The organism is Bacteroidales bacterium (assembly GCA_023229505.1).
Lineage (GTDB): Bacteria > Bacteroidota > Bacteroidia > Bacteroidales > JAGOPY01 > JAGOPY01.
In genome coordinates this window covers 1-44144 of sequence record JALNZD010000034.1, presented here as the reverse complement: position 1 = coordinate 44144, position 44144 = coordinate 1, and the positions used below count along the sequence as shown (strand labels likewise).

Below are 44144 nucleotides of genomic sequence, written 5' to 3'. Positions count from 1 at the left end.
ACACCTCACAAAAAAGAATTTTAACAGCGCTGATGGTCGAATTCATCCATGATTTACTTAGTTTCTTCCCTGTGATGTTAAGCAAGATGTAATCCCGGATTTGATCAACCGTAAGCAGGTCCGCAGGTGTATTGTAAAATGATGCAATTTGCGCGATGTTACTCACATACGTTTTGATGGTTACCGGACTGTAACCTTTCAGCTGCATCTGCTGAATCAGTTGTTTTCGTAAAGTACTCATAGCAATATGTTTTAAGGTTTAACATATTGCCTTATACGAAATATCCTGAAACAGAGAGAAATGCTTGAAAGACCACCGCCAGCGGCGGTTTAGTTCAACTACCTTATACCCGCTATTCCTGCAGTCCTATTTACATAACAATAGGCATGTGGATAGGCGATAAAGTGTAGCGTTGTAACTCATTGATATGACTATTGCTATCCTCGTAAAGATACGGATTTTTATTTGATTTACAAAATGATCGTTTTTTCTTTGTCGATTATCTGAATATCTGCTGATCGCTGATCGATGGAAGAACCAGCTCATCACTTGAAAAAAATAAAAAAATAAAATTTTACCGGGTATAAAACAACCATTTTCCGGATAAACATAGAAAAGACTTTTTATGACAGAAGATTTTTTACACTTTATCTGGAAATTCAAGCTGGCGGGCAGGCATTTCCATACATCAGAAGGGGAGAACCTCCTGATAGTCAGAACCGGGGAACATAACCATGATTCTGGGCCTGATTTTGAGGGCGCACAGGTAAGGCTGGGCGAAACTCTATGGGCCGGAAATGTCGAAATCCACATCCGCTCATCCGACTGGATCAGGCATAAGCATAACCATGATGAGGCCTATGATAATGTGATCCTGCATGTGGTTTTTGAAGATGACCTGACAATTAAACGCGGGAATGGAGAACGGATGCCGACACTGGCGCTGAAAGATGTTTTTCCTCCTGATGTCTATGAGACCTATAATTATTTTCTCAACAACCACCTCTGGATTCCCTGTGCCATGCGCCTGCCTGAAGTCAGGGACGTGGTAATTAACGATTGGCTGACGGCTCTTTCCGTTACAAGGTTGGAGAGGAAATCGAAGGATCTGGAAAACTTACTTCAATTCACCGGTAACGACTGGAACCAGGCTTTTTTCCAGGCGCTGGCTTCTACGCTGGGTTTCCGCATCAACAAGCAGCCTTTTGAGCTGCTTGCCCGCCATACGCCGGTTCAGTGCCTTGAAAAGCACAGAGACCAGCTTTTACAGGTTGAAGCGCTGCTGTTTGGCCAGGCCGGCCTATTAGAGGGCAGATATAGGGGTGAGTACCCGAAGAAGCTGAAGAAGGAATATCAGCATTTGAAGAACAAGTTTTCGCTTAAACCGATTTCCGGCCACCTTTGGAAATTCATGCGTCTGCGTCCGAATAATTTCCCAACGATCCGACTGGCTCAGCTTGCCATGATGATCCACCTGCGATCTAACCTTTTCAGCGAGATAATTGAGAATGCCGGATATGATAAAATGATCGGGTTTTTTACTGTCGGGGTCAGTGAATACTGGAAAGATCATTATTATTTTGACCGGCAGTCGAAAAACATAGGAAAATCAATATCACCATCAACGGTCGAATTGATCATGATCAATAATGTCATACCTTTTTTATTCGTTTACGGTAAATTGAAAGGCCAGGTACACTACCAGGATCAGGCATTTGCGCTGCTCGATTCAATTCCGGCCGAGTCAAACTCCATTGTCAGGAAATTTGCAGAATTCGGGTTGGAGCCTTCATCGGCATCACAGTCGCAAGCCTTGCTGGAGTTGAAAACAAACTATTGTGATCAGAAAAAATGTTTGGAATGCAGGATTGGTTTGGATTTGATAAAGTGAAGAGCCAATATCGTACTCCGACGGGTAAATCCGTCGGTTCAAACTGGTCGTTTTCTCACTCCGACGGGTAAATCCGTCGATTCAAACTGGTTGTTTTCACACTCCGACGGGTAAATCCGTCGGTTCAAACTGGTCGTTTTCTCACTCCGACGGGTAAATCCGTCGGTTCAAACTGGTCGTTTTCTTACTCCGACGGGTAAATCCGTCGGTTCAAACTGGTCGTTTTCTTACTCCGACAGGTAAATCCGTCGGTTCAAACTGGTCGTTTTCTTACTCCGACGGGTAAATCCGTCGGTTCAAACTGGTCGTTTTCTTACTCCGACGGGTAAATCCGTCGGTTCAAACATTAATATAGAAAATTAAAAAAGTGACGAAATGAAGGACAGAATCGAATGTATTGCTTCACATATCGTATTCACTTTAAAGTATTCACGGTACGATTATCAAAGGATAAAAAGAATTAATCCAAAAGGGTACGTAGCAACAACTTTGCCTTATTTTGATGACAAAGAAGAAGATGCTATTATTGAAGAGCTGTGTAATGTAGCTGGTGAATTAAAGCTGGAATTGATTGCTTTCAACTTTTGTGGCGATCATGTTCATTGCATAGTATGTAGTGAAAGAGAATCTCTTTCGAAAATGATGCTACTCTGGAAAGGAAAAACATCTTATAATTATAATCGGCGCATTAATCTTTCATCAAAAGGTTCTTCTGCCAGAATCAAATCCACTTATCCTCAGGGTCTTTGGGCAAAAAGTTTTTATCAAAAAGTTCTTAGAAATGAAACCGAATTATGCAATGCCATCAACTACGTCGTTACAAATAGAAAGAAACACGGGTTAAAGCCATTATCCCAAAAATCTTCGCAATTAATTCGAAATGCCACCAGGCATAATGAAAAAATATGAACCGATGGATTTACCCGTAGGAGCATAAACACGACCGGCTGAACCGACGGATTTACCCGTCGGAAGAAAATCCAAGCTTTGTATAGTGCTAATGATCAGAACCGATGGATTTACCCGTAGGAGCATAAACACGACCGGCTGAACCGACGGATTTACCCGTCGGAGCATGAACACGACCGGCTGAACCGATGGATTTACCCGTAGGAGCATAAACACGACCGGCTGAACCGACGGATTTACCCGTCGGAGCATGAACACGACCCGTCGGAAGAAATTGTTTCTATAAATGGAGTGTATCTTGTTGCTGATTGTTCTGCTCCTCGAATGATCTGATGAGTTCTTCCGGGCTTTTGCCCATATTTTTTATTGAAATAGCCGCATCATCCGCAAAGTCATGATTCGGGTATTTTTTCAGGAAAGATTCATAAATTTCCTTGGCTTTGCCATATTGCTCGAAATAGTTCTCATAAATATAACCAACCAGGAACAGGCATTCCGGGGCTTTTTTATAATCAGGATATTGATAAATGATGCGATTATACATATCAAGAGATTCCTTGCTCTTGCCGATATTCAGAGAAAGGTCGGCAGCGCTGTAAAGATAATCGGGCGCTTCAGGGCTTTCTTTATGGCTTTCAGCATAGCTGATATAAGCCTGGACCAGTTCATCTGCCATTTGCATACCTTTTTCGTCTAAGGTGAAATTCTCAGATCCGATCTTTTTCTCCAGCTCTTTAATCCTGGATTTCGGGTCCTGGCTGCATTGAACAGCGATCCCGGCTAAAATGATTAAAACGGGCAATAAACGAAGTAACTTCATAATGAATAAATTGAATGATATATTCAAAAAATAACATTTTACCTAACCTTAACCTTCTTCTTCTTTGCCGGGAAAATCATTTTGTAAGCTACTTCTATGTTTCCGGTGGAAATATCGTTCAGCCTTCTTTTCAGCAGTATTTTTCTGAGAGGGTTGATGCGGTCGACGAAAAGAATGGCTTCCAGGTGATCATATTCATGCTGGATGATGCGTGCAGGTATTCCCTCGTAAATTTCATCATAAGAGTTGAAAGCCCTGTCCTGGTATTTTATCCTGATCCTTGGTTTCCGCATCACATCCTCACGTATTTCCGGAACGCTGAGGCAACCTTCATTAAAACTCCATTCTTCTCCTGTTTCCTCAATGATGTGAGGGTTGATAAAGGCTTTTTTAAACCCTTTGAAATCAGGATTGTCTTTTTCATAAGGACTGGCATCGACAATAAACAACCGGATGGACTGGTTGACTTGTGGAGCAGCAAGGCCCACACCTTCTGACTGGTACATGGTTTCAAACATGTTTTCAATGAGTTCATCAATCCCGGGATGGCCGGGTTCAATTTCAGCGGCTATTTTCCGCAAAGTAGGATGACCATATGCAACGATAGGTAAGATCATTTAGCTGTTCTCCTGATTTTTTCGGATTGATTTGGAACTGAGATAAGATTGAAGGATGATGGTAGCGCTGATTGTATCCACCAGTTCTTTCCGCTGCCTGGCCTTTTTCTTTAACCCACCATCAATCATAGTTTGAAAAGCCATTTTTGAAGTAAATCTTTCATCCATCATTTCAACTGGTATCTCAGGAAATTCTTTTTTTAACCAGTTGACAAATGGCATGATGTACTGTAACGATTCTGAAGGCTGATTGTTCATTTGCCGGGGCTCTCCGACCACAAATGCATCGATTTTTTCCTGTTTCACGTATGACCTGAGAAAAGCCATGATCTCGTGGGCGGGCACTGTAGTCAGGCCGTTAGCGATGAGTTGCAATTCATCGGTAACCGCAATACCTACTCTTTTCCTGCCATAATCAATGGCCATGATGCGTCCCATGTGTATTTTCCAATTTTTGACGGGTGCAAAAATACGAAGAAGTTGATTACCTTTGAATGGTAAACTTTAGGATATGGATGGGCAGATCATTCGATTAATTGAAGAAGCCTGGGAAAACCGGGATTTATTGGCAGGAGGACAAACCCGTGGGGCTATTGAAGAGGTTATCAGCTTGCTGGATAATGGAAAAATCAGGGTGGCAGAGCCTACAGACGGAGGATGGATGGTGAATGAGTGGGTTAAGAAGGCGGTAATTTTGTATTTCCCTATGCGAAAGATGGAAGTGACGGAAGTCGGGCCACTGGAATTTCATGATAAAATCCCCTTAAAAAAAGGTTACCAGGAAATTGGAGTCCGTGTGGTGCCGCATGCTGTTGCCAGGTATGGGTCTTATCTGGCGCGGGGCGTCATCCTTATGCCATCGTATGTTAATATCGGGGCTTACATTGATGAGGGGACCATGGTCGATACATGGGCAACTGTCGGATCATGTGCTCAGATAGGAAAAAATGTCCACCTGAGCGGGGGAGTTGGCATCGGGGGTATGCTGGAGCCTGTTCAGGCGTTGCCTGTGATTATTGAAGATGATTGTTTTATCGGATCCCGATGCATCGTGGTGGAAGGAGTTAAGGTGGAAAGGGAAGCAGTGCTTGGCGCAGGGGTTATCCTCACCGGTTCAACACGGATCATTGATGTGACGGCCGCAAAGCCGGTGGAAATTAAAGGTTTGGTGCCTGCCCGCAGCATCGTGATCCCCGGAACCTATCCAAAAGCGTTTCCTGCCGGCATTTACCAAGTGCCTTGCGCACTGATCATCGGAAAAAGGAATGCGTCGACTGATTTAAAAACATCATTAAATGAAGCACTCAGAACTTACCAGGTTCAGGTTTGATTAAATACCGATGTCAATTTTGAATTTTGAATTATTTTATTATGTACCTCTAAGACTTGCCTTATCACCATAGTAGATTCATCATTCCTGATCACATAATCAGACAGGGCAATTTTTTTTCCCTCATCCCATTGATTAGTCATTCTTCTTTCAACCTCTTGGCGTGTAAGATGGTCGCGGTCCATTACGCGTTTGATCCTGAGCTGTTCCGGTGCGGTTACGCAGATAACCTTATCCATCTCCCTGTAATGACCGCTTTCAAAAAGTATGGCTGCTTCATAAAGTGTGTATGCAACCCTGGCATTTTGCAGGCACCATTGCTGATAATCTTTACGCACCCCGGGGTGTATGATCTTATTTAACTGATCAAGCAGAGCCGGATCATTAAAAACGATTTCAGCAAGAACAGGCTTCAGCACTTCCCCGGATGATGCAAAAACCCCCGTGCCAAATTTCTCCCTGATGCTTTTCCTGATCTTTTTATCATCAAACTGCTTTTTTGCTTCAAGGTCAGCATGAAAAACAGGAACACCCAACATGCTGAAAACCTGGGCGATGATGGTTTTTCCGCTTCCAATATTACCGGTCAGTCCAACTTTTAACATTATTTTACGATGATAAATTCCACCTTTTCAGGCTCTATCTTATTAATCCGGATAAAAGAAGGATAGCTGTCAAGGTTTACTTTTATTTTATCCTTTTCAGCCAGGTTCACTTTTGAAATATCTGCAATGGCAAATATCATCCCGGGCTCAATTTTCGGATAATCCTTTAAAGCCACGGTATAAAAAACCCTTACTTTATCCGGGAATGTTTTGACCTCTAATCCATTGGTATTTATTATTTTTACCGGGACTTCCGTTTCGGCTTCTGTGAACTTTTCAACGGGAATGCTAAAGCTGACCTTGTCCGGGTAGAACGACAGGTTCTGACTTGTTGTATCCCTTGAAAAGCCTTTTTCTCCCGTGAAATTCTGATTCAGTTGATCCAGTTTGATTACACCCAGTGAAGCGGAATCGAGGTAATTGATTTTCGTTTCGGGGCCTTTTACGATGACACAATCCGGGCTAAAGACTGCGGGGCCATATCGCATAAACTCCTTCTCGAAAGTAAGGTCAAAACTGGCTTTAACAGGGACCTTCCTCGTTTTTTCGGTTTCAAAGGATAGGTATATGGTGTCCGGGCTGATGGAAATGATCTTCCCAAGAAGGTTCTGTTCTCTTTCTATTCCATTGATCAACAGGGAAGGGGTGATGATTCCCTGATAAACCTCCCCTTTTGGATAAACTGGTAGAAATCTCAGGCTGATCGCTGCCGGTGTGATCTCCTGAATATAAAGCATCCTTAAAAGATTGGACCCTTTTTCAAGAATTTCAACTTGCAGGACAGTATCAGAAGCAAAGGTCAGGACTTTGTTTTTAGGTATTTGCGTGAATGTGACCGGTATTTTAATTACCGTATCATATTCATCCGATAATTTGATAGTGAACCAAATTATTACAGAGATAACAAGGCAAACCAGGAAAATGGAAAGCCTTTGACGGAATTTCTCATCCTTTTTTCCAAAAAATGACCTTACTAAATCTATAAAGCTGAGCTTCAAGAGCTTAAAGATTAACTGTAATTAGAGATACCAGATGATGGTTTCCCCTGCCGATTATTTATTCTGCCCCAACTGGGTTGATGTATCCAGTGCTATGGCTGATTTTTCAAAGGTAAGCTTCATCTGGTTACCAACTTCCAGGACAACAGTGGTTTCATCAATTTCAGCGATTTTTCCATGAATACCGCCGATAGTGATCACTTTGTCTCCTTTTTTAAGTGATTCCCTGAATTTTTTCTGGTCCTTACTCTTTTTCATCTGTGGCCGGATGAAGAATAAGTAAAACACAAGGATAATCAGCACCAGCGGAAGAAATGAAATTAGGCTGCTGCTGCCGGAGCCTTCCTTGCCCTGCGCGGGAGCAAAAAGTAAAATGTAATTTAAATTCATCATGATTGGTTATTTGTTAGTTGTTATTTGTTATTGGTTATTAGTCATTGGTTAATGCTATTGTCATTGATTTTCTGGTATTATAACGATTGCTTTAATGGTAAGGGTTGTGTTACTGGGTTGAGTATTCGCTGCTATAGTGAGGTCTTTGTTTTGGAACCCTTGTTTGCCCGAACTGTTAAAGCTTACTTCAATAATCCCTTCTTCCCCTGGCTTGACCGGGGTCCTGGGATAATCGCTGGCTGTGCAACCGCATGTAGCACTGACGTTGGCAATGACCAGGTCGGCATTTCCGGTGTTTTTAAACTTGAAGGAATAGCTGACAACTTCACCCTGTATGACTTTGCCAAAATCATGTTCAACCTGAGCGAATTCCATGACAGGAAGCTGGGACTTACCGCTGTTCCCGCTGGCCGAATTAGGAATGTTAACTACGCTGGCAGGTACCTGTGTCCTGTCGTGAGAGCAGGATATCAATGCGGCAAGGCTTAACAGGACCAACAACCTGATTGTTTTCATTTCTAAATAATTTTCGGTTAATATTTACTTCCATAGATTGAAACAGACCCCCTGAAAATATCTTCCTTCCAGTATCCCTGGCATTTTAATATATAAAAATAAACACCATCAGGAAGTTTACCGCCATCCCAACTGCCGGAATAATTGGCTTCTTCGAAGACCTTTTCGCCCCAGCGGTTATAAACGATAAACTGGTTGGAAATGTAACGATCAAGGTAAGGAATTTCATATTTGTCGTTAACCCCGTCACCATTAGGGGTGAATACATTGTAAACTTTAAGCTTGAATGGTTGAACATCAACCGCAATGATGATCGTGTCAATGCAACCGTCTATTGTTGTGTATATAAACAGCACGGAGTCTGTTTCATTAAATACATAATTTGGATTAAGAAGATTAGTCGTTGAGCTGTCAGGAAAAACCCATACCCAGTTGGTTAGCGGAATGGAATCGGCCGATTTGTTCTCAAACGAAAATGAAGCTTGCGGGTTGGTTTCAAAAAGAGAATCCGGACTAATGGTAACCTCAACCTCCGGCATGCTATATGGTTTAACCAGGAAAGCTGTATCAAATATGCATACAGTGTCTTCTACCCTGATGTTGTAGCTTTGATCGCTGCACAATCCAAGTGCCAGCGTTGAATCGTTGGGCTCTACCACTGCGCTCCACAAATAGTGATAAGGGGGAAAGCCTCCGGAAGCACTTGCAATAACCTGTGCCTTGCATTCATCAGGGCAGCCTTTGCTTAACTGTTCAAACTCAACGACTACTCTTGGATAGATGCTGATAGTAGCCGTGTCTGAGCAATGGAATGTGCTGTCATCGTTGTAAACATTCAGGATATAGGTGATGGTGTCTTTTACTAAAACTTCAATTATAACACCCGTTTCTCCGTTCGGCTCCCATGAATAATTCAATGTATCTGAGAACTGGGTATACAGGTAAATACTCTGTCCATAGCAAACCGTAGTGTCACCTGGATAAATTGTGCAATCAAACTGGGCATGCAGATGTGAACCTGCTATAACAAGTACGCATAATGCGATTTTTCTGAGCATCCGGATGTATCTTGGAGTTGCCTTCATGCAGGGTGCAAATTTAAGGAATTTTTGTTTTCATTTTATGATGATCATCTACCTTTCATCCTGGTCAAAATCCTAATCTATTAAGAATAAAGGCCTTTTCGTGAAAATATTGTTTAAAACAGAAAATATCATCATAACGCATTTTCTCCCTAATTCACCTGACATAATTTCAGAATCAAAGAATTAATTCCGAATGGTACACAAATTGTTTCACACTGATCAGCTTTTAATAAAAGAGTAATTGTATGAATTCCAATAATAACAACCATTCGTCCGAAGAGACTTACAAAGCACTTAACCGTTTTGCCCGTAATTTAAACGATCTGGCCCGGAAAGGGAAGCTGGACCCGGTAATTGGAAGGAATGACGAGATCAGGCGTGTTTTAAACATCTTGTCCCGGCGTACCAAGAATAACCCTATCCTGATCGGCGAGCCTGGCACCGGGAAAACGGCTATTGCAGAAGGTTTAGCTCACCGGATCGTAAATGGGGACGTGCCGGAAAATCTTAAATCAAAGCAGGTCTTTTCATTGGATATGGGTTCCCTGATTGCCGGGGCAAAGTATAAGGGAGAATTTGAGGAAAGACTTAAAAGCGTGGTGAAGGAAGTTGTCGAGTCGGATGGAGAAGTCATTCTGTTCATTGATGAGATTCATACCCTTGTAGGTGCAGGTGGTGGTGAAGGGGCCATGGATGCTGCCAACATTCTTAAACCGGCCCTGGCCAGGGGAGAGCTGAGGGCCATCGGCGCTACCACACTGAAGGAATACCAGAAATTTTTTGAGAAAGACAAAGCCCTTGAGCGTAGATTCCAGATCGTGATGGTGGATGAGCCTGATACCCAATCTGCTATTTCAATCCTCCGGGGTTTGAAAGAAAGATATGAAACCCATCATCATGTCAGGATAAAGGATGAAGCGATCATTGCGGCGGTGGAGCTATCACAGCGTTATATCACCGACCGGTTTTTGCCCGACAAGGCCATTGACCTGATTGATGAAGCGGCAGCAAAGCTCCGGCTCGAAATCGATTCCTTACCCGAAGAACTCGAAGTGGCAGAAAGAAAGATCCGCCAGCTTGAAATTGAGCGTGAAGCGATAAAAAGGGAAAAAGACCAGGTTAAGCTGAATATGCTTTCCGGTGAGATCGCGAATCTGAATGAGCAGCGCAACCAGCTTCAGGCACAGTGGCGCTCTGAAAAAGAGATCGTAGAGAAGATACAGCAGCGTAAAAAGGAGATAGAGAATTATAAGTTTGAGGCCGAAAAGGCAGAGCGTGAAGGCAATTTTGGAAAAGTGGCCGAATTGCGCTACGGACGGATCCGGGAAGGTGAGGAAGACCTTGGATCACTCAAGAAAAAGCTCGAAGCGCTTCAGGGCAGCAAGCCTATGATCAATGAGGAGGTGGGAGCAGAGGAAATTGCCGACATCGTTTCAAAATGGACCGGCATCCCGGTCAGCAAGATGCTGCAGAGCGAAAGAGAAAAGTTGCTGCATCTTGAAGAAGAGCTGCATAAAAGGATTGTAGGCCAGGAGGAAGCCATCAGCGCCCTTGCCGATGCTATACGCCGCAGCCGTGCCGGTTTACAGGATGCCCGCCGGCCCATCGGATCCTTTATTTTCCTGGGTACCACCGGCGTGGGAAAAACCGAACTGGCTAAGGCCCTTGCCGAATACCTCTTCGATGATGAAAACGCCATGGTCCGGATCGACATGTCGGAATACCAGGAAAGGCACACCGTTTCAAGACTTATCGGGGCGCCTCCTGGTTACGTGGGTTATGAGGAAAGCGGCCAGTTGTCAGAAGCGGTTCGCCGTAAACCTTATTCAGTCATTCTGCTCGACGAGATTGAGAAAGCCCATCAGGATATTTTTAACATCCTCCTTCAGGTACTGGACGATGGACGGCTAACCGACAACAAAGGACGCACCGTGAATTTTAAAAACACCATCATCATTATGACATCAAACCTTGGCTCTCATTTGATCCAGGAGCGTTTTGAAAATATGACCGATGAAAATAAAGATGAAATCTGGCAGCAGACTCGCGAAGAGGTATTTAACCTGCTGAAAACGACTATCCGGCCGGAGTTCCTGAACCGGATCGATGACATTATTATGTTTAAGACTTTGACTAAGGAGGAGATTAAAGAAGTCGTGAGGTTGCAGTTCAGTCACCTGCAAAATCTGTTATCAATAAATGGCATTACGATGGAAATCACCGAAAATGCCGTTGATTGGATTGCAGGGCAGGGCTTTGATCCACAGTTCGGGGCACGGCCTGTAAAAAGGATCATCCAGCGAAATATCCTTAATGAACTTTCGAAGATGATCCTTAGTGGTTCTGTCAACCAGGAAAAACCGATCGTTGTAAGCTGTGAAACGGGAAAATTATTATTCAAAAACGCTTAAAAACCTGGTGTTTCAACTATTTATGCAGCATCACAATAACACCTGGCTGCATGATGAATTCATTGTAGATAGTTTTTTCATTACTGTCGCTGCTTCTTGAGTCTTCGTTTGAACTTTTATATTTATATGAATCATGGAGGAACCCTAGGAAAAGATCTGCTCCGGCAAAATCATTGAAGAAGTAAATTGCGCCTCCCAATTTTCTTTAATTTCGGTAAAAAATATCTTCAATGAAGCTTGCTTTCAAATCCCTTATCGTTCTGTTCTTTTATACCCAGGTTTGTGTTTCCCAGGACAAGACCGTTACTTATCTGTATGATGCAGGTGCCATCACCCAGGGAAAGATCATAGACATCATCCATTTAAAGGCAGAACTTAAAATCGATCCTTACGATACGCTCGTGACTGGCAACGTCACTTTTTCTTTTTTACCCATCAGGACAGAAACTGATTCCATCGTCTTCTGGGCACCGGACATCATATTCAGTGCAGTCCAAATTCCAGGAATCGATATATCTTACCAAAAAAGAGGAGACAACCTGGTCATAACTAATAATTCAAAAGAAAGATTAATCAAGGATAAAGAATATGAGATCAGGATGAACTATACCTCCAAACCCCTCTATGATTTGTTTTTAATAGGCTGGCAAGAGCCTGCATTAAGAGACAACAAACAAATCTGGGCTCACAGGCCTTTCCATTGGCTGCCTTTTTATAGCGACAGATTGACCGTCGACATGTTCATAACTTTTGACGGGAAATACCAGGTTTTTTCAAATGGGGTGAGGGAATCCGTGAAAACGAATAATGATGGCACAAAGACATGGCATTACAAGATGGTTAAAGAGCATCCTTTTTTTTCCACCGCTTTGGTGATCGGGGATTATAAATTCCTGGAAATGAAAACTACAGACGGTCTGCCGTTAGATCTCTGGTATTATTCATGGCAAGACGATCATGCGGAGCCGACTTACCGGTACACGGCACAAATGTTTGATTTTTTTAAAGAGGAATTTGGGCTGGCTTATCCTTACGAACTATACCGGGAGGCGCCTGTGGAGGATTATCTTTATGGAGCCATGGAGACCACGACCTCGACGGTGTTTGGCGACTACCTGGCGGTTGATGAACGGGCTTTTGACGGAAGAAATTACGTGAATGTCAACACCCATGAACTGGCACACCAATGGTTCGGGAACTGCATGTCGCACCAGAAATCCTGCGATGTCTGGCTGACCGAAAGCTTTGCAACTTATTATGCTAAACTTTTTGAACGAGAAGTTTTCGGAGAAGATTATTACCAATGGGTCCGGAACCAGGAGCTTGATGAAACGCTTGAAGCTTCAAAGAAAGACCAGTTCCCCGTTGGCCACAGCAGGGGAGGGCGTGCCCGCTGGTACCCTAAAGGATCGCTGATGCTTGATATGATGCGGGATGTGCTGGGTGAAGATGGTTTTAAAGCTGCTATCAAATATTACACAAATCATTACGCCTTCAGCGAGGTAGAAACTTCCGAATTCGTTGCTTCTGTTTATGAAGCCACCGGTCAGTCAATCGAATGGTTTTTTGACCAGTGGATTTACCATGGCGGCGAGCCCTATTATGAAGTAAACTGGCGCCAGGACAAATCGCCTGAAGGCACTGTCCAGGTTATTATCCAGGTCAGGCAGGCCCATCAGCGCAATGAGCTGACCGGATTATTCAGGATGCCCATCGTTTTTGAGGTTTTTTATGAAGATGGCAGTTCCGACCGGAAAACCCAATGGATAGATGAGGAATTCAGTGAAGTGGTCATCAGTAATCCGGCTGCAAAAACCATATCTTTCGTTTTGTTCGATCCGGGACGCAGGGTGCTTAAGACGGTTTCTTTCAGCAAGTCTTTTATTGAATGGGCAGCCCAGGCCATCAAGGCTCCGGGAATGATTGACCGGTATGATGCTCTGATCGCTTTGCGCGTTTTTCCTCTGAGCCAGAAAGAGACCACTCTTCTTGAATCTTGGAACAAAGAGACTTTCCACCTGACACGCACTGAAATATTAAAACAGCTTTTCATCGAAGATGGTAAATTTTATGATGAAATTTTATTACAGGCAATAAAGGATGATGATCCACTGGTGCGCCTGGCTGCTTTGGAGAATATTAAACAGGTACCTGAAAACCTGAAATCTGACGTGGAAAAATTGCTTACTGACAAATCTTACATCAATGTCGAAAAGGCATTGGATTTGCTTTGCCGTTCTTTCCCGGGAGATATTCCCCAGTACCTTGAAAAAACGAAAAATGAAACCGGCTGGAGAGGGAGGAACATCCGGATGAAATGGCTGGAAATAGCCATACAGGCTGGTCAGCGTGAATACCTTCGGGAACTGACCGACTATGCCGGTCCGCATTTTGAATTTGAAACCCGTATGAATGCTATCCAATTGTTAAAACGGCTGAATTACCTTGATAAGACTACTGCCTCGAACCTTATCGACGGCTATCTTTACTGGAATTATAAAGTGAGCAATGCGGCTAAGGAGGTGCTGGTATATTTTTATCAGCAGAATCGTTATAAAGAAATGATTGATGTTGCCGTTGCCGATTGCCGGTTTTCGAAGGATGAAAAGGATAAAATTGCAAAATTGTTGATGGGATCAAAACAATAACTTTGCAAAGGAACACAAAGTATAATTTATAGGATAATAACGTATTTGTTAACTTAAAAATCAACATTATGAAAAAGAAAATGACTTTTAGCATTATTTTGACCTTATTGTTAGGATATGCTGCTTTTGCACAAACCTATGTGGTCATGGTCAGGCCCGCGGGTGTCAAGGAATGGGGTTATGCCAATCTTAAGGGCGACCTTATCATTGAAGCTAAATACAAGAAGTGTATTGGGTTTTCTAATGATGGCCTTGCTGCCATATACGATGCGAAACTGAAGCAGTTTTTATTCATCAATTTAAAAGGAGAAACCTTAGAAACAGAAATTACAGGTTTTAAACTGATAGAAGTATTTGGATTTGGAATGAAGGGTTTTAATAATGGTTTTGCCCCGGTAAAACAGAATGAAAAGTGGGGATATCTGAATACTACCGGCAAATTAGCTATTCCAGCCAAATATGACAAGGTGACACCATTTAATAGTGGCTATGCTGCTGCTCAAAGGGACGGAAAATTCTTTGTGCTTGATAAAAATGGTGTTGAATCTCCCGTGGAGTTGCCAAACCTGGCAGATTTGAATGATTTCTCAGAACAACTGGCATCTTTTAAAACAGCAGGTGATTTGGTAGGATTTGTTGATGGTGGCGGGAAAGTTGCTATTCAGGCCCAATTTCAGAGTGCAGGGGATTTTCACGGAGGTATGGCGTGGGCAAAAAATAATGCGGAAAAAATAGGGTATATAAATCCAAAAGGGGATTGGATCCTTGAGCCACAGTATGAAGCAGGAAAAAACTTCAATCCGGAAAGCGGCCTGGCCCGCGTTAAAACGGGAGATAAATGGGCTTATGTAAATAAAGCAGGCGAGATCATCTATATGAATGATTCGGAAATTTTTGATGACTTTTCCGATGGGTTGGCAAGAGGAAGAAAAAATGATAAATTTGGTTTCTTCAACAATAAAGGAGAATGGGCCATTCCGCCACAATTTGATGGTGCGCGGGATTTTAAAAATGGTTATGCGTCAGTACAGTCAGGTGAAAAATGGGGAATCATAGATAAAACCGGAAAGTGGGTCGTTGAACCGAAATTTGAAGAAATCAAAGACGTGGAACTTATACGTTGAATCTGACGTGCATAATGTCTCCATCCTCTACGATGTAGTGTTTGCCTTCGATATGAAATTTCCCGGCTTCTTTCAGGGCATGTTCCGAGCCGTAGTGGATAAAATCGGTGTATTTCATCACTTCTGCCCGGATAAAGCCTCTTTCTAAATCGCTGTGGATGGTGCCGGCAGCCTGCTGTGCCGTTTCACCTTTGTGGATGGTCCAGGCCCTGACCTCTTTAGGGCCGGCGGTGAAGAATGATTGCAGGTTGAGCAGATGGTAAGCGGTTTGCACCAGGCGGTTCACCCCGGGCTCCATGAGGCCTGCATCTGCAAGGAAAGCTTTACGGTCTTCCGGATCGTCGAGTTCAGCGATTTCAGCTTCCAGTTTGCCCGCCACGATGAGGATCTCGGCATTTTCGTGAGCAATGGACTGCTTAAAAGCAGTCACGTATTCATTACCGCTGGCTGCCGAGGCATCATCTACATTACATACATACAAAACCGGCTTGGCTGTAAGTAAATACATATCGTTGATATGTTTTTTATCTTCTTCTGACATGACGAAAGTGCGGACATTCTGAAAATTTTCCAGGTGGCTCTTCACTTTATGCAGTATATCCAGGATATGCTTTGGCTCCCGCTCACCCGATTTGGCCATTTTTTCAACCCGGTTGATCTTCCGGTCAACCATATCGAGATCACGGATCTGCAATTCCAGGTCTACGATCTCACGGTCACGCACAGGATTGACCGATCCCTCGATATGGGGTACAGTATCATCATCAAAGCAGCGCAAAACATGGATGATAGCATCGGTTTGCTGGATATCGGCCAGAAACTTATTCCCGACTCCCTCGCCCTGGCTGCCACCTTTCGTCAGGCCGGGAATATCAACGATTTCCACTGTCGCGGGAACAATTTTGACGCTTTTAATGAACTTATCGATCTCGTAAAGCCTTTGATCGGGAACATGGATGGTGCCGATATTGGCTTTGGCCGCTCCGCCCGATTGGGCCCTGGCATTGGAAAAACAATTGAAAATGGTGGTTTTACCTACGAGCGAAAGCCCGACAATACCGCATTTTAGAGGCATATCCTTGAGGGTTGAATTGATATACAAATATAACTTTTTTTTAGTGAAACGGTGAAACGATGGAACGGTGGAATTGTAGAGCCGTTGCATGCAACGGCTCTACAATGACCAATGACCACTGAATGACTCAACCTTATTCCGCAATGAACCGGTAACCTATCCCGGATTCGGTGATGATAATTTCCGGATGGTTTGGATCATCTTCAATTTTTTTCCTGACCTGGGCGATGAAAACCCGAAGGTATTGTGATTGCTCGATATAGCCCGGGCCCCAGATTTCTTTCAGGATAAATTGATGGGTGAGGACTTTATTATGATTTCTGGCTAAAAGGGTCAGCAAAGAGTATTCTGTAAGCGTAAGTTTGACGGGCGTCTCATTTTTCACAACCGTCCTGCTGACAAGATCAATAGCCAGGTCATGCGTTTTGATTACCGTATCTCCCCCGGCATCTTTGACCAATCTCAGGGCATTACGAATCCTGGCAAGAAGTTCCCCTGTCCGGAAAGGCTTTACAAGGTAATCATTTGCTCCGTTATCCAATGCCCGGATGATCTCCTCTTCCGAATCCCTTACTGATAAAATGATGATGGGTGAAACATACCATTCCCTTAACCTGACCAGGATATTTTGCCCATCATCATCCGGCAATCCCAGGTCGAGCAGGATCAAGTCCGGCGGATGCATCGCTGCTGTCGTTATACCTTCTTTGCCGTTAATGGCTTCCAGTACATGGTAATTCGCCGAATTAAGGGTTATCTCGAGCAGTTTCCTGATCTGCCTTTCATCATCAATGATCAATATGGTGGCTTCATGGCTCATGTTCAGTATTTAAACGTGTTATATCGACGGGTATCCGGATCGTGAACAAAGCTCCCGAACAAAGTTAATGGAACTATTCATCTCTTTTGGAATGCAACCTTAAAATCAGGATTTTAAGATACTTTCCTTGTAATAGTTGATCAATCGTTGCAATTCCTTGATGCAATAATCATAAGCAAAGGCTTCGCCGGAAAGCAACATGGCAATTTGGTTGTTTGCTTCATCTGAGTCGCTTTTAAGTTCCCTGACAATGCCATCCCTGGCATCTTCGAGCCTGCTTATTAATTCTTCCAATAGTTTTTCCATAACAGTAATACATTATTGAAACCCGCTGATATTATGCCTGGTGTTAATGCTATTCCGGCTGCAAAAGTATTTATGGTTTCATTCATGTTTTATTAAACTTCCTGACCTTTATATTAAGATTTTATAAAGAGAAGATGTGGAATTCATGATTAATTTCCTATCTTTGCCGCCCATTTTAGAGGTTGTATATTAAACTATGCCACAGCCTTACAAATTTTGAATGTTAAACCCGTTTTGCGGAATGCCGGGGCATAGCAGCAGGAAACAAAACCCAATTTTTTTTTAATGACTGAAAAAGAACTCGAAGTTAACGACCAGACTGAAAATCTGGACCCTTCTGAAGTTGACGAAGTCCCCGAAGCTGTTGAAGCTGAAACCTCTCCTGAAGAAATTGTTCCTGAAACAGAAATCACAAGTGAAACCGAACCGGAAGTAGTTGAAGAAGCTCCGGAAGAAGCTCCCGAAGAACCTGCTGAAGTCCCTGAAGAACCTACTGTAGTCCCTGAAGAACCTGAGGAAGTTCCGTCCGAAGTTTTTCCCATTGAGGATGAGCCGGTTAAGGAAATTTTTGCCGAAGAAATTACCTGGAATGTTCCGCCAAAACCCAATCTCGATTTTGATTGGAATGCCATTGGCAAGAAACAGGATAAATATTCGGAAGATGAGCGGGTACGGCTGGAGAATATTTACGACAAAACCCTTAGCTCCATTGCAGAGCATGAAGTAATCGAAGGAACTGTCGTGGGCAAAAACAACCGTGAAATCGTTGTAAATATCGGTTTCAAATCCGATGGCGTGATCCCGGTGTCCGAAGTCAGGTACCTGACAGACATTAAAAATGGCGATAAGATCGATGTCTACGTGGAAAGCCAGGAAGATATGGGCGGACAGCTTGTTTTATCCCATAAGAAAGCCCGCATCCTGAAATCATGGGAGCGTGTCAATAATGCTTTTGAAAATGATGAGATCATTACCGGATATGTGAAATGCCGCACAAAAGGTGGTCTGATAGTCGATGTTTTTGGTATCGAGGCTTTCCTCCCCGGATCGCAGATCGATGTGAAACCAATCCGTGACTATGATATTTTCGTTGATAAGACCATGGAATTCAAGGTGGTGAAAATCAACCAGGAATATAAAAACGTTGTAGTTTCCCATAAAGCTCTTATCGAGGCCGAACTGGAGCTGCAGAAATCCGAGATCATGGCCAGGCTGGAAAAAGGCCAGGTTCTTGAAGGAACAGTCAAAAATATCACCTCTTACGGTGTGTTTATTGATCTGGGCGGCGTGGACGGACTCATCCACATCACTGACCTCTCCTGGGGCAGGATCAACCACCCGGAAGAAATAGTAGAACTTGACCAGAAGATCAAGGTTGTTATTCTTGATTTCGATGATGAGAAGAAACGTATAGCCCTTGGCTTGAAGCAGCTTATGCCGCATCCATGGGAATCACTGGATGAGAATATCAAGATTGGCGATAAAGTTAAAGGAAAAGTTGTGGTCATGGCTGATTATGGCGCATTTATCGAGATAGCGGCCGGCGTTGAAGGTCTGATCCATGTATCGGAAATGTCATGGTCACAGCATCTGCGGACAGCTCATGACTTCCTCAAAGTCGGCGACGAAGTGGATGCCATCATCCTGACCCTCGACCGTGAAGAGCGCAAGATGTCGCTCGGAATGAAGCAGCTTGTCCCGGACCCGTGGGAAAACATAGTCCAGAAATACCCCATCAACTCCAAGCACACTGCAACCGTCCGCAACTTCACCAACTTTGGTATTTTTGTCGAACTGGAAGAAGGCGTCGATGGCCTGATCCATATTTCCGACCTTTCCTGGTCGAAAAAGATCAAGCACCCGGCTGAATTCACCAAGATCGGTGAGCAGATCGAAGTTGTTGTACTCGATGTAGATACCGAAAATCGCCGGTTGAGCCTTGGGCACAAGCAGCTTGAAGAAAATCCGTGGGATGTGTTTGAATCGGTGTTTACTTTAGGCTCTGTTCACCAGGGTACCGTGGTAAGCTCGAACGATAAAGGTTTCATCGTCTCCCTGCCTTATGGCGTGGAAGGCTTTGTCCCGACACGTCATGCATCAAAAGCTGACAATACTACAGCCAAAATTGATGAGGCACTCGATTTCAAGGTTATCGAATTTTCGAAAGAAAACAAGAAGATTATCCTTTCCCATGCCCGCGTCCACCAGGATGAGGCCAGGGCTGACCGCGACAAAGAAGAAGGCAAGGCCAGGAAAGACCAGCGTTCTACCAAGCAAGCTGTCAAAAAAGTCCAGGATAATGTCGAAAAGACCACTCTTGGTGATCTCGAAGCACTTGTTACCCTGAAAACTGATATGGAAAAGCAGGAGAAACAGGATAAAAAGGATAAGCTCGATAAGCTGGATAAGAAGGACAAGCAGGAGAAACTTGAGAAGCAGGATAAGCTTGAGGAGCAGGAAAAACTAGAGAAGGTGGAGAAACCTGAGAAGGTAGAGAAACCTGAGAAGGTGGAGAAAAAAGATAAGGTTAAAGCTAAGGCGAAAGCAGAAGCTGAACCAAAATCTGAAGCTGAACCCGAACCCGAACCAAAATCCAAGGCTGAGGCGGAATCCGAACAGCAAGACGAAATCTAATCTTTTAATTTGTATATGAAGGGACTCCATCCCCGGGATGGAGTCCCTTTTTTTTACCTTTGCTTATGAACTTCACCGTAACCATTCTTGGTTCAGGAGCCGCGATACCTACCTTCGACCGTAATCCAACCGCTCACCTCGTGGAGGTACGCAACCGGTTAATGTTGCTTGATTGCGCGGAGGGTACGCAGATGCAGTTGCGGAAATCAGGTTACCGGTTTCAAAAGGTCAGTCATATTTTTATTTCACATCTTCATGGAGATCATTATTTTGGGTTGATCGGCTTGCTGAATACCCTGCACTTACTTGGCAGGTCTCAGCCATTACATCTCTATGGAATTCAACCTCTTATTCAGCTCATTAACCTCCAGCTTGAGCTCAGCCGGACCACGCTGGCCTACCCGCTGGTCTTTCACCCGTTTGAAACAGAGAATCCTTCCATTATCCTTGATGATGGTGAAATTGCCGTATCGACCATACCGCTTAACCACCGCGTGCCTACCTGTGGATTCCTCATCAGGGAGAAAGCGGAAAAAAGAAAAATTCTGAAAGATTTTTTAAGAAATGTAAAGGTGCCTTTTGAATTTTTTGAAAAGATAAAGGATGGAGAAGATTATACCGATAGCGAAGGCAAGGTATATCCCAATCACCTGATCACAAATGACCCGCCACTGGCTAGGTCTTATGCATATTGCACCGATACGGCCTATCATGAGCCCGTTATCCCTCTTATTAAAAATTGCGACCTGCTTTACCATGAGGCGACTTTTATGGAAGATAAAGCGAAAGATGCCCATGCCAAGTTTCATTCAACAGCAAGAGAGGCAGCTACTATCGCGCTGAAAGCTGGGGTGAAAAAACTGGTGATCGGTCATTTCTCTGCACGGTATAAAGAAGTGGATAGCTTGTTGGAAGAAGCCAGGCAGGTATTTCCTGATACGGTCCTGGGGCAGGATGGGATGACGATTCAGGTTTAAGTTTTGAGGTTTAAGGTTTAAATTGGGGATTTTGAATTTCAAGTTTCAAGTTTCTGACTGCCGACTGTCAACTGTCAACTTTCCTCAATGCTCTCATCATCACCTCCACCGGATGCATCGCCTCTCGCCCTGTCCCATCCTTGATCTGGTGCCGGCAACTGGTTCCGGGTGCGGCAATGACTACAGACGGTTCTGATTGCCTCACCGACGGGAACAGAACCAATTCGCCGACTTTCATCGAGAGATCATAATGCTCTTTTTCATAGCCGAATGAACCGGCCATGCCGCAACACCCTGAGGGTATCTCTTCAACGGTATAGTTTTCCGGCAGGGAAAGCATCTCTTTGGTCGGTCCCGTGGTTGATAAGGCTTTCTGGTGACAATGGCCGTGAAGCTTTATTTTGAGATTACCGGAGGTGAATTGCTCTTTCCTGATGTGCCCAGCCTTGATTTCCTTCATGAAAAATTCTTCAAAAAGGAAGCAGTTTTTGGAAAGCGCTATAGTGGCTTCTTTCAGATCATCGCCGGCTAAATCCGGGTATTCATCACGGAATGAGAGGATAGCAGATGGTTCAATCCCGATCAATGGAGTTTCTTCTTTAATAGAATCTTTGAAAGTCAGAGTGTTATGAATAGCGATTTTTTTCGCTTCCCTGACTAATCCTTTTGAGAGATATGTCCGACCGCTTTCAAGATGTTCCTTTATTAAAATCTTGTATCCAAGTGCGTTCAATAATTTCACGGCTGCTATACCTACGTGGGCATCGTTGAAATCGGTGAATTCATCAACAAAGAGATAAACCTCCCGGGTTTTTAAATTTGCCGGCAAGGATTGCGGATGATTCCGGAACCACTGGCTGAATGTTGTTGCAGATAACAGAGGCAGGCTTCTTTGAGGTGCCATGCCGAGTATTTTCTTCATTAACCCGGCAATCGCCGGCTGACTTACCATAAAATTGTAAACCCAGGGAACCATGCTACCCAGCCGGTTTAGCCTTGTAATATTGGCTATGGCAAGCGCCCTGAGCGGAACGCCGTGCTCATCATAAAAATGCTGCAGGAATTCGGCTTTATATTTGGCTATGTCGACGTTCGACGGGCATTCAGATTTACATCCTTTGCACGACAGGCAAAGATCCATCACATCATAGATCTCACGGTGGCTGAAGGGATTTTTCTTATCGGAATTGGTCAGGAATTCGCGCAAAATATTAGCCCTGGCACGGGTAGTCGTATTTTCATCGCGGCTGGCCATATAGCTCGGGCACATCGTACCGCCAATCAGTTGCGATTTGCGGCAATCCCCCGAGCCATTGCACTTTTCGGCTGCCCGGAGAATCCCGCCTTCATTGGAAAAATCGAATATTGTCGCAACTTCCTTCGCCAGTTTGCCCGGCTCATAGCGAAGGCTGGTATCCATCGGCGGGGTGCCGGTGATCTTGCCGGGATTGAAAATATGCTCCGGATCCCACACCTGTTTGATCTTTTTAAGAATGTCGTAATTCTTCTCACCCACCATCAAGTGGATGAATTCCCCGCGGAGCCGCCCGTCGCCGTGCTCTCCGCTTAGGGAACCTTTGAATTTCTTAACCAGGTGGGCGATATCCGTTGCAATGCCGCGGAATTTCTCTACATCTGCCGGATCTTTCAGGTTCAATAAAGGTCTCAGATGAAGCTCGCCCGTGGCGATGTGCGCATGATAAACGCATTCAAGCTGATATTTTGCGAGGATAACCTTAAACTCGGCGATATATTGAGGCAGTTTTTCCGGGTTAACTGCAGTATCTTCAATGACAGAAACGGGCTTGGCATCGCCAGGGGTATTGGAAAGAACGCCCAGGCCGGCTTTACGCAAAGCCCATACTTTTGGGATATCAGGTCCGGTAACCAGAGGGTAGTGGTAGCCAAGGTTGTTTTGCCTTAAATCCTGCTCAAGTTTAGTAGTGATCTCAAGCAACTCATCTTTTGACTCCCGGGCAAATTCGATGATCAGTATAGCCCCTGGATTGCCCTGGATGAAGAACCGGTTTTTGCGCTGATCGATGTTGTCTTTGGTACAATCGAGGATGAACCTGTCCATCAGTTCGACGGCTCCGGGCTTGTGTTTTAGCGCAACCAGGTTCCCTTGCAGCGCATCTTCCAGGGTATTAAAATGAACACAAAACAGAATTTTCTCCTTAGGAGGAAGAGGGACGAGGTTTAGCTTGATTTCAGTGGTAAAAGCAAGCGTTCCTTCTGAGCCGGCTAAAAGTGTCGAAAAGTTGAAAGGCTTGCCATTAGCGGTAAATGGCTCGCGATCCAGCAATAAATCTATAGCATATCCGGTATTCCGCCGTTTGATCACCGGGTCAGGATATTCCTTCCGGATTTCTGCCTGATTTAAAGGATCAGATAATAACTCCCTGATATTGCGATAGATTGCAGATTCGAGTGAATCACCTTTACATTTCCTTACAAATGCTTTGGAGGATAAAGGAAGAAATTCCGCATCCGATCCGTCGCTCAGGATGGTTTTAAGGGTGATGGTATGATCGCGCGTGCTGCCATAGATCAGCGAATGCGCCCCGCAGGCATTGTTGCCCACCATTCCGCCGATCATGCAACGGTTTGCGGTAGAGGTTTCAGGTCCGAAAAATAAACCAAAAGGTGCGACAGCCTGGTTCAATTCATCCAGCACGACACCCGGTTCAACCCTTACCCAATGTTCTTCCTTATTGATCTCCAGTATCTTATTCAGGTACTTCGAAACATCCACGATAATCCCGTTGCCGACAACCTGCCCGGCCAAAGATGTTCCGGCGGTACGCGGAATCAGTGAAGTCTTGTGTTCCGCGGCAAAAAGAACCAACTTCCTGATATCTTCCTGGTTTTTCGGACGGGCAACCGCAAGAGGGACCTCCCGGTATGCCGATGCATCTGTGGCATGCAATAGCCTGAAAGTAAGGTCTGTGAAGAGGTCACCATCCAGGGATGTCCGTAGTTGGTCGAATTGATCAGTTGTGGGATTCGGGCTCATGTCCGGCAAAGTGTTTCCTGATCGGCTTTATTTCTTGTAAAAATTTGTGCTTTCGAAGATCTTATCCGCAGATTTGGCGATAAACCCGGAGTAAATCTGGCCGTTTTCATCCGGGTAACGACGGGCGAATTCGTAATAACAGCCTGGAATTTCATAAGATCCATCGGAGAAATCTATTTTAACGATTCCGGCTTTAATGGATGATTGTTCCAGCAGTTCCTGGGGCGTCCCCTTGATCTCACCACCTGCATCATTGATCAGGAAACCATTGGATTTCAGTAAGCTGTTGACTTTTTCGACAGAATTATGCTTCCTGAGGTAATTCACACTGACTGTGAAATGATTGGCGCAGAATCCAAAAATATATACCCATGCTGCATATTCCGATTCTTCCTTGAGCTTATTGTAAATTTTAAAAGACGGCTTCTCCCAGACTCTTCCTGAATAGCCCAGCTCTTCAGAACTGAGCATATTTGCAGGAATCTGGTCAATAATCCTTTTAATGGTATTTTGTAAAAACTCACTGAAGTTCCTGGTCAGCAATTCGCTGATGAAAACCCGTGGGGCTTCCGGATCGGTTTTATGCTCATAATGACGGGCAAACAGCTTCTTTTCTTCAAAATTATACTGGCCTTTTTCGACATAACCATTGGCAAGAAAAGGTTTTGCAAGGACGCCGATACCAATCCGAGGATCGTCAAAAGTGCGGAAAGCAATATGGTCATTCACAACCCTTTCTCCTTCCCGGATGAAAAGATCATGAACCTGCTGTACGGCAGGATTTTGAGAAATATAAGCCTCCCAGAGTTTTCCAAAAATATAGTCAAGTTTCATTATTTAGATTTTTTTTAGAACAGATGTTGAATAATTTGGTTTATTATCTGGACTTCATTTTCTGATGCAAAGTTAAGGTTCTTCAGACGTTCTGAAAGTGATTTTTTTTCATGAGGCGTCCCGATTAAAAGGTCAGATATTGTCTGTAAAAATAGGGAGTTGATTTCTGGACTTGTAATTTCAGCCGTCAGGATAAATCCATTTTTGACTGCCAGTGAAATCGAAAATTTCCCATCCTGTGTTGCCCATTCTTCATCAAACTTATATTCAGAAGAATAACCAAAATCCCATTCATGTTTTTTGTATTTCTCTTCAGCCAATCTTAAAATCGATTCATTTTCCTTATTATTCAGTTCATCCCTGAATGCACCGGGAAAATAATTGAAGATGAATGTCTGGAATAAACCGATGAATTCTTCTATAGACGGTTTATTTTCTAGAAGATGATAAATATTGGTCACTTCTGCACGGACCGACCTGACGGACTTATCCTTATAGCATTCTTCATGACCTGCAATAGCCTGTTCGAGTACCTCAAGATCGGTATTGAAAAGCAAGGTGCCGTGGTGAAGCACTTTATTCCTAAAAATATGGGCTGAGTTTCCGGAAACTTTTAACCTATTGACAGTAATGTTGTTTTTCCCTTCAAAAGAGGCATCTAATCCCAATTCCTGTAAGAAAAGGATAACGGGTTTCGTGAAAAACCGGAAGTCGACCAGGTTTCCTTTGCGATCAATATAAATGAAGGAGAAATTAATATTTCCGAGGTCGTGATAAACGGTTCCTCCGCCTGTTATTCGTCTGATTACCGGTAAATTGATAGATTCAATAAAGGGATGATTTATTTCCCTGGATGTGTTCTGGTGTTTCCCGATAATGACCGATGGCTCGTTGCGCCAAATCATAAAGGTGTCGGCCGTCGCAGTTTTTAATAAATATTCTTCCGCGGCAAGATTATAATAAGGATCGGTTTCGGGGCGTTGTAAACAGCGTAACATTTCAGTTAATCATTGTACAAAGCTAATTTTTTTAGAAAGTTATTTATGAAAATTTAACCACTAAGGCACTAAGAACACTGAGAGACACTGAGAAATTCATTATTGATCAGAACCTGGCTAACAGCAGATTCTCTTTGTGCAACTCAGTGTTCTTAGTGCCTTAGTGGTTATTAAATCATTAAATTTGAATTTTCAATATATATGATGAAAAAGGAAATTAATACAACTTTAATATTGATCATTGCAATATTTACTTCCTGCTCTGTCCTGCAGCAGACCTCTGAGATAGCCGCCTTCACAAAATGCGCGTTCCGGATTGAATCGGCCAGGAATATGAAATTGGCAGGCGTTAATATTCAGGACAAACACTCCATGTCTGATTTAAGCTTCATGGAGTTCACAAAAATCGGCAGTGTCCTGGCCGGAGGCACTTTGCCGCTTACCTTCGATCTGAATGTTCAGATAAAGAATCCAAATCCCGGCATGGCAGCGATGAACAAACTGGATTGGATACTGATCATCGATGATATCGAAATGACCAGGGGAGTATTAAATCAACGAATTGAAATCCAGGCAAATACCATATCTACTTTCCCGGTGGCTATGAGCCTGGACCTGATGAAATCGTTAAGCGGGAAATCTGGCGATGCGCTGATCAACTTCGCACTAAACCTTTCTGGAACCGGCAGCCGGCCAACACGCATCAAGCTTAAAGCCAAACCAACAATAATGGTCGGTACAACACCAATCGAGTACATGGGCTATATCACGATCAGGCAGGAATTTGGAACGCAATAGGGAAATTCAAAGTTCAAAGTTCATAGTTCATAGTTCAAAGTTCAAAATAAGCTTGACCCCAACTTTGCACTTTGCACTTTGCACTTATACAAGTAGTCCACCTTTTTGGTAGATCTCCATCTGCACATCGTAAAACTTGTCGATTTCAGCAGAGATTTTGTTTTTCAGATTGGTTATGATGCCTTTGGAAAAGTCCACCCTGATGGTGTCCCCATCCTGCAGGTCGATTTTCTTTAAAGCCTCAGGTTTATATGTAAGGATAGGGAATGCGGCGTTGATTGCATTTCTTTCGTAGATCGCTCCAAAAGATTCTGCCAGAAGGCATTGGATGCCGAGTGACTTAAAACAATCAACGGCTTGCTGACGTGAGCTGCCTGCTCCGAAATTCTTGGCAGTCAATACGATATCGCCGGCTTTTGCCTTTTTTGCAAATTCTTCAAATCCAGGGAGGTTATCGAATGTATACTGGCCCATTTCCTTGATATCGGTAATGGTTAGGTAACGGTTATGAAAGATCATATCGGTGTCGATGTCATCTTTCAGGATGATCCAGACTTTGCCTTCTACGACAGTTGGTAGCGGTTCCATAGTTCCGGCAGCCTTTTCAGCACCGGATTTCTTTTGGGGAGACCCTTTGGTGAAAACCGCCGGTTCGACCGGAATGTCATCGCTCCCGGTAATATATCCTGCCACAGCAGATGCGGCGACGGTGGATGGAGAAGCCAGGTAAACAAGCCCTTTACCCTGTTTGCCGGCAAAGTTGCGGTTCCCGGTACTGATGGTCACTTCACCCGGCCCGTTCTGGCCAACTTGCCCCGCAGCGCAACCGGCACATCCGGCGTTTGAAACCAGGGCACCGGCATCCTTGAAAATCCTGATCAAACCCTCTTCCAGGGCCTGCTGCCAGATCTCATCCGTTGAAGGGACGATCTTTAGTACAACTCCCGGGGCGACCTTATTGTCTTTCAGGATCATGCCGGCTATCCGAAGGTCATCGATCCTGCCGTTCGTGCAACTACCAATAAAAGCGGAGTCAATCTTTGTCCCTTTAACGGCTTCAAGGTCGATATTGTCGTGCGGATGGCCCGGATTGGCTAACATCGGACGGAATCCGGTAATATCGATCTCATGGATCTGCTCATATTGTGCATCCGGATCGACGCTGATAGCCTGATATCTTTTTCCCGAATGTTTTTCCAGTTCATCCAGAATTTTTTCATCAGGTGTGAAGAATATAATGATGGCTCCCATTTCCGTAGCCATCGATGAAATGGTAATCCGTTCGTCAAGCGTAAGTTTTTCAACCTCTTTCCCATAAATTTCAACCGAATATCCAAGCAGCTTGTTAGCGCCGAAAATATTAAGCAGATTGAGGATGATATCTTTCGCTGAAAGATTATCATGCCGTTTCCCGGTAATCGTGATCTTTACAGAAGGTGGTACTTTAAACCAAACGGATCCGTTGGCCCATGCTGCCGCGATGTCCTGGTCGCCCATACCCTGTCCGAATGTTCCGATGGCACCCATGATATTGGCATGGGAATCGGTCGAAATAAAAGTTCCGCCGGGGCCAATCAAGCCTTTATCAATGGCCAGGTGGGTGCCGATACCTGAATCGATATCGAAGACCTGTATCCCGTTCTCACGGGCAAACTGCCGGCAGTAATGCTGATTGGCGGCATATTTCTGGTCGGATCCTCCCGGGTTGCAATCGAAGGTGAAAAAGGTTTTTGAAGGATCATGCACGGTGAGACCGGCATCGACAAGGTTCTTCACAACGTTTGCCCCGCCAAAATCCCTGGCCACACGTGCATCGATCGAAATATCGACAATATCACCCGGCTTTACACATTCGTACTTCGAGTGGCTGGTGATGATTTTTTCAATGATATTCATTTCAATCTTTCTTTAAACGGCAAAAACGTCATAAAATCCGCATGGTGCACGATGTAGGCTTCCACACTTCGCTTTATCTGGTCGCCTTCGCCGGCATGAGCGGCGATAATGTGACAGACGGAAGCCGGCAATCCGCATTGTTCAGCCAGCGATACGCCGGAGAATGGATGGCGCAGATACTGACCGTACTTGCCTTGAACTACTTTTCCATTAGCATCCAGCTCATATTCAAGCATTTTACCGACGTCAGCCAGGATAGCGCCGGAGATGAGCACGTCCATGTCGATGGGAAGTTCTCCGTGGTAAAACTCGTTCATCTTTTCTGCTGATGCCCTGGCGATATGCACGACCGAGCGTTTATGATCCATAAAAGTGACTTTCAGGTCAGGCCCGCAAAGAAGGGTGAAAGGAATCCTGTTGAGATCTTCCGGTTTCAGGACGCTTTTTTCAAAGGCCAGTTCCCATGTGCGGGCAGTCTTTTCACGTAGTTCCGGATCCTGGATCCATTCCAGCTCAGGCCAAAGGTTAAGTATTATTGGGTTCATAATTTCAAATATTTATATCTTACAGTCATACAGTCTTATCGTCCTACAGCTTCGCTATCACTGCATCTGTCATTTCATGTGTTGATGCGGCGCCTCTTTCGATCACATCCGGTTTTCCGGTCATCTTCATCATATCATAAGTCTTGACTTTGCCTTCAACTATGACAGCGGCAATGGCTTTGCAGATTTTATTCGCGATATCATATTCCCCGAGGTATTCCAGCATCATGACGGCTGATTCGATCATGGCTATAGGATTCACGATGGAAACAGGATAATCTGCATACTTTGGTGCAGAGCCGTGAGTCGGTTCGAAAACCCCTATGCCATCGGCAGAGAACTGTGCGCTGCAGGCAAAACCTAACCCTCCGATCAGACCGGCAAAACCGTCCGATGCAATATCGCCAAACATATTGCCGGCCACGATTATACCATATTCTTCGGGATTTTTGGTCAGCCACATCATCTGGGCGTCAATATTGGTATTATATAATGGAATTTGCGGGAAATCCTTTTTCTGGATTTCTTTAGCCATCCTGTACATCATCCCTGAAGTTTCACGGATTACGTTAGGCTTTTCACAAAGTGTAACGGATTTATATCTATATTTTTGCGCGTATTCAAATGCAGCCCTGAGTATCCTTTCCGTGGCTTTCTTGGTGAAGATCCTGGTGGAAACAGAAATCTCATCTTTGGGTACATTCCCGAAATTCTGGACAAATTTCTTGTGTGTGCGAAGCGCCTCATAAACCTGGTCAGGAGGGTTTGACCATTCTACACCGCTATATAAACATTCTGTATTCTGACGGAAAATGACTACATCAACCATGGGCTCTTCCACACCACCATCAGCACTGCGCCGGATGAAATTAAGCGGGTTCCCCTTATAAGATTTGCAGGGGCGGACGCAGATGTCGAGATTGAAATATTGCCTCAGGCCTACGATAGGACTTGAGTAGGTGAAGCCTTTGTCCCTCAGCGAAGGGTCGAGTTCATTCGCAGCTTCTTCTTTAGGTTTGGACGTAATGGCGCCAAACAGGCCGATCTTATGTTCCTGCAGCAGTTTCAGCGTGCGGTCGGGAAGGGGGTTGCCTTCCTTGCACCAGAAATCCCAGCCAATGTCACCGTTTACATAATTTGCTTCAAATCCGGCCGCATCTAATACCCGGATTGCTTCCTGCAAAACAACTTTGCCAATCCCGTCACCTGGCAGGGCTACTATAGTTCTTTTCGACATAGGTACTTGTATTTTAATGAATTACTTAAACGTGTTAAAAAAATAATAAGGTGACAAAAATACAATAGGCCGGTTAATCTCCAACAGTTCGATATCTAATTTTATCCTTTCTAAATAAGCTTTTTCATACCTTTGCGGGGTCAATGAAACAGCAGTTCAGCCAATACCTGGAATACACGGTTTTTAAAACTTTAATCGAAGCGGTTAAGGAGTATGATCATCCTGCTTATGTGGTGGGAGGCTATGTCAGGGATAAGATCCTCGGCCGGCAGACAAAAGACATCGATATCGTTGTCATCGGCAGTGGCATTGATCTGGCTGAGGCTTATGCAGCTAAAGTAGGCCTGGGGGCCAAAGCGAAAGTCTTTAAAAACTTCGGTACGGCCATGGTCAGGTTCAGAGACCAGGATGAATGGATCGTGGAATTTGTCGGAGCCAGAAAAGAATCTTACAGGGCTGATTCCCGTAAACCGATCGTGGAAGACGGATCGCTGGAAGACGATCAGGACCGGCGCGATTTCACCATCAACACCCTGGCATTGAGCCTGAATAAAAGCGATTTAGGCCGTTTGCTGGATCCTTTCGGCGGATACAAGGATTTGGAAGCGGGCCTGATCCGGACCCCCCTTGACCCTGACCGGACGTATTCCGACGATCCTTTGCGGATGATGCGGGCTATCAGGTTTGCTACCCAGTTGAATTTTGTCATTGAAAAGGAATCATTTGAGGCGATCCGCAGGAATGCCGAACGTATCACGATAATTTCCCGGGAACGCATTAATGATGAACTGGAAAAAATCATCATGACACCCAAACCTTCGATTGGTTTCAAACTCCTGTTTGATTCAGGTTTGCTGAAAATCATTTTTCCCGAATTCGTCGCCTTAAAGGGGGCTGAATATATTGAAGGGAAAGGCCATAAGGACAATTTTCATCATACCCTGCAGGTACTTGATAATGTCGCTGACAAATCCGATAACCTTTGGCTGCGATGGGGGGCTTTGTTGCATGATATTGCCAAACCCGTTACTAAAAAATTTGAACCGGAAACCGGATGGACTTTCCACGCTCATGAGTTTATCGGTGCTAAGATGGTCCCTAAGCTTTTTCACCGGATGAAGATGCCCACGGATGAGCGCATGCGCTTTGTCCAGAAACTGGTGCTCCTTCACCTCCGCCCGATCGTCCTCTCCCAGGAGGTGGTGACCGACTCGGCTGTCAGGCGCCTTTTATTCGATGCAGGAGATGATATTGACGACCTGATGTCGCTTTGTGAGGCTGATATTACTTCAAAAAACCCGGAAAAAGTACAACGATACCTGAAGAATTTCGAATTGGTCCGCCAGAAGCTGGTGGAAGTCGAACAGCAAGACAAGCTTCGCAACTGGCAGCCTCCTATCTCGGGTGAAATGATCATGGAAACCTTTGGTATTCCTCCGGGAAAAGAGATTGGCGTAATCAAGAATGCAATCCGGGAAGCTATTTTGGATGGAATCATTCATAATGAATTTGAGGAAGCTTACGAATTGATGGTCAAGGAAGGGGAGAAGCTTGGGCTTAAGAAGTGTTGAGGTTTAAGGGTTGAGGTTTAAGTGCGGGATTTTTTTATTTTGTTATAAAGTGGTCATTGGTTTTCATTTATCTTATAAAGATTTAGTTTTTTGAATTTTGAATTTGTTTGGAATTTGGTGCTTGGAATTTGGAATTTGGAATAAATACATTGCTTATTATCCTTGGCCCTACAGCCTCAGGCAAAACCGACCTGGCAATTAAAGTCGCCAAATGGCTCGATACAGAGATCATTTCAGCAGATTCAAGGCAATTTTACCGCGAACTAAGCATCGGAACGGCTAAACCTAATGCAGAGCAGCTCGCAGAGGTGGAACACCATTTCATCGGACACATTTCAATCTCAGAGGACTACAATATTTCCCGCTTTGAACAAGATGTCATCCGGCTCCTGGATAAGCTCTTTGAAACACACCGGGCAGTTGTGATGACCGGTGGATCAGGATTATATATCGATGCGGTCTGCAACGGCATAGATGAGCAGCCTGAACATGACCCTGCCATTCGTCATCTCCTGAAAGAGGAATACAAGGCCAGGGGGATTAACTATTTACAGAAAGAATTGTTCAGCCTTGATCCTTTGTATTACAAGGAAGTTGATCTTTCAAATCCAAACCGCCTGATGCGTGCACTGGAAGTTTGCCTTATGACAGGAAAACCATATTCTACCTATAGAAAAGGGCATCGACAACAACGCAACTTCAGGACAATAAAGTTTGGGATCCGGGTTCCAAGGGAAGAACTCGTAGAAAGGATAAACAGGCGTATTGACGGGATGATGGCATCAGGATTGCTCGAAGAAGCCAAGGCTAACTATTCCTGCCGCAATCTGAATGCTTTAAACACGGTGGGTTACAAAGAAATGTTCGAATACCTCGACGGCATTTGCACACTGGAAGATGCTGTTGAAAAAATCAGGATCAATACCCGCAGGTATGCTAAACGGCAAATGACCTGGTTCCGGAAAGACCCGGAGATCAATTGGATTCAGCCGGAATCATTTTCCCCTGTGATATTCAACAAGTCCCTCGATCGGTGATTTAATGATCGTTTTTATCTCCAGCCCATATTCATTTGCAACTTCTTTAAAAATAGCCTGGAAGTGAAATCCCACAGATCCGACCACGCCTAACGGCATTTTCTTATAATTTGAATATAGGGTCACCTGTTCGGTAAAGAAGTCATGAAAGTTTTTCTTCACCATACCTTTTACAAATTCATCCTCCTTTAAGTCACCGATAAATATGGCGAAGGAAGACAGAAATTGGTTGGGATAGGGTTTGCTGTAAACAGCATCGAGGATATTCTCAAGGCTGTATCCGAATCGCTTGTCGAATAAATTTTTAAGGTGTTCCGGCATCCTTCCGCGCAAGTATTCCGTGAGCCATAATTTCCCTAAATAAGCCCCGCTGCCTTCGTCACCAAACAGATATCCGAGTGAAGCCACATTTTCCAGGATTTGCCTGCCATCATAAAGACAAGAATTCGAACCGGTGCCTAAAATGCAGGCAATCCCTTCCTGTTCCCCGAATAATGCCCTGGCAGCCCCGAGCAGATCATGATAGATCTCGAAATCAGCATTTTCGAAAATATCTTTCAGGACATCTTCCACAATATTGCACTTAAACATGGTGGAACAGCCTGCTCCGTAATAATAAACATGGTGGATGTAATCCTGGTTGATAAAAGGCACCAGGTCTTTTTCTACTGCATCCACTAAAATCCGCGGCTCCATAAAATAAGGATTAAAACCCGCAGTTTCAAAGGAAGCAGAAGCTTTTCCGTCATGAATTACAACCCATTGAATTTTAGTTGCTCCGCTATCAGCGATCAGGATCATTTTTCAAAATTTTGGCAAAGGTAGAAGAAAAATGATCAATCTATTTTCCTGACAAACAGTTGCCCGGTTTCGTATTTAACCACTTCAATTTCATCACCTTTCTCGATGAACCCGGTTAAAGCGGTAGCATCAAATACTTCGTTGCCTATTTTAACTTTTCCTGCCGGCCTGAGAATCGAATGGGCTATTCCTGTTCTTCCGATCATCTCTACATATTCTCTATCTGAAGTAGTATAACCATCCGCCGCATTTTGAACGGTCTCCAGGGCAAGCGAACCAAAAAGCCTGTTTTGTGAGAAAAGAGATTTGGTGATGAAGAAAGATGCCACGATTGACAGGAAAATCGAGATGATGACCAGGAAAAAGGATGCGATGATCTTATTAACGTTGACCTGGGTGAAATCAAAACCCACGTTATCTATCAGGCTGAGGGTCAATCCGGTTACAACAAAAACTATTCCTGTTATCCCTGTTACGCCGAAACCGGGTATCGCAAATATTTCAACGGCAATCAGGGCAACTCCGGCGATGAAGATAAGTATTTCCCAATGATTTGCCAATCCTTCTAGATATAGCGGAGCAAAATACATCAAAGCAGCTAAAACGGCAACTATTGACGCCAAGCCTAATCCCGGAGCCTGAAGTTCAAAGTAAATTCCTCCAATGATTATCATGATCAGAATTCCGCTGACGATCGGGTTGATCAGGAAACCAATGATCTTATCCATCGGTTTGAGTTCCTGTTCAACGATTTCGTAATCGCTAATCCCGGCAAGGCGCATAACATCTTCGGTACTCTCGGCAATGCCCTCGCAAAAGCCGAATTTAAGCGCTTCTGTTGCGGTGAAAGTAAGGACGCTGCCTGAATCAATGACCCCCTCGATCTTAATCCGCGGGTCGACCATAGCCTGGGCAATATTCGGGTCCCTTCCGGTGGCTTCAGCTGTCGAACGCATCATCGCCCGCATATACGATTGGTATTTATCAGGCACCACCTGTCCGGATTGGTCCACAACCGTTGCAGCGCCAATGGAGGAACCGGTAGTCATGTAGATACTGTCGCAGGCAATAGCAATCAGCGCCCCGGCAGAAGCCGCGTTGTGGTTAATAAAGATAAAAACCGGGATGGGTGAGTCAAGAATCTTGGACCGGATGGAATCGGCCGATTCGAGCATTCCCCCATAGGTGCTCATCTCGATCAATACTATGTCGGCTTTCTTTTCTAAAGCTTCTTCCAGTGCAAGCTTGGTACTGCGCCATACCGGCGGTGCTATCTCCTTTTTGATATCAAACTTGTATATCAACAGTTTTTTATTTATGACCGTATCATTTTCCTGAGAATTAGCCAATTGAAGGTTGGCTGTGAGAATGATAAGCAAGAAGACCGGTTTGAGTGTATTAATAATAAATTTTAACATTGTAGCATAATATTTTACAGTATTTTTCATCATTACAATCCGATTATCTTTTGTTGATCCCCTACGGGGAATTGTTTCCTCTTCGTATAATCCACTTTTACAGTACTTCATCTGCTACGCAGAATTCGCCATAGGCGACTAAGTGTTGTAAAATCCAAGCTAACTCCTAAACTCAAAATACCTCGTAGAGGTTTAACTAACCAATGATTTACTGCCATAGAACATAACTTTTCTGGAAATCAAAGATAAATATTAAAATATTCTTTAACCACCTTTAACATCTCCTCATGTACTAAAATGTTGCTGGAAACCAGGGATTTTCCGAAAATGTAATCATCTCCTCCCTTGAAATCAGTAACCCTGCCACCTGCCTGTTTGACCAGGAAAGACCCGGCAGCGACATCCCACGGGCTCAGTCCGATTTCATAGAAGCCTTCAAAGCGTCCTGCCGCTACGAAAGCCAGGTCGGCTGCGGCAGAACCCAACCGTCTAATGTCCTGGGTCTTCCTGATAAATCCCTTGAAGAGATCGACGTACTGGTCCAGTATATGGTTGCGTGAGTAAGGGAAGCCGGTGACGAGCAGGCTGTCCTGCAGCCGGTTGGCGGTCGATACTTTGATTTCTTTTCCGTTTAAGTAAGCTTTTCCCCCTTTCCAGGTATAAAAGCTCTCACTACGGTTAATTTCATGCACAACGCCGAGAATAACTTCATCATCCTGCATCAGTGCAATACTGATTGAGAAAACAGGAACGCCATGGATGAAGTTCGTCGTCCCGTCAAGCGGATCAATGACCCATTTCAAATCGGCTCCTGCCGGTCCGTATTTGCCTTCTTCCGCGATAAAACCGCTCCCTGGAATTAGACGGGATAATTCTTCCACCAGCATTTCCTCCGACTTCCGGTCAACGTAAGTCACAAAATTGTGTTCATCCTTCTCTTCAATATCTTTGGATTTGAGCACATTGAGTTCCTGAAGAATGTAGGCTCCATTTTGCAGGCAAAGACGGACTACCTGATCGGTTATTTTTTTAAGGTTCATTAATGATCGGTTTAATAAATTTTTTCCGGTTCCACCATTTAAAAAAGAAAATGAGGCCAATACCAGTCATAATTAACAATACGGCAATGACAGAAGCCTGGGTTACTTTTATGCCTAAAAAATCATACCGGATATTCACCCTGATCTGTTCTATGAGCAACCTTTCCGAGCCATTCATAATAAGGTAGACAGAGAAGAGTACCCCATGCAGTTTTATCCTTTTTCTGAAAAACCATAAAGTGCCAAAAAATATTAACGCCAGGATGGTTTCATATATTGGCGTGGGGAAAACAGGTTGATCCAGCACATGGCAGTTTCTGCCCACGCAGCCGGGAATCAGTCCGCCCTCGTTGATTACATTGTGGGGGTATTTAAAAGCCCACATCCAGTCGGGCAGGAAGGCAAGCCAATCCGGTTTCGGATCAGGATTGACCATCCCCCAGCATCCGTCCCCGGATAGCTGGCAGCCCATCCTGCCAATCCCATATGCCAGCATGAGTGCAGGAGCGACCACATCTGCGTTTACAGGCCAGGGAATATGGTTCCTTTCGACATAAACGGATAAGACGAAAGCCGCTGTGATCAAGCCTCCGTAAAAAGCCAGCCCGCTGAAAGAAAAAAGCGTATGCACCGGGTCCTTTATTAACAGGTCCAGGTGCTCAATGACATCAAAAAGCTTGGCCCCGATAATGCCGGACACGGCTGCGACGAGTATGATATTGCCCGTCAGCTGCCTCGGATGGATCAATTCCCTGACCTCTATAGGTTTAGCGGTTTTTTTCTTTTGTTTTTCGAAATAAGTCCATAAGGTTATGGCAATGGCCAATAAAATTCCTCCCCACCAGCTTCCCTGGGAAGAAAAAATGAACTTTTGCGGGCTGTCTGCAAATTCAGAATAATTAAGTAGCACTCCCACTAACTTATAACCGATAAAAAAACTAATTACAGCATTTATTGCTAATAATTGGATAGATGCCGGTTTCCCTTCAATCCGGATCTTTTCATGCGGTAATATGATACTTTCCCGTTCTTTTCTTCTTAATTCAATATAAACCACCCAACCGGCAAAAATGAATGCCAGTGCCACGAAAAAACCGTAAGTCTGTACTGGCAGGCTAATGTCTGTTCCTAAGAGATCTTTGATCAAATCACTGATGCGTGGGTACATAGGTTTTCAGACCAGCAGGCATGGATCACCGGAATTGGCCTTCCGACAAAAATAACAAGCTTTTGGCTATCCGTAACTGTGTTTTATGTTTTTATATTTGCATTAAAAATTTTTAATTTTTAATTTTTAATTTTTAATTACACTTCCATGATACAACGCATCCAATCAATCTTCCTGCTGCTGGCATTCCTGGCTGCCGTGGCTTTGTTCTTTTACCCGCTGGCCGGCATCTATTCCAATCTCACAGCCTATAAATTCTATATTTATGGATTAAAAAACATGGTTCCGGGGGAAGCCTCCCAGTTCTCATTCATGACGACTTTCCCTTTATTGTTGTTGAATATCCTGGTAGCTGCCCTGTCGCTGATCTGTGTTTTTCTTTATAAAAACAGGGTCCGGCAGGCCAAGCTTGTCAGGCTGGCTATACTTCTCGAAATAGTCCTCATTGCACTGGTATTTTTCGTTTATGCAAGTATTATCGAAAGAAACCTGCTTGCATCTCCCGATTACCTTGATGAGGCTGGAATCTATTTTCCGCTGATCTCGCTGATATTCCTTATCCTGGCCAACAGGTATATCATGAAGGATGAAAAATTGGTCCGTTCCGTGGACCGGCTGAGGTAAACTTAGTTTGAATTCATCTGGTTGTTCTCAAACATCTCCATGTCGGAATTCTCAGCCAGTTTAAATTCAATGTCGAGTTTCATAAAAGTCCTCACCGCTGTGTCATTTTTTATTCCTGGCATCCAACGGATCATCTGGAGCAGCCGGATCGCCTCCTGGGTGCAACCTCCACCCACCGCTTCCACAACTTTGATATTGGAGACCCGTCCATGAAGCTCAACGACAAATTGCAAGGTTACTTTTCCGGAAAGGCTCTGCTTATATGCAACCTCCGGATATTTGATGCTTTTTGCGATAAATGATGCCAGGTTCATTCCCTTTTCATCGAAAATCGGATAAGGTTTCTTGTCGACCTCCGGGTAATCAAAGACAACATTTGAAGAATCAATGGGATAGAATGGATAATCAGGGGTTGTATAGCCCCTTGCTTTACAATGTTTATTATATTTTTTAATATTGAAATTGATAGGAAATTCGATTTCTGAAGCTACTGGCTGGCCAAAACTAACGGCAGGTTCCCATAACAATAAACTAAAAAGCCGCCTGGCTTCAGCATCTAATTCCGGGCCGGCTGATTCTTTAACCCTGACCTGGCTGATACTGCCATCTTTGCCGACGACGAAGGACAGTACTACTTTCCCTTCTATTCCTTGATCTAAGGCTTTGTCCGGGTAAGTTACTTCGGAACAAAGGAAATCCTGGAGTAATTTTGGCTCACTATATGGATGTGCGGGGGTATAACTTTGGGAAAATGTAGGGTTAATCATTAAAATGAAGAAAAACAGGAGAGTAGGATCAATTAGTAGCAGCTTTTTCATCTTCCGGATGTTTGTCCGTAAATTTAGGTAAAATTCCTCCATTTTCAAAAGCTAAGCCAAGCCGTTTTATTTAACTTTATCAAAAAATTGATCATGTTGATTTTATACATTGTTTTATCGTTTTTAATGGGGGCAGTCCTGGCTTTTCTGATTATGCGGGGCCGTGCAGCCAGTCTCAGGGCTGCTCTTCAGGAAGAAATAGCTAAACTTGACAAAGAGTCAGGTATTCTGCAGGATAGATTATTGTCGCTCCAGGGGGACAACCAGAAATTATTGCTGGAACTCAGCTCGGAGCGGGAGGCCAACAAGGAAATAGCAATTAGCCTGGCCAGGCAGGGAGTCGAATATGATAATATCCGTGAAAAATTGAATACCCAGAAAGCTGAACTGGAAGAACTTAACAAGAAATTTACAACCGAGTTCCAAAATATCGCCCACAAAATTTTAAGAGAGAACTCCAATGAATTTACCAGCCTGAATCAAAAAAAAATCAGTGACATATTGGTACCGCTGAAAGAAAAGATCGAGAAATTTGAGAAAAAAGTTGATGATACTTATGAGAAAGGATTAATTGAGCAAACTCAACTTCGCGAAGCAATTAAAAATCTTCATGAATTAAATTCCCGCATCAGCGAAGAGGCGAATAACCTGACACGCGCACTGAAATCGGATTCCAAGAAGATGGGAAACTGGGGCGAAATGATCCTTGACCGGATCCTTGAACAATCAGGCCTGGAAAAAGGAAAAGAATATTTTAACCAATATACCGACCGCTCTGAAGAAGGAACCATTCTCAGACCCGATGTCGTAATCAGGCTTCCTGAAAAAAAACACATCATTATCGACTCAAAAGTGTCGCTTATTGCCTATGACCGGTTTGTGAACAGCACTGATGAAAACGACAAGGACCGCTGGCAAAAAGCACATGTCGATTCTGTCCGTGATCACATTAAAGGTTTGAGTGAAAAAAGCTACACTGCTGCCATCACCTTGGATTCACCCGATTTTGTATTGCTGTTCATGCCGCTGGAATCGGCTTTCAGCCTTGCTCTTCAACATGATCCTGAATTGTTTAATTATGCCTGGCAGCGCCGGATCGTGATGGTCAGCCCGACTACGTTACTGGCTACCCTGAAAACAGTTGAATCGATCTGGAAACATGAAAAACAAACCCAGAATGCCATGGATATAGCCAGGCAGGGCACCAGCCTCTACGATAAGTTTGTGAACTTCATTGGCGACCTGGAAAAGATCGGAGGGCAGATCGACTCGCTGCAGCATACTTACCAGGATGCCCATAAGAAGCTGACAAGCGGTAAGGGAAACCTGGTCAGGCAGGCAGAAAAGCTTAAAGAACTCGGTATTAAAACTGAAAAATCTTTATCTGAAAAATTATTACCCGGGGATGAGGAATAGTCCAGTTAAAATCATATTGAAACTATCTGTCCTGCTGGTTTTAGCTGCAGGATGCAAGGCAACAGAAAAGGTTAGCCTGCATAACCTGGCATATCTCTACCAGGCTGAAAAGCAATTCACCGAACAGAACAGTTGGGTTTATCATAATACTGATTCTACCTCAACCCTTTTCGTGGAAGTATTATTCAGTAACCTGGTGTATCAAAAAGACCCATACACCGGGCTCTATACATGTTCCTACCGTTTAAGCTACAAACTTTCTGCCGGATACGAATCGAAAGAGGCACTGCAAAGTTCATTCCTGTTGTCAGGTGATTCGCTCAATTATGGTAAGAATACCAGCATCGTTCATTCTTTTGATATTAAAGTAAAGTACCCCGGTAATTACCTGCTTGAGATAACACTTTATGACTTTAACAGGCCGGACGGTTCTACCTGGTATGTAGACCTGGAAAAGCGCACCATGATGGGGAAGCAGAATTTCCTGGTATTGAACCGGAATAGTGGACTGATATTTAAGGATTATATCCCTGAAGGGGAACAATTCAAAGTGATTACGGATCAGACTGACCTTAAATTCCTTTTTGTAAGTTATTATCAGAGGGATTTTCCTGTGGCACGGCCTCCGTATACCGAAGACCGTGACCCGGTTTTTGATTACAGACCGGATAGCGCCTTTCTCATACCAGTATTTAATGGCGAAACGGGATGGATCATGCTGGATAAGCCCGGCTTTTACCATTTCAGAAAAGATACAATTAACAGGGCAGGATTGACTTTATATAATTTTCCGGAAGGATTTCCTGAAATTGCCACGGCCGATCAACTCAGGGACCCGCTGCGCTATATCACAACCCGCAAGGAATATGACACGCTGGTAGATAACAGTAATGTTAAAGCAGCCGTAGATGATTTCTGGCTGAAAACGGCCAGGACCCCGGAAAGAGCCAAGAACCTCATCCAGAAATACTATTCAAATGTAGAGGAAGCAAACCTTTATTTCACATCTTATCTTGAAGGATGGAAGACAGACCGGGGACTCATTTACATCATTTTTGGAAAACCGGCTTATGTTTACCGTAGCAAAGGGACGGAGGAGTGGATTTATGGAGAACCCGAAAACCGCAGTTCCCTGCGTTTTACATTCGTGCAGGTGAATAATCCGTTTACAGATAATGATTATATGCTGCTTCGCACCCCGACGTTGAAAGAGCCATGGTTCATCACTGTTCAGAGTTGGAGACGGTAATTAGATTTTGACGTTCTGGTCAAACACCGGCTGGTATTTACGCTTCTTTAGCCCTGGTAATTTATTATTTCAAAGTCTTCTGTTATAATCAAAACTTATACTGCTAGGCTTAGTTGTGATCCCATAGGAAGAAAGCGTATCCGCCTCGTATTCCTCCATGCTATTTACCAATTTAAAATCCATAATATCATATTCTTAACAGAATATTTTACAATCCACCTCATATACTTAAAGAGTTAATATCTTTTTCGCGAAAATATCTATTTCAATTCGATATTATTCCGATTAATAGTTGTATTTGCCAAGTTCATGTTCAAGGGAAAAAATATTATCCCAATGACCACTTACAAACACGGCCATAAGCTTTTTGGAGTCCCAGGCATAATCTTAAATCTTCAATTTATCACCTTAAATTAAAGGCAGTCATCCGCCATAGGGGACTTGCCGTCCCAAATAAAAAATATATTATTGCCTGTCTAATTTAAATCACATTTAAAAAATTAATAACTTTAAAAACCAATTAATATGAAAAAATTTATTAGTATCCTGATCATCATAATTGCCTTGATTTTTACCGGAATGCAAAATGCTAATGCACAGGCAACTGTTTATATTTATTGGGCCCCTGAATATTGTGATGAGTGTCCTTCACCAGGTGATTGGGTCTGGAGAGTTGATATTGAAGTGGAAGATCTATGTGGGGAGGAAGGCTATACCATTTATAGAGATAATCAAATTATTGAACCACCAGCAGACGATGCAACATTTGTTTTAGGCGAATTTTGCGATAATCAAAGCCTGGAAGAATGTTATATGGTTGTGGCTGCATTAAAAAAAATATGCCCGAATGGATATGGCGGATATACTATTGTTTGCTCAGGTAAAAATCCCGGGATAAATAAATCCTGCCCATGGTTGATGAATAGTGGAAATACGCTTATATTGCCTATTACTTTTCAATAATTAATATTTTTAATCTGTTCCGGTGTTTATTGACACTGGAACAGATTTTTAGAAGTTGAAAATATCGAGATGAGGAAATATTTGTATTTATTTTTTATACTTCTGGTTGTGAAAATTTCAATGGCCCAAAACGAGGCAAATATCTGGTATTTTAGCAAGCATTGCGGACTGGACTTTAATTCCGGAATACCGGTCGTACTTCATGATGGACAAACACATTGGGATTTGGGCTGCGCTACTATATCCGATTCCTTAGGTAATTTGTTGTTTTATACAGCTACTCAGCAGGTGTATAATAAAAATCATGACATCATGTTGAATGGCTCTGACCTGATTCAACCTGGAGTTTTCGGAAGAGCAATAGTTAAATGGCCCGGTCAAAATGAGATTTATTACGTATTTACGACTGAACATCCCGAGGCCTATACAGGGTTTTATTATTCAATTGTCGACCTTAAGTTGGAAAATGGGTTGGGGGCAGTAACAGAGAAAGATATACCGGTTGAATCTGGTTGGGATGCTGCCGACAGGATAGCTATTGTGAAACAAGAAAATTCCGGAAATGTTTGGGTAATTACAAGAAAATATACTGAGGATGCTATTGCTGCTTACATGGTGGATGAAAACGGGTTCAATCCCAACCCGGTTTTATCTGAAATGCCGGATCGGCAAGCGAGTGTTTGGGAATGGGGTTTCTTAAAAATTTCATACGATAAAAGATTTCTGTTTTCGAGTTATCAGACTGATAAAGAGATTGAAGTATGTAATTTTAATTCTTCTACCGGCAAATCGGAATATATGTATTCATTAATTGAACCTGGAGGAGTGCAATGGATAATAGCTGGAATGGAGCTTTCACCTGATTCTAAGTATTTATATATAAGTTATAATAAATCAGGTGATACTAATGTAATTTATCAATTTGAAATGCAGTATATTACTGATAAGGATTTATTTAATAGTTCGGCAATGTTGGTTGGCTCCGGTGCTGCAACATGTATGCAACTTGCCAGGGATGGAAAAATATATTGTTCAGGACCTCCCGAATTAAATTATCATTATGTTAGTGTGATTCATAATCCATGGGTACGGGGAGTCGGATGCATGTATGAATCAAATGCTTTATTTATGTCTCCTGGAGAAGTTATGATAAGTTTGCCAAATATTCTGTTAGACTACCTCTACCGCTTCGAATGGGAAGCAGATGATTACTGCCAGGGCTCTGCCGTTCATTTCCTCCCGCATTTTGTCCCAACACCAGACAGCGTTGAATGGTTCTTTGATGAGTTTGCCACTGGCAACTATTCAAATGAGCTTTCGCCGACTTATACCTTTCAAAACGCCGGCATCCATGAGGTGGAAGTCGATATCTGGTATCCTACGGGAAGATTTGAGCATACTTCCAGGGAGATCGAGATTTATCCCACCCCTCATCCTGACCTGGGTCCCGATTTGTTGATATGCGAAGGGACAGCAGTAACCCTGAATGCAAATTGCGCCGCCGATCTCTATTCCTGGAGCACCAGTCAGTTTGGCAGTTCCGAGATCGTTGTTT

Annotated in this window: 40 protein-coding genes and 1 pseudogene; 16 read left to right on the top strand and 25 right to left on the bottom strand. The window is 43.7% G+C overall.

The genetic code is table 11. From position 1 onward, the window contains the following. A partial coding sequence (locus M0Q51_12190; GenBank protein MCK9400737.1) for a phage integrase N-terminal SAM-like domain-containing protein occupies nt 1–241 on the bottom strand: 241 nt, incomplete at its 3' end. A gap of 385 nt (nt 242–626) precedes the next feature. Here M0Q51_12190 and M0Q51_12185 point away from each other — a divergent pair. Continuing rightward, nucleotides 627–1892, top strand: coding sequence for a DUF2851 family protein (locus M0Q51_12185; protein ID MCK9400736.1), 1266 nt, complete (start codon nt 627–629; stop codon nt 1890–1892). Between the two features lie 375 nt (nt 1893–2267). After that, entirely contained in the window at nt 2268–2801 is a 534-nt protein-coding gene (locus M0Q51_12180; protein ID MCK9400735.1) for a transposase, read from the top strand. Here the strand turns inward: M0Q51_12180 and M0Q51_12175 are convergent. From M0Q51_12175 to ruvX, 4 genes are read right to left on the bottom strand one after another with little or no spacing between them, the layout of a single operon-like run. Further along, nucleotides 2763–3053: a hypothetical protein gene (locus M0Q51_12175; GenBank protein ID MCK9400734.1), complete on the bottom strand. Its 291-nt coding sequence runs from the start codon at nt 3051–3053 to the stop codon at nt 2763–2765. The genes M0Q51_12180 and M0Q51_12175 overlap by 39 nt on opposite strands. Nucleotides 3054–3081: 28 nt before the next feature. Further along, nucleotides 3082–3621 carry a tetratricopeptide repeat protein gene (locus M0Q51_12170; GenBank protein MCK9400733.1) on the bottom strand — a complete coding sequence of 180 codons (540 nt, stop codon included), beginning with the start codon at nt 3619–3621 and terminating at the stop codon, nt 3082–3084. A gap of 38 nt (nt 3622–3659) precedes the next feature. Next, entirely contained in the window at nt 3660–4238 is a 579-nt protein-coding gene (gene def / locus M0Q51_12165; GenBank protein ID MCK9400732.1) for a peptide deformylase, read from the bottom strand. Beyond that, complete coding sequence (gene ruvX, locus M0Q51_12160; protein ID MCK9400731.1) at nt 4239–4676, bottom strand: Holliday junction resolvase RuvX; 438 nt, start codon at nt 4674–4676, stop codon at nt 4239–4241. It lies immediately after the preceding gene. A gap of 73 nt (nt 4677–4749) precedes the next feature. Between ruvX and M0Q51_12155 the strand changes: the two genes are divergently transcribed. Next, the gene (locus tag M0Q51_12155; GenBank protein MCK9400730.1) at nt 4750–5568 is read left to right on the top strand and encodes a 2,3,4,5-tetrahydropyridine-2,6-dicarboxylate N-succinyltransferase; all 819 of its coding nucleotides are present in this window, start codon (nt 4750–4752) and stop codon (nt 5566–5568) included. Here the strand turns inward: M0Q51_12155 and coaE are convergent. The 5 genes from coaE to M0Q51_12130 are packed head-to-tail and all read right to left on the bottom strand — an operon-like array spanning nt 5559 to nt 9165. Further along, nucleotides 5559–6173 carry a dephospho-CoA kinase gene (gene coaE, locus M0Q51_12150; protein MCK9400729.1) on the bottom strand — a complete coding sequence of 205 codons (615 nt, stop codon included), beginning with the start codon at nt 6171–6173 and terminating at the stop codon, nt 5559–5561. The genes M0Q51_12155 and coaE overlap by 10 nt on opposite strands. Further along, the gene (locus tag M0Q51_12145) at nt 6173–7171 is read right to left on the bottom strand and encodes a hypothetical protein (protein ID MCK9400728.1); all 999 of its coding nucleotides are present in this window, start codon (nt 7169–7171) and stop codon (nt 6173–6175) included. Before M0Q51_12145 ends, coaE begins: the two co-directional genes overlap by 1 nt. A 54-nt stretch (nt 7172–7225) precedes the next feature. Continuing rightward, nucleotides 7226–7564 (bottom strand): preprotein translocase subunit YajC, encoded by a 339-nt coding sequence (gene yajC / locus M0Q51_12140; protein MCK9400727.1) that lies wholly within the window; start codon nt 7562–7564, stop codon nt 7226–7228. A 60-nt stretch (nt 7565–7624) separates the two neighbouring features. After that, the gene (locus M0Q51_12135; GenBank protein MCK9400726.1) at nt 7625–8080 is read right to left on the bottom strand and encodes a DUF1573 domain-containing protein; all 456 of its coding nucleotides are present in this window, start codon (nt 8078–8080) and stop codon (nt 7625–7627) included. A 17-nt stretch (nt 8081–8097) separates the two neighbouring features. Next, entirely contained in the window at nt 8098–9165 is a 1068-nt protein-coding gene (locus M0Q51_12130; GenBank protein MCK9400725.1) for a gliding motility-associated C-terminal domain-containing protein, read from the bottom strand. Nucleotides 9166–9434: 269 nt separating this feature from the next. Between M0Q51_12130 and M0Q51_12125 the strand changes: the two are divergent. Continuing rightward, a pseudogene (locus M0Q51_12125) lies at nt 9435–11576 on the top strand (AAA family ATPase). 16 nt (nt 11577–11592) lie between these two features. On the opposite strand, the gene M0Q51_12120 reads toward M0Q51_12125, so the two are convergent. Next, nucleotides 11593–11775, bottom strand: a complete 183-nt coding sequence (locus M0Q51_12120; GenBank protein MCK9400724.1) for a hypothetical protein — start codon at nt 11773–11775, stop codon at nt 11593–11595. 31 nt (nt 11776–11806) lie between these two features. Between M0Q51_12120 and M0Q51_12115 the strand changes: the two genes are divergently transcribed. Together M0Q51_12115 and M0Q51_12110 are read left to right on the top strand one after the other, a co-directional pair. Next, complete coding sequence (locus M0Q51_12115; GenBank protein ID MCK9400723.1) at nt 11807–14224, top strand: M1 family metallopeptidase; 2418 nt, start codon at nt 11807–11809, stop codon at nt 14222–14224. A 68-nt stretch (nt 14225–14292) separates the two neighbouring features. Continuing rightward, nucleotides 14293–15348, top strand: a complete 1056-nt coding sequence (locus tag M0Q51_12110) for a WG repeat-containing protein (GenBank protein MCK9400722.1) — start codon at nt 14293–14295, stop codon at nt 15346–15348. On the opposite strand, the gene ychF is transcribed toward M0Q51_12110, so the two are convergent. The 3 genes from ychF to M0Q51_12095 all read right to left on the bottom strand — a co-directional run bounded on the left by ychF (nt 15338) and on the right by M0Q51_12095 (nt 17549). Continuing rightward, complete coding sequence (ychF, locus tag M0Q51_12105; GenBank protein ID MCK9400721.1) at nt 15338–16423, bottom strand: redox-regulated ATPase YchF; 1086 nt, start codon at nt 16421–16423, stop codon at nt 15338–15340. The two genes, M0Q51_12110 and ychF, sit on opposite strands and share 11 nt — an antisense overlap. A 133-nt stretch (nt 16424–16556) precedes the next feature. Beyond that, nucleotides 16557–17243, bottom strand: a complete 687-nt coding sequence (locus M0Q51_12100) for a response regulator (GenBank protein ID MCK9400720.1) — start codon at nt 17241–17243, stop codon at nt 16557–16559. Between the two features lie 105 nt (nt 17244–17348). Then, nucleotides 17349–17549 carry a hypothetical protein gene (locus tag M0Q51_12095; protein MCK9400719.1) on the bottom strand — a complete coding sequence of 67 codons (201 nt, stop codon included), beginning with the start codon at nt 17547–17549 and terminating at the stop codon, nt 17349–17351. 630 nt (nt 17550–18179) lie between these two features. On the opposite strand from M0Q51_12095, the gene rpsA reads away from it, so the two are divergent. Both rpsA and M0Q51_12085 read left to right on the top strand, forming a co-directional pair. Continuing rightward, a complete protein-coding gene (gene rpsA, locus M0Q51_12090) occupies nt 18180–20183 on the top strand; it encodes a 30S ribosomal protein S1 (GenBank protein MCK9400718.1) in 2004 nt (667 codons plus the stop codon). Between the two features lie 65 nt (nt 20184–20248). Further along, the gene (locus M0Q51_12085; protein ID MCK9400717.1) at nt 20249–21160 is read left to right on the top strand and encodes a ribonuclease Z; all 912 of its coding nucleotides are present in this window, start codon (nt 20249–20251) and stop codon (nt 21158–21160) included. A 67-nt stretch (nt 21161–21227) separates the two neighbouring features. Here M0Q51_12085 and M0Q51_12080 read toward each other — a convergent pair whose 3' ends face one another. From M0Q51_12080 to M0Q51_12070, 3 genes are read right to left on the bottom strand one after another with little or no spacing between them, the layout of a single operon-like run. Continuing rightward, entirely contained in the window at nt 21228–24176 is a 2949-nt protein-coding gene (locus M0Q51_12080; GenBank protein ID MCK9400716.1) for an FAD-binding protein, read from the bottom strand. Between the two features lie 27 nt (nt 24177–24203). Then, the gene (locus tag M0Q51_12075) at nt 24204–25010 is read right to left on the bottom strand and encodes a DUF1338 domain-containing protein (protein ID MCK9400715.1); all 807 of its coding nucleotides are present in this window, start codon (nt 25008–25010) and stop codon (nt 24204–24206) included. Nucleotides 25011–25024: 14 nt separating this feature from the next. Then, nucleotides 25025–26008, bottom strand: a complete 984-nt coding sequence (locus M0Q51_12070) for a lipoate--protein ligase family protein (protein ID MCK9400714.1) — start codon at nt 26006–26008, stop codon at nt 25025–25027. Between the two features lie 201 nt (nt 26009–26209). On the opposite strand from M0Q51_12070, the gene M0Q51_12065 reads away from it, so the two are divergent. Then, on the top strand, nt 26210–26806 hold the full coding sequence (locus M0Q51_12065) for a hypothetical protein (protein MCK9400713.1): 597 nt from the start codon (nt 26210–26212) through the stop codon (nt 26804–26806). Nucleotides 26807–26890: 84 nt separating this feature from the next. On the opposite strand, the gene M0Q51_12060 is transcribed toward M0Q51_12065, so the two are convergent. From M0Q51_12060 to M0Q51_12050, 3 genes are read right to left on the bottom strand one after another with little or no spacing between them, the layout of a single operon-like run. Next, nucleotides 26891–28702, bottom strand: a complete 1812-nt coding sequence (locus M0Q51_12060; protein MCK9400712.1) for an aconitase/3-isopropylmalate dehydratase large subunit family protein — start codon at nt 28700–28702, stop codon at nt 26891–26893. Beyond that, nucleotides 28699–29247: an HDIG domain-containing protein gene (locus M0Q51_12055; GenBank protein ID MCK9400711.1), complete on the bottom strand. Its 549-nt coding sequence runs from the start codon at nt 29245–29247 to the stop codon at nt 28699–28701. The genes M0Q51_12060 and M0Q51_12055 overlap by 4 nt, the downstream gene beginning before the upstream one ends. 43 nt (nt 29248–29290) lie before the next feature. Beyond that, entirely contained in the window at nt 29291–30484 is a 1194-nt protein-coding gene (locus tag M0Q51_12050; GenBank protein MCK9400710.1) for an isocitrate/isopropylmalate family dehydrogenase, read from the bottom strand. Between the two features lie 143 nt (nt 30485–30627). Between M0Q51_12050 and M0Q51_12045 the strand changes: the two genes are divergently transcribed. Both M0Q51_12045 and miaA read left to right on the top strand, forming a co-directional pair. After that, complete coding sequence (locus M0Q51_12045; protein ID MCK9400709.1) at nt 30628–32055, top strand: CCA tRNA nucleotidyltransferase; 1428 nt, start codon at nt 30628–30630, stop codon at nt 32053–32055. 128 nt (nt 32056–32183) lie between these two features. Then, nucleotides 32184–33092: a tRNA (adenosine(37)-N6)-dimethylallyltransferase MiaA gene (gene miaA, locus M0Q51_12040; GenBank protein MCK9400708.1), complete on the top strand. Its 909-nt coding sequence runs from the start codon at nt 32184–32186 to the stop codon at nt 33090–33092. On the opposite strand, the gene M0Q51_12035 is transcribed toward miaA, so the two are convergent. The 4 genes from M0Q51_12035 to M0Q51_12020 form a co-directional block, all read right to left on the bottom strand. Beyond that, a complete protein-coding gene (locus M0Q51_12035; GenBank protein MCK9400707.1) occupies nt 33051–33893 on the bottom strand; it encodes an ATPase in 843 nt (280 codons plus the stop codon). The two genes, miaA and M0Q51_12035, sit on opposite strands and share 42 nt — an antisense overlap. 35 nt (nt 33894–33928) lie before the next feature. Continuing rightward, nucleotides 33929–35311, bottom strand: coding sequence for a nodulation protein NfeD (locus M0Q51_12030; GenBank protein MCK9400706.1), 1383 nt, complete (start codon nt 35309–35311; stop codon nt 33929–33931). Nucleotides 35312–35550: 239 nt separating this feature from the next. Further along, a complete protein-coding gene (locus M0Q51_12025) occupies nt 35551–36351 on the bottom strand; it encodes an inositol monophosphatase (protein ID MCK9400705.1) in 801 nt (266 codons plus the stop codon). Then, nucleotides 36341–37519 (bottom strand): prolipoprotein diacylglyceryl transferase, encoded by a 1179-nt coding sequence (locus tag M0Q51_12020; GenBank protein ID MCK9400704.1) that lies wholly within the window; start codon nt 37517–37519, stop codon nt 36341–36343. Before M0Q51_12020 ends, M0Q51_12025 begins: the two co-directional genes overlap by 11 nt. 147 nt (nt 37520–37666) lie before the next feature. Here M0Q51_12020 and M0Q51_12015 point away from each other — a divergent pair, with 147 nt between their 5' ends. After that, complete coding sequence (locus M0Q51_12015; protein ID MCK9400703.1) at nt 37667–38143, top strand: DUF4293 domain-containing protein; 477 nt, start codon at nt 37667–37669, stop codon at nt 38141–38143. Between the two features lie 2 nt (nt 38144–38145). Here M0Q51_12015 and M0Q51_12010 read toward each other — a convergent pair whose 3' ends face one another. Continuing rightward, on the bottom strand, nt 38146–38961 hold the full coding sequence (locus M0Q51_12010) for an energy transducer TonB (protein MCK9400702.1): 816 nt from the start codon (nt 38959–38961) through the stop codon (nt 38146–38148). A gap of 93 nt (nt 38962–39054) precedes the next feature. Between M0Q51_12010 and rmuC the strand changes: the two genes are divergently transcribed. From rmuC to M0Q51_11990, 4 genes are all read left to right on the top strand, one after another. Next, entirely contained in the window at nt 39055–40377 is a 1323-nt protein-coding gene (gene rmuC, locus M0Q51_12005; GenBank protein ID MCK9400701.1) for a DNA recombination protein RmuC, read from the top strand. Then, nucleotides 40367–41626, top strand: a complete 1260-nt coding sequence (locus M0Q51_12000; GenBank protein MCK9400700.1) for a GWxTD domain-containing protein — start codon at nt 40367–40369, stop codon at nt 41624–41626. The genes rmuC and M0Q51_12000 overlap by 11 nt, the downstream gene beginning before the upstream one ends. Before the next feature lie 525 nt (nt 41627–42151). Next, nucleotides 42152–42589 carry a hypothetical protein gene (locus M0Q51_11995; GenBank protein ID MCK9400699.1) on the top strand — a complete coding sequence of 146 codons (438 nt, stop codon included), beginning with the start codon at nt 42152–42154 and terminating at the stop codon, nt 42587–42589. A 108-nt stretch (nt 42590–42697) separates the two neighbouring features. Continuing rightward, on the top strand, nt 42698–44144 hold a 1447-nt coding region (locus tag M0Q51_11990), incomplete at its 3' end, for a hypothetical protein (GenBank protein MCK9400698.1).

Coding starts and splice junctions, on each gene's coding strand:
- M0Q51_12185 (MCK9400736.1), top strand. CDS start 627: ATGACAGAAGATTTTTTACACTTTATCTGGAAATTCAAGCTGGCGGGC.
- M0Q51_12180 (MCK9400735.1), top strand. CDS start 2,268: ATGAAGGACAGAATCGAATGTATTGCTTCACATATCGTATTCACTTTA.
- M0Q51_12175 (MCK9400734.1), bottom strand. CDS start 3,053: ATGCTCCGACGGGTAAATCCGTCGGTTCAGCCGGTCGTGTTTATGCTC.
- M0Q51_12170 (MCK9400733.1), bottom strand. CDS start 3,621: ATGAAGTTACTTCGTTTATTGCCCGTTTTAATCATTTTAGCCGGGATC.
- def (MCK9400732.1), bottom strand. CDS start 4,238: ATGATCTTACCTATCGTTGCATATGGTCATCCTACTTTGCGGAAAATA.
- ruvX (MCK9400731.1), bottom strand. CDS start 4,676: ATGGGACGCATCATGGCCATTGATTATGGCAGGAAAAGAGTAGGTATT.
- M0Q51_12155 (MCK9400730.1), top strand. CDS start 4,750: ATGGATGGGCAGATCATTCGATTAATTGAAGAAGCCTGGGAAAACCGG.
- coaE (MCK9400729.1), bottom strand. CDS start 6,173: ATGTTAAAAGTTGGACTGACCGGTAATATTGGAAGCGGAAAAACCATC.
- yajC (MCK9400727.1), bottom strand. CDS start 7,564: ATGATGAATTTAAATTACATTTTACTTTTTGCTCCCGCGCAGGGCAAG.
- M0Q51_12135 (MCK9400726.1), bottom strand. CDS start 8,080: ATGAAAACAATCAGGTTGTTGGTCCTGTTAAGCCTTGCCGCATTGATA.
- M0Q51_12130 (MCK9400725.1), bottom strand. CDS start 9,165: ATGAAGGCAACTCCAAGATACATCCGGATGCTCAGAAAAATCGCATTA.
- M0Q51_12115 (MCK9400723.1), top strand. CDS start 11,807: ATGAAGCTTGCTTTCAAATCCCTTATCGTTCTGTTCTTTTATACCCAG.
- M0Q51_12110 (MCK9400722.1), top strand. CDS start 14,293: ATGAAAAAGAAAATGACTTTTAGCATTATTTTGACCTTATTGTTAGGA.
- ychF (MCK9400721.1), bottom strand. CDS start 16,423: ATGCCTCTAAAATGCGGTATTGTCGGGCTTTCGCTCGTAGGTAAAACC.
- M0Q51_12100 (MCK9400720.1), bottom strand. CDS start 17,243: ATGAGCCATGAAGCCACCATATTGATCATTGATGATGAAAGGCAGATC.
- M0Q51_12095 (MCK9400719.1), bottom strand. CDS start 17,549: ATGGAAAAACTATTGGAAGAATTAATAAGCAGGCTCGAAGATGCCAGG.
- M0Q51_12085 (MCK9400717.1), top strand. CDS start 20,249: ATGAACTTCACCGTAACCATTCTTGGTTCAGGAGCCGCGATACCTACC.
- M0Q51_12080 (MCK9400716.1), bottom strand. CDS start 24,176: ATGAGCCCGAATCCCACAACTGATCAATTCGACCAACTACGGACATCC.
- M0Q51_12075 (MCK9400715.1), bottom strand. CDS start 25,010: ATGAAACTTGACTATATTTTTGGAAAACTCTGGGAGGCTTATATTTCT.
- M0Q51_12070 (MCK9400714.1), bottom strand. CDS start 26,008: ATGTTACGCTGTTTACAACGCCCCGAAACCGATCCTTATTATAATCTT.
- M0Q51_12065 (MCK9400713.1), top strand. CDS start 26,210: ATGATGAAAAAGGAAATTAATACAACTTTAATATTGATCATTGCAATA.
- M0Q51_12060 (MCK9400712.1), bottom strand. CDS start 28,702: ATGAATATCATTGAAAAAATCATCACCAGCCACTCGAAGTACGAATGT.
- M0Q51_12055 (MCK9400711.1), bottom strand. CDS start 29,247: ATGAACCCAATAATACTTAACCTTTGGCCTGAGCTGGAATGGATCCAG.
- M0Q51_12050 (MCK9400710.1), bottom strand. CDS start 30,484: ATGTCGAAAAGAACTATAGTAGCCCTGCCAGGTGACGGGATTGGCAAA.
- M0Q51_12045 (MCK9400709.1), top strand. CDS start 30,628: ATGAAACAGCAGTTCAGCCAATACCTGGAATACACGGTTTTTAAAACT.
- M0Q51_12035 (MCK9400707.1), bottom strand. CDS start 33,893: ATGATCCTGATCGCTGATAGCGGAGCAACTAAAATTCAATGGGTTGTA.
- M0Q51_12030 (MCK9400706.1), bottom strand. CDS start 35,311: ATGTTAAAATTTATTATTAATACACTCAAACCGGTCTTCTTGCTTATC.
- M0Q51_12025 (MCK9400705.1), bottom strand. CDS start 36,351: ATGAACCTTAAAAAAATAACCGATCAGGTAGTCCGTCTTTGCCTGCAA.
- M0Q51_12020 (MCK9400704.1), bottom strand. CDS start 37,519: ATGTACCCACGCATCAGTGATTTGATCAAAGATCTCTTAGGAACAGAC.
- M0Q51_12015 (MCK9400703.1), top strand. CDS start 37,667: ATGATACAACGCATCCAATCAATCTTCCTGCTGCTGGCATTCCTGGCT.
- M0Q51_12010 (MCK9400702.1), bottom strand. CDS start 38,961: ATGAAAAAGCTGCTACTAATTGATCCTACTCTCCTGTTTTTCTTCATT.
- rmuC (MCK9400701.1), top strand. CDS start 39,055: ATGTTGATTTTATACATTGTTTTATCGTTTTTAATGGGGGCAGTCCTG.
- M0Q51_12000 (MCK9400700.1), top strand. CDS start 40,367: ATGAGGAATAGTCCAGTTAAAATCATATTGAAACTATCTGTCCTGCTG.
- M0Q51_11995 (MCK9400699.1), top strand. CDS start 42,152: ATGAAAAAATTTATTAGTATCCTGATCATCATAATTGCCTTGATTTTT.